59 protein-coding genes (2 of these 59 only partly in view) are annotated in these 55620 nt (G+C 57.9%); 33 read left to right on the plus strand and 26 right to left on the minus strand.

Features of this window, described 5'->3' with window-relative positions:
- From QQJ96_RS04170 to QQJ96_RS04190, 5 genes are all read right to left on the minus strand, one after another.
- Positions 1 to 351: the 5' portion of a hypothetical protein gene (locus QQJ96_RS04170; protein ID WP_284330678.1), read on the minus strand. Its footprint begins 240 nt before the window's first position; 351 of the gene's 591 nt are visible here — the first part of the coding sequence; it begins with the start codon at positions 349 to 351; its stop codon lies beyond the left edge, outside the window.
- A 352-nt stretch (positions 352 to 703) separates the two neighbouring features.
- Positions 704 to 1996 (minus strand): YagK/YfjJ domain-containing protein, encoded by a 1293-nt coding sequence (locus QQJ96_RS04175; protein WP_284330679.1) that lies wholly within the window; start codon positions 1994 to 1996, stop codon positions 704 to 706.
- Between the two features lie 1029 nt (positions 1997 to 3025).
- Positions 3026 to 4579, minus strand: a complete 1554-nt coding sequence (locus tag QQJ96_RS04180) for a DUF3987 domain-containing protein (protein WP_345782680.1) — start codon at positions 4577 to 4579, stop codon at positions 3026 to 3028.
- Entirely contained in the window at positions 4551 to 4877 is a 327-nt protein-coding gene (locus tag QQJ96_RS04185; protein ID WP_284330680.1) for a hypothetical protein, read from the minus strand. Before QQJ96_RS04185 ends, QQJ96_RS04180 begins: the two co-directional genes overlap by 29 nt.
- A complete protein-coding gene (locus QQJ96_RS04190) occupies positions 4867 to 5247 on the minus strand; it encodes a hypothetical protein (protein ID WP_284330681.1) in 381 nt (126 codons plus the stop codon). The genes QQJ96_RS04185 and QQJ96_RS04190 overlap by 11 nt, the downstream gene beginning before the upstream one ends.
- A gap of 1084 nt (positions 5248 to 6331) precedes the next feature.
- Between QQJ96_RS04190 and QQJ96_RS04195 the strand changes: the two genes are divergently transcribed.
- Positions 6332 to 6628 carry a HigA family addiction module antitoxin gene (locus QQJ96_RS04195; RefSeq protein ID WP_284330682.1) on the plus strand — a complete coding sequence of 99 codons (297 nt, stop codon included), beginning with the start codon at positions 6332 to 6334 and terminating at the stop codon, positions 6626 to 6628.
- 176 nt (positions 6629 to 6804) lie between these two features.
- On the opposite strand, the gene QQJ96_RS04200 is transcribed toward QQJ96_RS04195, so the two are convergent.
- A complete protein-coding gene (locus QQJ96_RS04200; RefSeq protein ID WP_284330683.1) occupies positions 6805 to 7392 on the minus strand; it encodes an RES family NAD+ phosphorylase in 588 nt (195 codons plus the stop codon).
- A 13-nt stretch (positions 7393 to 7405) separates the two neighbouring features.
- Entirely contained in the window at positions 7406 to 8032 is a 627-nt protein-coding gene (locus QQJ96_RS04205) for a hypothetical protein (RefSeq protein ID WP_284330684.1), read from the minus strand.
- Between QQJ96_RS04205 and QQJ96_RS04210 the strand changes: the two genes are divergently transcribed.
- On the plus strand, positions 8031 to 8312 hold the full coding sequence (locus QQJ96_RS04210; protein ID WP_284330685.1) for a hypothetical protein: 282 nt from the start codon (positions 8031 to 8033) through the stop codon (positions 8310 to 8312). The two genes, QQJ96_RS04205 and QQJ96_RS04210, sit on opposite strands and share 2 nt — an antisense overlap.
- A 206-nt stretch (positions 8313 to 8518) precedes the next feature.
- Positions 8519 to 8803 (plus strand): HigA family addiction module antitoxin, encoded by a 285-nt coding sequence (locus tag QQJ96_RS04215; protein ID WP_284330771.1) that lies wholly within the window; start codon positions 8519 to 8521, stop codon positions 8801 to 8803.
- Positions 8804 to 9553: 750 nt separating this feature from the next.
- On the opposite strand, the gene QQJ96_RS04220 is transcribed toward QQJ96_RS04215, so the two are convergent.
- The 4 genes from QQJ96_RS04220 to QQJ96_RS04235 all read right to left on the minus strand — a co-directional run bounded on the left by QQJ96_RS04220 (position 9554) and on the right by QQJ96_RS04235 (position 12316).
- Positions 9554 to 10291 carry a YkgJ family cysteine cluster protein gene (locus tag QQJ96_RS04220; RefSeq protein ID WP_284330686.1) on the minus strand — a complete coding sequence of 246 codons (738 nt, stop codon included), beginning with the start codon at positions 10289 to 10291 and terminating at the stop codon, positions 9554 to 9556.
- 200 nt (positions 10292 to 10491) lie between these two features.
- On the minus strand, positions 10492 to 11172 hold the full coding sequence (locus QQJ96_RS04225; RefSeq protein ID WP_284330687.1) for a response regulator transcription factor: 681 nt from the start codon (positions 11170 to 11172) through the stop codon (positions 10492 to 10494).
- 14 nt (positions 11173 to 11186) lie between these two features.
- Positions 11187 to 12005 (minus strand): Hpt domain-containing response regulator, encoded by an 819-nt coding sequence (locus QQJ96_RS04230; RefSeq protein ID WP_284330688.1) that lies wholly within the window; start codon positions 12003 to 12005, stop codon positions 11187 to 11189.
- Positions 12006 to 12025: 20 nt separating this feature from the next.
- On the minus strand, positions 12026 to 12316 hold the full coding sequence (locus QQJ96_RS04235; RefSeq protein WP_284330689.1) for a hypothetical protein: 291 nt from the start codon (positions 12314 to 12316) through the stop codon (positions 12026 to 12028).
- 243 nt (positions 12317 to 12559) lie between these two features.
- On the opposite strand from QQJ96_RS04235, the gene QQJ96_RS04240 reads away from it, so the two are divergent.
- Positions 12560 to 12835, plus strand: coding sequence for a helix-turn-helix domain-containing protein (locus QQJ96_RS04240; RefSeq protein WP_284330690.1), 276 nt, complete (start codon positions 12560 to 12562; stop codon positions 12833 to 12835).
- A 133-nt stretch (positions 12836 to 12968) separates the two neighbouring features.
- Positions 12969 to 13301: a hypothetical protein gene (locus QQJ96_RS04245; RefSeq protein WP_284330691.1), complete on the plus strand. Its 333-nt coding sequence runs from the start codon at positions 12969 to 12971 to the stop codon at positions 13299 to 13301.
- A gap of 481 nt (positions 13302 to 13782) precedes the next feature.
- Here the strand turns inward: QQJ96_RS04245 and QQJ96_RS04250 are convergent, their stop codons facing one another.
- Positions 13783 to 16263: a hypothetical protein gene (locus tag QQJ96_RS04250; RefSeq protein ID WP_284330692.1), complete on the minus strand. Its 2481-nt coding sequence runs from the start codon at positions 16261 to 16263 to the stop codon at positions 13783 to 13785.
- Positions 16264 to 17260: 997 nt separating this feature from the next.
- Between QQJ96_RS04250 and QQJ96_RS04255 the strand changes: the two genes are divergently transcribed.
- Positions 17261 to 17671: a hypothetical protein gene (locus QQJ96_RS04255; RefSeq protein WP_284330693.1), complete on the plus strand. Its 411-nt coding sequence runs from the start codon at positions 17261 to 17263 to the stop codon at positions 17669 to 17671.
- Between the two features lie 31 nt (positions 17672 to 17702).
- Here the strand turns inward: QQJ96_RS04255 and QQJ96_RS04260 are convergent, their stop codons facing one another.
- Together QQJ96_RS04260 and QQJ96_RS04265 are read right to left on the minus strand one after the other, a co-directional pair.
- On the minus strand, positions 17703 to 18503 hold the full coding sequence (locus QQJ96_RS04260) for a hypothetical protein (protein ID WP_284330694.1): 801 nt from the start codon (positions 18501 to 18503) through the stop codon (positions 17703 to 17705).
- A gap of 20 nt (positions 18504 to 18523) precedes the next feature.
- Positions 18524 to 19192 carry a glutathione S-transferase gene (locus tag QQJ96_RS04265; RefSeq protein WP_284330695.1) on the minus strand — a complete coding sequence of 223 codons (669 nt, stop codon included), beginning with the start codon at positions 19190 to 19192 and terminating at the stop codon, positions 18524 to 18526.
- 95 nt (positions 19193 to 19287) lie between these two features.
- On the opposite strand from QQJ96_RS04265, the gene QQJ96_RS04270 reads away from it, so the two are divergent.
- The gene (locus tag QQJ96_RS04270) at positions 19288 to 19917 is read left to right on the plus strand and encodes a TetR/AcrR family transcriptional regulator (RefSeq protein ID WP_284330696.1); all 630 of its coding nucleotides are present in this window, start codon (positions 19288 to 19290) and stop codon (positions 19915 to 19917) included.
- A 27-nt stretch (positions 19918 to 19944) separates the two neighbouring features.
- Positions 19945 to 20724, plus strand: coding sequence for a GNAT family N-acetyltransferase (locus QQJ96_RS04275; protein WP_284330697.1), 780 nt, complete (start codon positions 19945 to 19947; stop codon positions 20722 to 20724).
- Here the strand turns inward: QQJ96_RS04275 and QQJ96_RS04280 are convergent.
- Positions 20657 to 22090: a cytochrome P450 gene (locus QQJ96_RS04280; RefSeq protein ID WP_284330698.1), complete on the minus strand. Its 1434-nt coding sequence runs from the start codon at positions 22088 to 22090 to the stop codon at positions 20657 to 20659. The genes QQJ96_RS04275 and QQJ96_RS04280 overlap by 68 nt on opposite strands.
- Entirely contained in the window at positions 22087 to 22776 is a 690-nt protein-coding gene (locus tag QQJ96_RS04285; RefSeq protein ID WP_284330699.1) for a TetR/AcrR family transcriptional regulator, read from the minus strand. The genes QQJ96_RS04280 and QQJ96_RS04285 overlap by 4 nt, the downstream gene beginning before the upstream one ends.
- A gap of 203 nt (positions 22777 to 22979) precedes the next feature.
- On the opposite strand from QQJ96_RS04285, the gene QQJ96_RS04290 reads away from it, so the two are divergent.
- The 5 genes from QQJ96_RS04290 to QQJ96_RS04310 all read left to right on the plus strand — a co-directional run bounded on the left by QQJ96_RS04290 (position 22980) and on the right by QQJ96_RS04310 (position 27043).
- Positions 22980 to 23615 carry a DUF6088 family protein gene (locus QQJ96_RS04290; RefSeq protein ID WP_284330700.1) on the plus strand — a complete coding sequence of 212 codons (636 nt, stop codon included), beginning with the start codon at positions 22980 to 22982 and terminating at the stop codon, positions 23613 to 23615.
- Positions 23616 to 24310: 695 nt separating this feature from the next.
- Positions 24311 to 25129 (plus strand): hypothetical protein, encoded by an 819-nt coding sequence (locus tag QQJ96_RS04295; protein ID WP_284330701.1) that lies wholly within the window; start codon positions 24311 to 24313, stop codon positions 25127 to 25129.
- A 19-nt stretch (positions 25130 to 25148) separates the two neighbouring features.
- Positions 25149 to 25994, plus strand: a complete 846-nt coding sequence (locus QQJ96_RS04300; protein ID WP_284330702.1) for a hypothetical protein — start codon at positions 25149 to 25151, stop codon at positions 25992 to 25994.
- A gap of 64 nt (positions 25995 to 26058) precedes the next feature.
- Positions 26059 to 26346, plus strand: coding sequence for a DUF2845 domain-containing protein (locus tag QQJ96_RS04305; RefSeq protein ID WP_284330703.1), 288 nt, complete (start codon positions 26059 to 26061; stop codon positions 26344 to 26346).
- Between the two features lie 409 nt (positions 26347 to 26755).
- Complete coding sequence (locus QQJ96_RS04310; protein ID WP_284330704.1) at positions 26756 to 27043, plus strand: DUF2845 domain-containing protein; 288 nt, start codon at positions 26756 to 26758, stop codon at positions 27041 to 27043.
- A gap of 69 nt (positions 27044 to 27112) precedes the next feature.
- Here the strand turns inward: QQJ96_RS04310 and QQJ96_RS04315 are convergent, their stop codons facing one another.
- Positions 27113 to 27784, minus strand: a complete 672-nt coding sequence (locus QQJ96_RS04315) for a YceI family protein (protein WP_284330705.1) — start codon at positions 27782 to 27784, stop codon at positions 27113 to 27115.
- Between the two features lie 170 nt (positions 27785 to 27954).
- Here QQJ96_RS04315 and QQJ96_RS04320 point away from each other — a divergent pair, with 170 nt between their 5' ends.
- The 5 genes from QQJ96_RS04320 (at position 27955) to QQJ96_RS04340 (ending at position 32042) form a co-directional block, all read left to right on the plus strand.
- On the plus strand, positions 27955 to 28890 hold the full coding sequence (locus QQJ96_RS04320; RefSeq protein WP_284330706.1) for a winged helix-turn-helix domain-containing protein: 936 nt from the start codon (positions 27955 to 27957) through the stop codon (positions 28888 to 28890).
- A 169-nt stretch (positions 28891 to 29059) separates the two neighbouring features.
- Positions 29060 to 29491 (plus strand): YybH family protein, encoded by a 432-nt coding sequence (locus QQJ96_RS04325; protein ID WP_284330707.1) that lies wholly within the window; start codon positions 29060 to 29062, stop codon positions 29489 to 29491.
- A 275-nt stretch (positions 29492 to 29766) separates the two neighbouring features.
- Positions 29767 to 30480, plus strand: coding sequence for a hypothetical protein (locus QQJ96_RS04330; RefSeq protein WP_284330708.1), 714 nt, complete (start codon positions 29767 to 29769; stop codon positions 30478 to 30480).
- The gene (locus QQJ96_RS04335; protein WP_284330709.1) at positions 30422 to 31180 is read left to right on the plus strand and encodes a Fic/DOC family protein; all 759 of its coding nucleotides are present in this window, start codon (positions 30422 to 30424) and stop codon (positions 31178 to 31180) included. The genes QQJ96_RS04330 and QQJ96_RS04335 overlap by 59 nt, the downstream gene beginning before the upstream one ends.
- A gap of 166 nt (positions 31181 to 31346) precedes the next feature.
- Positions 31347 to 32042, plus strand: coding sequence for an SIR2 family NAD-dependent protein deacylase (locus tag QQJ96_RS04340; RefSeq protein WP_284330710.1), 696 nt, complete (start codon positions 31347 to 31349; stop codon positions 32040 to 32042).
- A gap of 25 nt (positions 32043 to 32067) precedes the next feature.
- On the opposite strand, the gene QQJ96_RS04345 is transcribed toward QQJ96_RS04340, so the two are convergent.
- From QQJ96_RS04345 to QQJ96_RS04365, 5 genes are all read right to left on the minus strand, one after another.
- Positions 32068 to 32913: a helix-turn-helix domain-containing protein gene (locus QQJ96_RS04345; RefSeq protein WP_284330711.1), complete on the minus strand. Its 846-nt coding sequence runs from the start codon at positions 32911 to 32913 to the stop codon at positions 32068 to 32070.
- A gap of 97 nt (positions 32914 to 33010) precedes the next feature.
- Complete coding sequence (locus QQJ96_RS04350; protein WP_284330712.1) at positions 33011 to 33568, minus strand: carboxymuconolactone decarboxylase family protein; 558 nt, start codon at positions 33566 to 33568, stop codon at positions 33011 to 33013.
- A 201-nt stretch (positions 33569 to 33769) separates the two neighbouring features.
- Entirely contained in the window at positions 33770 to 34015 is a 246-nt protein-coding gene (locus tag QQJ96_RS04355; protein WP_284330713.1) for a hypothetical protein, read from the minus strand.
- Positions 34016 to 34158: 143 nt separating this feature from the next.
- Positions 34159 to 35595 (minus strand): hypothetical protein, encoded by a 1437-nt coding sequence (locus QQJ96_RS04360; protein ID WP_284330714.1) that lies wholly within the window; start codon positions 35593 to 35595, stop codon positions 34159 to 34161.
- 203 nt (positions 35596 to 35798) lie between these two features.
- Positions 35799 to 36548, minus strand: a complete 750-nt coding sequence (locus tag QQJ96_RS04365; protein WP_284330715.1) for an SDR family oxidoreductase — start codon at positions 36546 to 36548, stop codon at positions 35799 to 35801.
- A 103-nt stretch (positions 36549 to 36651) separates the two neighbouring features.
- Here QQJ96_RS04365 and QQJ96_RS04370 point away from each other — a divergent pair, with 103 nt between their 5' ends.
- Positions 36652 to 37569 (plus strand): LysR family transcriptional regulator, encoded by a 918-nt coding sequence (locus QQJ96_RS04370; RefSeq protein WP_284330716.1) that lies wholly within the window; start codon positions 36652 to 36654, stop codon positions 37567 to 37569.
- Positions 37570 to 37611: 42 nt separating this feature from the next.
- Positions 37612 to 38061: a cupin domain-containing protein gene (locus tag QQJ96_RS04375; RefSeq protein ID WP_284330717.1), complete on the plus strand. Its 450-nt coding sequence runs from the start codon at positions 37612 to 37614 to the stop codon at positions 38059 to 38061.
- Between the two features lie 129 nt (positions 38062 to 38190).
- On the opposite strand, the gene QQJ96_RS04380 is transcribed toward QQJ96_RS04375, so the two are convergent.
- Positions 38191 to 39159, minus strand: coding sequence for an SDR family NAD(P)-dependent oxidoreductase (locus tag QQJ96_RS04380; protein ID WP_284330718.1), 969 nt, complete (start codon positions 39157 to 39159; stop codon positions 38191 to 38193).
- A 144-nt stretch (positions 39160 to 39303) separates the two neighbouring features.
- On the opposite strand from QQJ96_RS04380, the gene QQJ96_RS04385 reads away from it, so the two are divergent.
- The 4 genes from QQJ96_RS04385 (at position 39304) to QQJ96_RS04400 (ending at position 42036) form a co-directional block, all read left to right on the plus strand.
- Positions 39304 to 39885 carry a TetR/AcrR family transcriptional regulator gene (locus QQJ96_RS04385; RefSeq protein WP_284330719.1) on the plus strand — a complete coding sequence of 194 codons (582 nt, stop codon included), beginning with the start codon at positions 39304 to 39306 and terminating at the stop codon, positions 39883 to 39885.
- A 49-nt stretch (positions 39886 to 39934) separates the two neighbouring features.
- Positions 39935 to 40684, plus strand: coding sequence for a 3-keto-disaccharide hydrolase (locus tag QQJ96_RS04390; protein WP_284330720.1), 750 nt, complete (start codon positions 39935 to 39937; stop codon positions 40682 to 40684).
- A 72-nt stretch (positions 40685 to 40756) separates the two neighbouring features.
- On the plus strand, positions 40757 to 41635 hold the full coding sequence (locus QQJ96_RS04395) for an SGNH/GDSL hydrolase family protein (protein ID WP_284330721.1): 879 nt from the start codon (positions 40757 to 40759) through the stop codon (positions 41633 to 41635).
- An 89-nt stretch (positions 41636 to 41724) separates the two neighbouring features.
- Positions 41725 to 42036: a DUF1161 domain-containing protein gene (locus QQJ96_RS04400; RefSeq protein WP_284330722.1), complete on the plus strand. Its 312-nt coding sequence runs from the start codon at positions 41725 to 41727 to the stop codon at positions 42034 to 42036.
- A 61-nt stretch (positions 42037 to 42097) separates the two neighbouring features.
- Here QQJ96_RS04400 and QQJ96_RS04405 read toward each other — a convergent pair whose 3' ends face one another.
- Positions 42098 to 44116, minus strand: a complete 2019-nt coding sequence (locus tag QQJ96_RS04405; RefSeq protein WP_284330723.1) for a tetratricopeptide repeat-containing sulfotransferase family protein — start codon at positions 44114 to 44116, stop codon at positions 42098 to 42100.
- A gap of 180 nt (positions 44117 to 44296) precedes the next feature.
- On the opposite strand from QQJ96_RS04405, the gene QQJ96_RS04410 reads away from it, so the two are divergent.
- Both QQJ96_RS04410 and QQJ96_RS04415 read left to right on the plus strand, forming a co-directional pair.
- Positions 44297 to 44902: a TetR/AcrR family transcriptional regulator gene (locus tag QQJ96_RS04410; RefSeq protein WP_284330724.1), complete on the plus strand. Its 606-nt coding sequence runs from the start codon at positions 44297 to 44299 to the stop codon at positions 44900 to 44902.
- 134 nt (positions 44903 to 45036) lie between these two features.
- On the plus strand, positions 45037 to 45699 hold the full coding sequence (locus tag QQJ96_RS04415) for a DUF3313 domain-containing protein (RefSeq protein ID WP_284330725.1): 663 nt from the start codon (positions 45037 to 45039) through the stop codon (positions 45697 to 45699).
- Between the two features lie 227 nt (positions 45700 to 45926).
- Here the strand turns inward: QQJ96_RS04415 and QQJ96_RS04420 are convergent, their stop codons facing one another.
- On the minus strand, positions 45927 to 46550 hold the full coding sequence (locus QQJ96_RS04420; protein WP_284330726.1) for a glutathione S-transferase family protein: 624 nt from the start codon (positions 46548 to 46550) through the stop codon (positions 45927 to 45929).
- A 67-nt stretch (positions 46551 to 46617) separates the two neighbouring features.
- Positions 46618 to 47838, minus strand: a complete 1221-nt coding sequence (locus QQJ96_RS04425) for an SGNH/GDSL hydrolase family protein (protein ID WP_284330727.1) — start codon at positions 47836 to 47838, stop codon at positions 46618 to 46620.
- A 313-nt stretch (positions 47839 to 48151) separates the two neighbouring features.
- Between QQJ96_RS04425 and QQJ96_RS04430 the strand changes: the two genes are divergently transcribed.
- The 7 genes from QQJ96_RS04430 to QQJ96_RS04460 all read left to right on the plus strand — a co-directional run.
- Positions 48152 to 49192, plus strand: a complete 1041-nt coding sequence (locus QQJ96_RS04430) for an AraC family transcriptional regulator (RefSeq protein WP_284330728.1) — start codon at positions 48152 to 48154, stop codon at positions 49190 to 49192.
- A gap of 62 nt (positions 49193 to 49254) precedes the next feature.
- Positions 49255 to 49671 carry a type IV pilin protein gene (locus QQJ96_RS04435; RefSeq protein WP_284330729.1) on the plus strand — a complete coding sequence of 139 codons (417 nt, stop codon included), beginning with the start codon at positions 49255 to 49257 and terminating at the stop codon, positions 49669 to 49671.
- Between the two features lie 79 nt (positions 49672 to 49750).
- The gene (locus QQJ96_RS04440) at positions 49751 to 52129 is read left to right on the plus strand and encodes a winged helix-turn-helix domain-containing protein (RefSeq protein ID WP_284330730.1); all 2379 of its coding nucleotides are present in this window, start codon (positions 49751 to 49753) and stop codon (positions 52127 to 52129) included.
- A gap of 263 nt (positions 52130 to 52392) precedes the next feature.
- Positions 52393 to 52767, plus strand: a complete 375-nt coding sequence (locus QQJ96_RS04445) for a hypothetical protein (RefSeq protein ID WP_284330731.1) — start codon at positions 52393 to 52395, stop codon at positions 52765 to 52767.
- Between the two features lie 124 nt (positions 52768 to 52891).
- On the plus strand, positions 52892 to 53116 hold the full coding sequence (locus QQJ96_RS04450) for a hypothetical protein (RefSeq protein ID WP_284330732.1): 225 nt from the start codon (positions 52892 to 52894) through the stop codon (positions 53114 to 53116).
- A 208-nt stretch (positions 53117 to 53324) separates the two neighbouring features.
- Positions 53325 to 54983: a PQQ-dependent sugar dehydrogenase gene (locus tag QQJ96_RS04455; RefSeq protein WP_284330733.1), complete on the plus strand. Its 1659-nt coding sequence runs from the start codon at positions 53325 to 53327 to the stop codon at positions 54981 to 54983.
- A gap of 230 nt (positions 54984 to 55213) precedes the next feature.
- A protein-coding gene (locus QQJ96_RS04460) for an NfeD family protein (RefSeq protein WP_284330734.1) crosses the window boundary here: on the plus strand, positions 55214 to 55620 show its start. The gene runs 1000 nt beyond the window's last position; only the first 407 of its 1407 coding nucleotides appear in the window; its start codon is at positions 55214 to 55216; its stop codon lies beyond the right edge, outside the window.

A 55620-nucleotide genomic window follows, 5' to 3' on the forward strand; every position in this document is an offset into this window, starting at 1 on the left:
TAGCGATTTAACGTCGAGTCTGGGAGAGTTTGGCGTTAGCTGCCTGTGGCCTACGACAAAACAGCTGGCAGTGCCACGATCAACGTCAATAACCCACTGATGCACATCCGCTCTTGATGAGCCGTTGACTGTCCTGCCATGCCGTTCAATCTTGAAGCTGAGCAATGGTGATTCCCAAGTCATATCCTCAACACGACCTGAAAGTTTGTCGGCATGCATGCCTTCTGCATCGCCTCCATCAAGACTTGTCCAGCAATCCGCTAAGATAGAGGTGGTCTCGTCTTTATGCTCGTTATCGATTAATCCAGAAGCGAGCGTATTGAGGTAATTGCGAAGTTTGGCAATAGTCATGGATCGGGCCATGGAATTGTGGCGATGGAAACGATAGCGCAGTTGACTTGGATTGGTACGAAAGATGGATGCTAAAGAGCCATGCTATACCGATGACGCGTGCTCGTGCCCGAAGGTATTCCTGAACAGGGCGGCTCCTTAAACCACTACAGTAACTAAATCGCCACCGGTCTGTTTATGAATGCAGTCGATAGCCAGCAATAAGGCTAATCATTGGCTTCGGGTATTGGCCTATACGCAAGATCGATGAAATCATTGAGCTTGCGCTGACATTGCTCATGCGCCCCTTCTCGCCTACTGGTTATTTTCGACCACTTTGCGCCTATCCATGTCATCCAGGTCTGTAGTGATTTCATAGGTCATTCTCCGTGTAGGGTATATCGGCGTTGGTTATGGGATTTCCGAGGATGGCATTGACCAGCGACATATCGTGTCCCCCCTTGCGTGGAGCGCCACGTTTTGGCTGATGCTGATCCTTAGGCATGTTGCCTTTTCGAAGATTTCGCTTATGCCCGGTCATTACGTAGCCATCGCCCTTGACCATGTATTCGATGGCTTTCTTGATGCCTATCAGCTTCTTTGCATCAGTCACGTGGACTGAACCAAGGCCGTTGTACTTGTACTCATGCCGACGCACGTAGCAGTTGAAGTAACTGGCCCTTAAGGGGCCGCATCGATTCACCCATGCCTCACCCAGCATCTTACCGAGTGCGTTTGCACTCTGGTGCTTGTGCCCATCCAGGGCGACGAGGAGGTGGTAGTGGATGCCTCGATCGAAGCCACATTCTCGCTTCCAGATCCAACGCTTCACGTCAGAGATGATGCGATCTTCGCTCAATGCCCGTAGATAGCGCTCCATGCATTGTTCAGCCAATCGGGTATCTGCCCACGTATGGTGGGTAGGGCGGATGTACAGGTCCACGCGAAGTACCTCCAGGTTGGCGTACTCTGCGAAGCCCGACGCCATGTACCGGCAGCACGACTCAAGGTCCTTCCGCTCCAGGCGGACACGATTGCTCTCCATACGCCTGAAATGACCAGATCGACCTACGCGGCGCACGAAGCGCACTAGCCAGGTCAACTTGCGCCGCGTCCGTTCGTTGTTTACATCGATGACGTAGCCGTCGCCGCTATATGCTCTCAGTGTCGGCATTGCCTTTTGACAAGCTCGCAGCAACACGGCGATGGATGGATTGAAGCGAACCGTCATGTCACTGGTGTGCGCCAACTCTTCCACCTCAGGGAAAGGTACGACAGTTGAAGAGTACTCGCCTTTATAGCGACTGCTTGGACATGTCAGTTCGATCATGGGTATACCTGACAGGCACAGCGCCCATACGGCTTCACCCAGCGACGTCAGTTCATGCGTCAGGCCGATAACTGTCCCTGACGGGGTGCGCTTCTTGACGACTCTGGTGGCTGCTTCGTTTCTGTGCACGATCCGCCGGGATAGATTCTCCATGCGTTCGAGGCATAGCAAGCAATCGAGCTCATGGGCGACGATGATCCTGTCATCGCCAACGTGGACACAACCCTTGGATGCGCGCTGATAGTTCTTCTCACGCAGCTCAACCTCGCGCTCTATCTCCTGCACCGAGGTGCTTGCAGCGAATGGTTTGGCTAGTGGCTCAATAAGTGTGTTCATGGGCTTCATTTGAAGTGGTGGTAACTGTGGCGGCACGACGTGGTGCATGCCATACACGGATACGTCCGTCTACGCGTGAAGGATTGCCAGGGTGTCATCAGCGGCTCTTGTGACGATAAGGCGACTGGCGCCTGTTTGCGTCATGGCAGACATCGATTGACATCGAGCTATCTACCTGTTTGTTGCCATTGGACTGCTATGGAAGCAGTCGCCCGTCTTCTGATGTGCTTGTTGTACGTAGGAGGTTGCGATGGGTCATCCCAATGCCGCTTCTATCCGACCATTAACTCTCTGTTATAACCATGAGAGTCATCGTGCTATGAGGGCTATGGCCGTAGCGCTATTAGAGCCATTGCTGTGAGAGCTATTATTAGATATATAACCGGAATGCTGGAGGCATGCATAGGCTGGCGTAGGCTGGTCCGCGTCGTGCAACATCACCGCAAATGCTGGCATGTTGGTTTGTTCCATAGGATGTGGACTTAGTGCATTTTTAGTGCAAATAAAATGGTTGGTGGAACATGCGCGATCATGTCAGTGATGTGTCCGATAGCTGGGGGCAATTGCCTGACTGGTGGATGCCACACATCCAGGATGCTAGGGCGTGTGCAGAGTAGTGTTACCGTGCACGTACGCGCCTGTCGGGATGGGGCGGGGCGACGCAATTGCGTGCCGCAAAAAGCCGCTACAGCTGCTACTGTCGCAGCTGTAGCACGGTTTTCAGAGCGTGCTGGCAAATAAGTATCCTGCTTGGGGAATGTCGACAACGGCTGTGTGTCAACGGTTTAGCAGCGCAAGATGGCAGGGTAGCGCTTAGCTACGCTTGCGAGCAGCATATTTTACAGACATGTTCGAGCTGGCCAGATGCGCTATCTTCGTCTGTGCCAGTTAGCTTTGATGGTTGCGGTCGAAGGCGGAAGCTTGGCCTTTTATGCTGGAAAACTTTGAGGCAGCCTGCTGCGCTGTAGGGGTTCAATGGCAGCCAACCTATTGCAGTAATTGACTGCCACTGAGGTGGATCTAGCCGCTCTAGAAGTACTTCTCGGTGAGCACGACGTACTGTGCGCGAGAGGAGTTGCGCGTGTCTTCTCTCAGCATGCCATGCTTGGCCATGATGCCAAGCAAAGGGTCGAGCACATCAACCTTCATGTGCGCATGGCGCTGGATATATGTCTTCGAGATCCACGCGGCATTGTGTCCTTGGCGACGCTCATCCCGGTAGAAGTCCTTGAGCTTTTCGTAAAGGTGGCGGATAGCGACCCGCTGCGATTCGTTGACAATCACGTCCTTGGCTTGATGCAAGTACCATTCAACAACGAGCGCTGCATCGTTCAAGGTTTCCTTGCTGATATGGGTGCTTTGGTCATCCTTGAATATCGTAAAGATGGCTGCAAGGCGTGCAATGATCTTAATGGCTTTTCGAGCGAACGCCTTAATGCCGTGCCACGGACCGTTTTCCTGTCTTAGGTCTTTCAGTGCTCTCTTGATGCGTTTGAACTCTGTAGAGGCTTCGAGATCGAACTCAAGGACCTTTGGTTCGAACAACGCGCCATCGCCGACATCGTCAGGTATGCGAAGCAGCTTGCTGACGAGCGCGTTCAAAGTGTCAACATCGCCCCACGCAGGTTCATAGTCGAGTTCCGGTTCTTCGCCTTCATCCCGGTCGACCGCCACAAGGAAGCGTGCCAGAAATCCGCTGACGCTAGCGTCAAGGGCATACTTTTTGAGCAGGGCAGAGAGACGGCCGGGCTGGATGCCGAGGCAGAGGCACACTAAGGGGGCGGTTATGACGAGGTCCAGATAGTTTCGTTCGTAGACAATTTCTGTCCCGTCGAAAAGCTGATTGACCAAGTCGACATCTTCTGCGATGACGCCGTTTAGGAGTTTAGCGCCCTCTTCGGTGGCCAGTAGCATGGCTTCCTGTCCACCATTTAGAGCTTTGAGGGCTTGGACAACTGAAATGCGGTTCTTTAGGAGGCGTCGTGAGCGGACCTGTTTCGGCTTGCGGCGCACCAGTTCCTTGAGCAGTTTCTCAACTTCGTCGGCTTTTTTGGCGTCTTCAAGATGGGGGCTGCTGGTCAGATCGCGGAGCAACTTCTTTAATCCTGACTTTCTGGCTATCCAAGCTTCCATGTCGGCTTCTTGCTCCATCAGGAGTTCCTGATAGACCGAGTGTGATGCCTTGTCGTAGTCTCGGAAAGGTGGAATGAGGTGCTCATAGACAGGTAACTTACCGGTACCCGGTTCCGATCCGGCGATGAGAAATAGTGCCAAGGTTTCTGCGTTCCATCCTGGTGCGCGGACACGGGCTATCCGCATGGCGGATGCTGCCATGACTGCAAGAATCCAGGCCAGGATTACCGCGTCGGGTGCACCGGTATTCCGCTTGAGTTGGATAAACGCCCGCATAGCCGGATTTGGGAGATGTACGTGCGGGCAGTCCTTCATGTCGGGTGGAGGTGAAATAAGGTCTTCCACTCGTACCTCGACGTGTAGGTGCTGCATGCGCATTACGTTGTTGAAGCCGACCCGAGGCGAGGAATAGCATTTCGTGTCAGCGTTCACAGGGAACCTCAGTAGCATTCTCAGTCGCTACAGTGGCGCTGCTGGCTTTGGCGTCATCCAGTTTGGCCATGAGCTTCTTGAATTTTGCCGGATGGATCTTGAAGCCTGCATCACCCAAAGTTTTGAGGATCTTGGCGATGGAGTGGCCTTGCTCAATGGCCTTGAGGATAGAGGGGTAGAGCTTCTTGAAGTGCTTCGCCTCGATCGTTTCCTGATCGGTCTCCAAGTTATCTAGAGCCCCTATGGCCTTGGTGAACATCTCGCTGCCCGCATCATCTCTGCCGAACAGGTTTGTCTTCGTGTTATCAGCGGCCACGGCTGATCTCCTCGGTAAGCGGGAGGTTCAGGCCATTCGCAACGTTGGAGGCGGCGGTCGTTCCCAGCGAAAAGGCCGCATAATCACGGTTGTACTGGTTGATCTGATACTCGTAGATGTAGTTGCTGTTACCGCGCATGTGAGGCTCAGGGAAGCGAGGGCGTTGAAGCTGAACGCGTTCCTGATCCGCTTTGCGTTGAGCCTTGAGGATTGCGTAGCTGGTGGATCGCGCGTGCCCCATGCGTTGGCACGCAAGCGCGAACGGTACAGGGTGGTAAGGGTCCACAGGGATGGAAGTGACCGGAATCACCATTTCGCGCAAAGCTTCGAATATCGCGCGGCGCTTCAATTTATTGTGGGTCGGCTGCATTACGTCTCTCCAGCAGGGGGCTGCAGTGACTACGCCGAGCTGGATGCATCGAAAACCTGGTGTGAATCACGAGGTATACGGAAGGACCTGAAGACAGGCAAGGCAAGCCACCGGATTGGTGTGGAGCTTGCGCTTAACTCCACAGCCAGACGCAGAAGAGCACGCCGGGGCTTGCAGGTAGGTGATCACTGAGGCGGTTGGCCAGCAGCTCAGCTCGTGCGCGACGAGCGGACGAATACGGGGTCTTCAGGCTCCAACGTATCCGTTATGGTCGACTATACTGAATGAAATGATTGAGATTCAAGAAGGGGCGGCCAGATAACGCACTTGCCAGTGATCGTTTGATAGCTGGCTATCGCCGAGAACAGGGGTGAGACATTTCCGAATAGGTAACTATATCTATGCGGATTGCGACGCGGAGACTTAGCTGGGACTGCAACGCAAGGTGACATGACTGACGGTAACTGATCTCGGGCAACGTTTCCTCGCTTTATAATTGGCTCAATCGTGTGATCCAACTGGCACATTTCATGTCCGACTTTGCCCTCCGGGGCGCTACCAAAGCAAGGTTAACTTTTTGGGTATGAATTTGGGTATGAATTGACTATTTCTGGACATATATTTGTTTTAAATCAATTTGTTGGGTTTATTCGCGGGTCTCCCCTTGGCACCAATCGAAGGCTACGGAAGTCCTGTAAGGGGTCCCGCAGCGAAAACAAGAAACCCGCCGATGGCGGGTTTTTTTGTGCTTGAGGCGAGCTGATGGAATCCGTGCAACCATGAAGCCCTCGGGGCCACGTCGGAGCCGTCATGGCTATTTATGGCCACCACCGTAACTCCCACAGCCGTCATTCCCGCGAAAGCGGGTACGCGGGGAAGGCACATGGATGTGCCTGGCTTTGAGGAGCGAGGAATCCATTTTGCTCTTAGTGATGGATTGCCCGGCATCCACTATTAAAAAAGCGCGTCCCGTTTTCGGGGAAATGGCGGCCACACGTAGGCTGGGATAAAAATCCCAGCAATACGAAACTCAAAAATAGGCAGCTGGAACTATCATTCCAACCTGCTCACTGAGCCATCGACCATGCTTAAGAAACGACTGCCCCCTATCCACCCTGGTGAAGTGCTCCGTGAGGAATTTATGGTGACGCTTGGCTTGTCGGACAATGCGCTGGCGTCAGCTCTCGGCGTTACCGCTGTGCGTATCAACGAGATCGTGCACGAAAAACGTGGTTTTACCGCAGATACGGCGCTACGCCTTTCGCGCTACTTTGGTAATTCACCCGAATTCTGGCTTAATCTCCAGCAGCGCTATGAGCTGGAATGCGCGCGCAGGGAGCTGGGTGAGACGCTCAAAGAAATTCATCCGCGTGCAGCATAGCGCGTAGGCTGGGATGCCAATCCCAGCAATACAAACTCGAAAAGCAGGTCGTGCGTCGCGCAAGAAGATATGCGAGTGAAGCCCGTCACTTGCGCGCGCTCATGAACGAGGAAAAGTATTAGCACAGGGAGGGCGCAGGTACTGACTTTCTCAACCCGTGAAGCGGGTGCGTTCCTTCAGTAAAGAACGACATTGAACATTTCTAAGACGTCTTTGAGTTCCGGGTGCATCAAGATGGGAATCTCGGACTTAACGACTAGTCGGCCGTCCAGTCGATCAAAGAGTGCGTAAGCACGATGAGTATTCAAATGGCGCGAGATGTATGCCAGTCCCACAAGCTTGTCAGGATGCTGATAGATCGCCTGTGACCACAGCTGAGTGGTGTCATAGGGGACCTCGGAGGAGATGTCATTGGTCCCACCCAGCACTTTCAAATGTGCGCCTGTGAGATTTGCGACGTCGAAGTTCTCCTGCCGAAAGCTCATGACGAAACGGTCCGTGACGTCATCGCGGGCAACACGAAATTCACCCCCAACTGGGCTTAGATCGTGAAGGATAGTTTCGGCGAAGGCGGTGGCGAGGCAATCTCCGACGTAGCAAACACCGTATCTCTTGAGAGAGTCGTCAAAGCGATAAGCTTTGTTTTTCCCGAAGTAGGGCTCTGTTTTTGGGCGCCTGCTAATTCTAAAAAGTGAGCGGGCATCGATGCGGTCGGTTTTGATCTGAAGTCTATGGAAGTCCGGTGACGGGGCGGGCAACGGCATGGAACGTCCTTGTTCAACGATCTCGATAGGCGCGCGCAGCGTTGAGCACCTGCTCTTTGGCGCGGTCGTGTAGTGCTTCCAATGGAGTCTTATTTCCCAATGAACCGCGGCGATTGGTAAAGAACAGCCACTTACTCCAGGACGTTTCATCCTTCAAAATTTTTAAGGCCTCGTCCAAACCGAGTTCCCTCAATTCAGAGTCAGCGAGAAAAATGGGGTAGTAAAGCTCCCGCCCTTTGGGTTTGAGGGCAAAATAGCTTCCATTCTGTTTGCCCTTGTTCACCGCTTGGCGACTGATGCCTGCCTTCTTGGCAAATGCATTCGCTGGCAGAACCTGTCCCGACGCCACTAACTCTTGTTTGTCGGCCTCAGAGCGCGCTTGGGCCTTTGCCACTGCGTGCATGTTCTCTAAGAGCTGCGGGTGGTCAGCCGCCTCCACTTCCTCCAGGAATTGGCGCAACCTTCGAACTTCATTGAAAGCGTCACGTTCCAATTTGATGGGAGCGAGGTCATGACCTGTCGCCGCGCGCAACAATGGCTTTCTCAGCGAGTGCGTGGCTTTTTGGACTTTTTTCGTGACTTCTTTGAGTTGCTGGAGCAACTGCAGAATCGTCTCCGCGGGAAGGGTCAGGTTATCCATGGCCGATCTCCTGGCTTGTGAACTTGGGAGTACGATATTTGACATTGTCAAATATGTCAACTTTGTCAATCTTGTCAACTTTTTTGACAAAGGTAAAAAACATAAGAGAGTGAATGGGTTAGGCGGCCTTTCTTGGGCTACGGCCGTTCAGGCGGGCACGTTCCGCATCATGAGAACAAGCCACACCGCCCCCATCGGGCCGTCTGGTTGGTTTGAGGCCAAAACAGCGTCCAAACCAGCCAGCGGGGACCTTCATCAACCGGTGAATCAGGTGCGTTGATGCCGCTTCCTTGGCTGCTTTCGAGAGGCTTCCGTCAAAGTGTCGGGAGCTTTGACCGTGATGCGCTTGGTCAAGACTCCGGTTCGCAGGGCATGGTTTTTTATGCCCAAATTGCCCGCCGCGCCATAGGCCGGAACGCCAATTCCAGCACAGACTACCCGCGATGCCGGGATTGGCCTCACGGCACCGAGCAAGGTGCCGAGCAACTGCTGGTTTCCTTCCACCCTGGCGAAATGCTCCCTGAGGAATTCATGGTGCCGCTAGGCTTGTCGGGTAACGCGCTGGCTTCGGCTCTGGGGGTTACCGCTGCGCGTATCAACGAGATCGTGCAGGAAAAACGTGGCATTACGGCAGATACGGCGCTACGCCTTTCGCGCTACTTTGGCAATTCACCCGAATTCTGGCTTAATCTTCAGCAGCGCTATGAGCTGGAATGCGCGCGTAGGGAGCTGGGCGAGACGCTCAAAGAAATTCATCCGCGTGCAGCTTAGGTACGAAAGTCCACTTCGACTCTTTTTTGTTCTTGATCGCTCATGGTCCATAAGGTCCTGCCTGTTATGAGTATTCTAAGCATCAGCAGTACCACGACGCCATCGGTGAGTGGTCGTTTTGCAGTCCACTATGGCCATTACAGAAAAGAGGTCAATCAATCGCCTCCCACGGTCGTGGCGGACTCCTCGGCAGCGGCTGCGGAGCCTCTGGCTTCAGCTATTGCGGCTGCGTTGACGCAAGTTGGATTGATCTCCAGGCCCAATTCGGTCGGTTCGGAGAACACAGCCACAGCGACCGACTCGTCGTTCGCCTCCCTTCCGTTGCAACAAGCTGCGTCGCAGCAGATACAGCAGTACAGAAGTGTCGCCTCGACGTCTTCTAATCTGGCTCAGGCATTGCGCGCCAGTTCAGGCGATGCATCAAATGGAGCTGGCAACTTAACGACCGTGCTTCAAAGCCTCTGGACGTCACTTGGCTCGTCATCCGACACAGCCTCGGACTCCCCAGGTAGCACAATGCCGAGTTTGCAATCATTTTCGGGAGCGTTGGCGCGCAGCCTCAGTGAAAGTGGCGTCACTGGCCTACGGGGAGTGTTCGTCGACGCAGTGGCATGATGGGTTTCGTTCGTGAATTTGGTACGTTCCTTGGTGTAAAGCGAGCACGTAGGTTTTGCGGTAACTTGGGCGCAATCGTTGGAGTCAGCACCCGTCATCGATTTAACGTTGATGTTTCAAGCTTGTCTGACGAATTTACTCATTGCCTTTGGTGGATATCTGCCCAGATGCCCATGCTGCAAGCGCCTCATCGTCATGCAGAACACTCGCTAGGAACGTGTTCATTTCAAGAAAGTGCGGCGTTTCACCCGGTTGCACCACGTGATGGAACGACTTGCGGACCAGATCGTCGAACGGGTAGGTGAACACCACTTCCTCGCCGGCATTCCGGCCCAGCCGGACACGGTCCTCGCAAGCAGTTATCGAGCATGAGCGGTACGTGCGGCAGTTGATGGGGCGCGCTGCGTAGAGGGTGCACAGGCCCTGTTCGTCCAACAGGCCACATCGCGAACCAGGTCCGGATTGTCCGAGTGAAGGAAGTCGATGGGCGATCTCTGCTTTTTCAGACGCAGAGAGTCCGAGCAGCTCCCTCGCAATAACGGCGGCTTCCTGCACGCTAAGAACGATGCGCATATGGGTACAACACATGGCACATCCGCCATCGTCAGGGCATGCTGGCTTGGGATAACGATGGCTGCCTAGTTCGTCCTTGACGACGGTGTCGGCAAGGTTAAACAGCGCATGGAGCCGATGGGGAAAATCTGTGTTAGGTCCGCTGTCTGCACTGGGTTCAACGACGAGGCGTGCGACGATCCTGCGCGCTCGTTCCTCAAGCAGTGGCCGGTATCGACGCACGCCTTCTTCGGATGCGCATCGCTCCTCAAGTACGTCATTGAGGATCTTTTCTGCGAGTTCATCCGACAGTTCTTTCATAGGCGATGGGGGGCTGACATATATCTTTTCCAATTTTACCTTGGTAGAAGGTGATGGGAAATCGCCATTCCTTCCGTACCATGACAACCACCCGGGGACGGAATGCAATGAGCTATGTTTTTGCAGATCAAGTGGTGGATGTCCCTGGTTCTCGAACCGAAATCTGTTCCCTGTGCGGTCGGTCGCCGTGCCGAGCCTGCTCACCCCCGCTGATACCGCACCTTGAATAACTCGTGATCGTTACATAGGCCCAGCTTGCGAAAGGCCGAATGCTTCTGCGCGCTGATGGTGGTAACAGAGCGGGAGAATTTTTTGGCGATGGCCTTGATGGACATGCCATCGAGTATGCAGCGCAGCACCTCGTGCTCTCGTGTGGATAGCTTGAAGGTGTCCAGCAATTCATCGCCGAGATCTTTGTTAGGCTCGTCAACCTGATGGATGGGGTCGATAGGACGGGCAGGGGCGTTCAGCTGCCGGCTGAAATAGGTCCGGCCCGCGGCTACCGCTCGGATGGCCAGGATCAGTTCGGACTCGTGCTCCGTCTTGCCAATGAAGCCATGGGCACCGGCCCTCTGCGCGACAGCCATCGTCGCGGCGTTGCAGTGGGACGATACGACCAAGATCGGTACACGCGGATGATGCAGGTGCAAGGAGCGTAGCAACTTGGCACCATCGGTCTCCGTCGCCCCCAGGGCGTAGTCCGTCACGATCACGTCGGGCTTGTCTTCCTTTAACGCTTCGAAGAGCTGCCGAGGCGTGCAAAAGCTGCCGGCCACGTCTAGTCCATAGTCGTGCTTAAGCACCAGCTCCATGCCACGGCGTACCAATATGTGGTCTTCGAGCAACATCACGCGCAAGCGCGTCGATAAGGTATCGGACATGGCCTGCTTCCTTTTCAGATGAGTCTGGCGTTCCCTTTTCCTTTTCCGCCGCCCGTATCGTCTGCTTGGTCAAAGTGGCGGGCGATAGCGACTTTCAACGCGGCGAGCGTGCGCTGTATTTCATCCAGCGGAAGCGGCGCATAGCCTCTAGCCGCAAGTTCCAGCCGATCCGCCAGCGCGGCTGCCTGATCCGCATGCAGCACCAATGCCGCACCCTTCGCACGATGCGCAAAATGCACCATCTTGGAGATGTCCTGTCTTGCCAGGGCTCGCTCATACTCCTGGACGTCCACGTCGATGCAGGCGCGGCACCATGGGGGCGGAAGGGGTTCATCCGGCGCTTGACTGGCGGGAGGCGGTAGATCGAGCCATCGCGCGAGGGTGGCATACAGTTCCTCGGGGCGCAGGGGATTGCGCAGGACACCATCCAGCCAGCTGTCCAAGGCGCGACACCAGCTTTCGCCACCTTGCCCCACGACTGCAACGAGGGGAATGTGGGCGCGCCTCGCCAGATTGGCGACGCCCAGGCGTAGCACGGCTTGATAGACGGCTTCGTCCGGTCCCTCCAGGGCCATCAGGATCAGGTCGGGGTCCTTGAAGTCGATGGCATTCAAGGCCGCCTGGCTGTCAGCCACGGGGAGTGGGTCCAGGCCAAGCGCGTTGAGTTCACCGATCAGAACGCGATGCGTTTCAGGGTCATTCGACACCACCAGGATGCGCGCTGGCGCTCGGGGCCGCGCGTTGTACACCGCGGTGGGTTCTCTTACCGCCAAAGGCTTAAACCGCCCCGCTATGCGGGAAGCGTAGGCAATGAGGTTGGGAGATGCGCTCATCACGAGTGCTCCAAGGTGGGTCACGGCGTGCGCACGGCGCGTCCAGCTAGCGGCTCCGTTGGACGATGGGGGCTGCTGGACGACGAGGCCGATGCTATGGCTGCGGGGAGTAGAACCCGCGGACGAATTTCAGCGTGGCAGTTGCTATGTAGGCTGCGCAGGCATAGCCACGCTGTGGCGACCGCCATGGAGGTCGTGATCAGGGCCGCCAAGTAGTCGCCCATGCTGATAAGGAAGTAATCCAGCGTGAGTATCGGCGCGGTGAGACCAGTGAGGATGGCAGCGGAGGCCATGAAAGTGAGTTTAGACATGGGTGCTGCTTGCGTTTGAAAGCCAAGCTGTCCGACCTGCTGTTCCTCCGCTTTGTGGGAGTCGTTGGATAGCTGGAATGCGGCGCCGTTCGTATGTGTCCTTGTCAGGTTCATCGCAACTCCCTGCCTTGTCGTCGGCCACGATTCGGGTCGTCTGTGAGTTTACATCTATTAGATGTAGATAAGTTAAATAAGGAGTAAATTACGTATCGACCTAGTGTGTTACCGCCCTTGAGGTGACACATGCCCAGAAATATCGTCTATCGACCAGAAACTGAGTTCATTGCGGACCTTGTTTACAGGTCGCGCACAAGCCAAAGGCTGTCTCAAGGAGAAGTTGCCGAAAAACTCGGTAGGGCTCAGCAATTTGTGAGCAACGTGGAAACAGGCAAGACTGCCGTTCAGTTTGTGGCGCTGCTCGACTTGTTGCAGGCGCTGAATTATGACCCACATCAGTTTTTAGAAGACTTGCAAGCGCGCATGGGTGGTTCGTCCAAGCGCGCCAAAAAAAGGCGATGAACGTCAAGTCGTTCGCCAGCCTATGATTCGCAACCTTGAGGCGCAATCGAGGACAAGAAACGGTTCCTAACAGCAAAGGGGTTGCGGCTGCGCTCGCCGGGGAGCTGTCAGGTTACATGGAAGGAGGCAAAAAATGGCTAAGCAATACTGGCTTGGGCTCAACGATCGTCGAAGTGCATGGGTCTTTGGCCTTACGCTTTTCGCAGTGACCGCATTAGTTGGACTTTCTGTGGCCAAGCGCTGGGACGTTGCACTCGACTTGGCCGCGCTTGCTTCATTTGCCGGCGGCCACTATTTCACTCGCAGCCGCGGGTTGTCGGTGTTTAGCACGCCTAGGGAGACATATCAGGCGTTTCGTGAGGGACGAGCGCATCGTGCTACCGGTGCAGAAAACGTGCTTTGGTTAATTGGCATAGCTCTTGTTGGTATCTTGATGTACACGTCTTTTATTGCACCATTCACCTAATGACGATCGCTGTGTGTCTTGGAGCCAGTTGGTCAGATCGACGGTCTAAGTCACGCCGAATTCGGCTTGAACCTAGTCCCGTTTCGCTGGTGCTCCTGCATCATTGGTGAACCGGCGGCTGACCGGGGAGGGGCGCCTTCGGGCGCCTTTCTTTATTGAGGTTTCGACGGTTCTTTCAAAAGTGATGGGCGGCTGACATATATCTTTTCCATTTTTACACTTGTAGCAGTTGATGGAAAACTGCCATTCCTTCCGCGGTACGACAACCACCCAGGAACGCGCGATGTGCAACTCCCTCCTCTGCTTGGAGGGTAGGGTTGGGGTAGGGTTGTACGGGCTTGCCGCACCGTTGAAGTTCGCCACGAGGTTGCTTCACCCCACCCCAGCCCTCCCCTACTACACGTAGGGGAGGGAGCAACTACTCGCCAGCTGAAACATGGTGCTAATCAGGTCCAATGTTCGTCATCCGAACCAGGCGTGATCAATAAGGACGACCGTGGACATCCGTGGGGTAGGTGAGCTGTATCTGAATTTGCTCAGGTGACATGCCGCGATTTTGCATGTCCTGGATTTGCTCAGGAGGCACACTTAGCATCCCTGCGCGAATGTTGTCGCCGATTCCCGCATCTTCAAGGAATTTGACTTCCGCTTCATGGTATTCGCGCTGCTTGGCGTAATGCTCGGCAACACCCACTCCGATCGAAGCAACGGTGGCGATACCAAAGCCAATGGGGCCGGCCAGGCCACCCAGTGCCTCAGAGCCCCCGAACACGGACAAGGCGCCGCCTGCCACGCCAGCGACCGAGAAAAGCTCCGTCGCAGTGTCGTTCTTCTGCGCGCCTCCTACCGCGATATCTGCGAAATAGAAAACGTTGAGGACGCCGACGAATTTTTCGGTAGCCTCACCCGCCTCGCTCGTGCCCAACCCCCATTTCCCGAGGTTGCTGTTGCGATCAACCAGGTTGAGCGCCGTGCCAAAGTGTGCCGCATCCTGAGCTGCACCCACCCCGAAAGCCAGCTCGGCGAGCCCGTTCTTGATGCTTGGGTCGTCCATGGTGGCGCCAGTCTGACTGAGCAGGGCGCCTCCCGATATGGCAAGTGCGGCGGTGCGAAACAGTAGGCCTGCGGGGCCGCTGATGAAGCTGAAATCCTTCAGTTCGCTCAGTTCCGCGGTCGCTGCGTTCAGTCCCTGAACGCCCTCGGCCAACCCAGTGTTTTCCGCCGGGGTCGTCAGCGCTGTAATAGCCTTTTGCAGCTTGTCTGTTCCCTCGTCGATATCGGACTTGGGCAGTCCCATGATTCCGGCGACATCCTTCAGGTTCTGAAGCGCCTGGTTGACCTTGGCGATCTGGGCGGGATCGTTGGGATTCTTCAGGTCGGCAAGCGCAGGCAGGATGTTGCGTCCAATGTAAGCCGATCCGACGGCGGCAACAAAGTCCTTGCTCTTGTGGGCAACCTCAAGCATCAGCAGGGCGCCTTCACCAGCCTCCTTGGTTTTGAAGACGCTTGGATCTTGCGTGGCCGCAAACGCAATCGCCTGATGCGTGGTGTCGTCGTCCGTCAGCTTGCCCAAGAAGTCCCGCGAGGGCGCAAGCTGTTTGACGTTATCAGGCACATCCAGCAGAGCGCCGATGTCGCCGCTGAATGCGCGTGTATCGCTCACCAGCTTATCCTTGATGGCAGCAAGCTGATCCTGCCAATCCTTGCTCTTGGATGCGATATACCCGTTGATGGCATTTTGTTTCTGTTCCGGAGTCAGACCCGGGCCGAGATCGTCGATCAATGCCTTGAGTTCTTGTGTTTGCTTGCCATAAGCCTGCATATCTTGCGTAAGCGTTTGCTTCTGCATAGTGATCGTGCCCAGCTTGGCTGCCCCCATCACGTATTTCGCGGCATCGGTTTTTCCTGCGGCCTGCATCTGGCTTGCCACGTCGATGGCAAGCTTCGCATCGCCACCGTCGCTTATGGCATCAGCGAAGGTCCGCGAGGCGACCGTGGGATTGTCCTGCTGCTGGCCTGCGATCGTGCTTGCGATCTGCTGCTTCAGCGATTGGCTTTGTGGGTCGTCACCCAGGGCACCATAGATCGCAGCCAGATTCTTGTACGTATCCTTATCGCTTGCTGCCATAGAGGCGACGCCGCTAGGCGAGGCTGAAGCGACGAGATCATTCGGATCCGCAGGGGTCCACCATTGCTGGATAACTTGTCGGGCAATGTCAGGCGGGACATTCTGAGTCAGATCGGCAAGGTCCTTGGCGCAGTCCGCGGTCGATTCATGCCCTGCTTCTTTGGCGGCATCGCTGATCCAGCCTTGTACACGAGGATCGGCGGCAACGTGATCGATAACATCCTGCGGCTGGCCCTGCAGGTTAGTGCTGAGCCTGGCGAGCTTATCGCTAGCCTTCAATGGGCCGGAGAACGAAGGAATCAGCGCATCGGTTTTCTGTTGCATCTGATAAGCATCGACCGAATTGCCGATGGCTGATTGCGCCACCGCATCACCCTGATGCCGCGCTGCAATGGCATCGCCAGCACTTTTGATGATCTGGTCGGAGGGCGTTTGGAAGTCTGCGGGCACGCCGGCATTGCGACTGGCGATCTGGCCACCGATTTCGTCTTTTATGGCCGCGTCCATGGCCTTCTGAGCCTGATCCACGGCATCGGATTCACTCGTGAAGATATCCTGACGTATCGAGCCGTTGTGTGGTGCGCTGTGAACGGCGTCATCGCGTTGCTTGACCGCCGCATCGTAAGCAGCAATGGCAGCATCGGTTTTCTGTGCAGGTGCCTGCGGTGGTGGCTGCTGATCGCTCGTGGCCGGCGTTGTCGCATTGGGTGGCAAGGTAAGCACGGCGATGTGCGAGAGATCGCTATCCACGCTTATGTTGTTGGTTCGCGCCAGCTCTTCAGGCGTGACGTTGTGGGTAGCGGCAACACTTTGCACTGTGTCGTGCGGTTGCACCGTGTATTGCGAGGGTGACGATGGGGGCTGCGGCGGCACGTACTGTGAAACGGAGTCGGACTCTGCAAGACGCATTGTGAATCTCCAAACCTGCGGACAGTCATGCGCATTTGATGTTGCCCGCCATCCTGGTGCAATAAGGGGTTTCCCTAGGCGGGATCTATCGCAAGGGTATTCAAGGGGCGTATACGCACTAATGGCATCACTGCAAAGGAACATATTGGTACTTAGCAGGTGGACGTCCGCGTAATATCCTTGCCCAACACGGGTTGGAGTAGCTAAACAGCTTAACTATGTCTGGCGCCCCTCTTTGTGCTGTGTCTGCACGCGGCGCTTCATTGCCGGACCTGATTAGCGTCATGTCTCAGCTGGCGAGTACTTGCTCCCTCCCCTACGTGTAGTAGGGGAGGGCTGGGGTGGGGTGAAGCAACCTCGCGGTGAACTCAAACATGGCGGCAAGCTCGTACAACCCCACCCCAACCCTCCCCTGCAAGCAGGGGAGGGAGTTGCATATCGCGTAGCTGAGACATGACGCTAATCAGGTTGCCGGAAGCCGTACTCCCAACTAAAGCTGCGCAATCGGCAACGCGGTGACATCGCCAGGCCAGTGGGTATGAGCAAGTGCATTGTGATGCTTTGCTTCTTTCACGTGCCCGTTGCTTGCTGGCAATCCACCAGGGCTCTCGGACTCGGCGGGTCCAGCGGCCAGTGCGAGAACGCCTGGTTCACCTAATCCTCCGTAGCCATCGGATCGCCTTTGGCTAGCAAGGCAGCGGCGACTCTTATGCGCACGGGATATCACCTGGTTGGGAGATCATTGAACACGCCCCGCCTCGCATCCCGGATATCGGTGGCTTTGCGGTAATCGGCTTCCGCATACAGGCCGCAGCGGGCCATCTGCAAGCAGCGATGTGAATCAGTGCTGCGGATCTCACGTCCCTGCCTTCCGTCCCTGTACAGTTCTACCAACGCCCCTAGTGGCGAACCCTGGAATCCCATGGCCGCACCCATCGCCCCGGTCAATCCGCCCGCCAGCGAGGACAAGGCTCGCGCCCGCCAGTTCCGGGATTTCTTGGTGGATATCCTGGACCCGTTGCTGATCGGGGGGCGTTTGCGCGACGGATTGGCTTGCCGAGGGTCGGTCGAGGCTCTTATCGCACTGCAACGCAACCAAACGCTGGCCGGCCGGCCCTGGGACGAGCGTCATCCGTTTTGGGTGACGCACCAGGGCCTTCAAGATTGGCAGGCTACTACGCTGGCTTGCGCGCGCTCATTCGGCACAGAGTTTGCCGACGGGCATAAGTGGTCTCCCGGTCCGCAGGAATATTTGTTCGTGGGCACCGACCGGCTTGCGCTCGTCGGTCTGGAGGCTCGCTGTAAGGACCTCCGCGGCCGACTGGAGCTGTGACAGCTTCAGCATCCGGCCGTGTTGAACAGCTTTAGATCGGCACTTCCAGAATGGCCTTGATCGTCCACTTGTCCGTACCGTCGTTCAAACCGCGGCCGATTCCGAGATTGAACGGAATAAGCCCCTTGGTTACGTCCACAGCCGCGAACAACATCTGGCTTTGTTTGCGCGCCGGATCGAATTTTCCAATGCGGCCGAAATCGTTGTAATACTCGACACCCAGCGCTGTGCCGCTCCACACCGTTCTTGCAACTTTCAATGCTGGTGCGAAATCCGACTGGCTGTTGCCATAGCGTGGGCGAAAGGTGGCGTCGACGACGGGGTTGAAAGCAATCAGCCATAAAGGGCTGCGGTAGCCGATGATGGGGCGCAACTCGACGGCGGGGCGGCCTTGTTCGAGCCGTTGGTTAACCGCAGAAATTTCCATATTCAAACCAAAGAAAGGTCCTGAGCCGCCTTCGGCAGGGCGGATGGGTATCCACTTGAGCCGAAGGCGCGGGCCGGCAAAATAGTTGGTGCCGGCGGCATCGTGCAGAAACGGCAGGTAAAGCCCGGCTTCCAGCGTATCGGTGATGCCATAAGACCATTCCATCGTGGTGCGAAAGCCACGATCGGGTGGAATTTCCCCCGGATAGTCCGGTACCGATCGACCTTCGAGCGTGGAATTCAAATGCAGCTCCAAGCCCAGCTGCCCTCGATGATTGATGCTGTCGTCGTAGACCTGGATTTCATCGGTAAGGTCAGCATGCGCCGGGGCAGAGGCGAGCAGTACCATCAAGGACAGCAGCCCCCAAGACAAGTGGCGCATTTGCGATAGCTTGCGTTTGGACATGATTCGCTCTTTTGCGTTGCTCAGCTCAATGGGGTGTTGTCGCCACCTCGCGCCAAGGCGCGCTGGTAGGCAGGACGGGCGTGAATGCGCTCAAGAAAGGCTCGTATCGAGGGATGTTCGCCTGCACCCGCTCGCGCTACTGCGGATTCCACCGGAAAGCTCATCTGAATATCGGCAGCGGTGAACTCTTTGCCGGCAAACCAACCGGTGTGTTTGAGTTCCTCAGCGATGTAACCGAAGTGCAGGGCGAGCTGAGGATCGATGAAACCGTCCTGTAATGAATTGGCAATCTTCCGGGTGACGAATTTCATGAAGAAGGGCACCGGAGCCTTGGCGATTCTTCCGGCGACCAGTTTGAGCAACAGCGGCGGCATCGCAGAACCCTCGGAATAGTGCATCCAATAGCGATAACGCCAATGCTCTGGCGTACCCGCTGGCGGAACGAATCGGCCTTCGCCATAACGCTCTACCAGATACTCAAGAATGGCGCCCGATTCTGCCAGGGTATGAGGTCCATCTGTCACCACGGGGGATTTGCCAAGAGGGTGAATAGCGCGTAGCTCTTGCGGCGCAAGCAGCGTTTTCGGGTTGCGCTGGTAGCGCGCGATTTCGTAATCGACTCCCAGCTCTTCAAGCATCCAAAGCACCCGTTGCGAGCGGGAGTTGTTGAGATGGTGGACGGTCAGCATGGTTTTATCCCTGGCAAAATCGTTATTGTTTCCACTGGAAACATCGTGATAGTATGGCTCCATGTTTCCACTGTCAACATTGAGCGATTGAGCCAGTGACCCGCACTTCGAAACCCGGCAAGCGGGCGGCCTATCACCACGGCGATCTGAAAAGCGCGCTGCGCGCTGCCGCCACCACCTTGATAGCAGAGCGTGGTGTCGAAACAGTGAGCTTGCGCGAAATCGCGCAGATCGCGGGTGTCAGCCACACCGCCGCCTATCGGCACTACGCCGACAAGGAGGCCGTAATGGCCGATCTTGCCGAAGTCGGCTTTCGCGAACTGAATGCGACGATGTGTGATGCCGTTGCCTCTGCAACGGGAGGTGTCGCCCTGAAGTTGCAGTCCGCTGGCGGCGCCTACGTGCGTTTCGGCGTTGAACAGCCGCATCTTTTACAGCTGATGTTCGGTGCGGCGATCGCGGATTGGCAGCGCTATCCCGATCTTGTTGCTTCCAGTGAAGCGTTATATGCGACGCTTACCGAAATCATCCGGGCGGGTCAGGAAGAGGGCAAGTTCCGTGCGGGCGATCCCGCAGAGCTTGCCTTGGCGGCCTGGTCTTTGGTGCACGGCTTGGCGCTGTTGATCTGCGGAAGGCGCGTTACCGGCTCCGATGATGCTTCATTCGTCGAACGTGCATCGCAACGCGTCACCGCGCTGCTGATCGAAGGCTTAACCCATCAATAGTCGGCAACTCTCAGGAGACATCAGGTCGTGAATCGCGGTGTAAATCAGGAAGCAGTGATGATCAATGCCTTCGGGCAGCCCATCGGCACACCCGTATCTGACTGGACTGCTCGCGCAGAACCACCCCATACGCCACTAAGCGGTCACTTTTGCCGCTTAGAGCCCGTCGATGTCGATCGCCACATGGAGGGGCTGTATGGCGCCTACAGCAGTGCAGCCGACGGGCGCGATTGGACCTATATGAGTGCCGGCCCGTTCGCCGATGCGGCAAGCTTCCGCAGTCACCTGGCCAAGGCCGCGGCAAGCCGCGATCCGCTTCACTACGCCATCATTGATCTGGCCACGAATGAGCCGGTGGGCATGTTGGCCCTGATGCGTATCGATCGCGGCAACGGCGTCATCGAAATCGGCCACGTGGCTTACTCACCGCTGCTCAGGCGGACATCCGCGGCGACTGAAGCGATGTTCCTGCTATTGCGTCACGTCTTTGACGATCTTGGCTACCGAAGGTGCGAATGGAAGTGCGATCACTTGAACGCGCCATCTCGTGCTGCCGCGCTGCGCTATGGTTTCCAGTACGAAGGCATCTTCAGGCAGGCCGTGGTGTATAAGGGGCGCACTCGCGACACCGCCTGGTTTGCGATGATCGACCTTGACTGGCCAACCATTCGAGCGGGATTCGAACGATGGCTGGCCCCTGAAAATTTCGACGCTGACGGTGTTCAACGCCTGAGCTTGGCTAATTGGATTGCCGCTCAGCGCGCTCCGACGGAACAACGGTCTGGCGATCCTGCGCAAGGCGAGTGAATCGCACCTTCAGCCGCTCCCTGGGTTTCAACACCAGGTTCACCTCGGGAGCGGGCAGGGCCGTAGCCTGATCCAACGCGAAATCGTGGTTGCGGACCAGCCTTGCCGCGATCAACGCCATCTCAACGGTGGCGAACTGCTGGCCAAGACAGAAATGCGGACCAATGCCGAATGGCATGAACGCGCTGCGTGGCAAGACCGGTGCGCCCGGCATGAAACGCTCGGGGCGGAATGCATCGGGCTCCGGGAACCAGCGCGGGTCATGGTGCAGGCTCCAGATCGGGATCAGGACGAGCGCACCCTTGGCAATCACCTGACCGTCAATCGGCACGTCGCGAAGTGCGCGGCGCGAAAATGTCGCTGTCGATGGCGGGTAAAGGCGCATCGCCTCCTTGATCGTGGCATTAAGCAGCCGTGCCTCCATGATGGTCTTCACCGCCGAAGCACGGTCTTCGGGCAAGCCGCGCAATTCATCGCGTACGCGAGCGGCGATCTCCGGATGCATGGCCATCAATCCTATCCACCAGGTCAGCGCCGTGGCCGATGTATCATGCCCGGCACCGAACAGGCCGACGCAGTTGTCGAGAATTTCCTGGTCGCTCAAGCCTGCATCCGGCGCTGTCGCTTGTTCATCGCGCGCCGCCAGCATCAGTCCAAGGATGTCCTCTCCGGCTTCCGCGCCGGCGCTCATTGCTTGCCGGCGCGCTTCGATGCGCGCGCGAATCAGGTCGCGGACCAGCGCCGTGCTCCGCTCCTTTTCTGCGCGTCCGGGATAGGGTAGCCATGGAACCGCCCGTACCGGCCAAAACAGCTCGCGCATCAATTGTTTCGACAATGAGCGGATGGCTTGGGAAACAGCGGCGGCTTCCTCGCGCTGATAGTGGTAGGAAAACAGCGCTCTCAGGATGACGTCCATGGTGATGAGGGTGGTCAGCGCGTCCACGTCAATGATGGCGTTTGCGCCGACCTCCTGTGGCAACTCCTGGCTGGCACACTCGTCCGCGGCCGCTGCCATCAACTTCGCACAAGCTTCGATTCGCTTGGGTGCGAAGGCAGGGGTGAGTATTCGACGCTGTCGCTCCCACACCGCGCCTTCGGTGGTGATCACGTTCGCGCCATGCACCGACTGGAGAATATCCAGTGGACGCTGGTCTTTCTCGAAGTCCTCCTGATGCTCCACCAAAACCTGGCGCGCCGCTTCCGGGCGGAACAGGTAGTAGATATGTGTCGAAAGCACCTTCACGCTCGCGATGTCGCCGTGCTGCTTATGCAGGCTTTGGGCAAGAGCCAGCGGGTCGCGACGAATGGCTTGCAGCAGCGGCAGGCCGAATGGCCATGGCCGGATGGGTGATTGTGGCGACGTCATCGGCTTCTCCTCTTGCCTTTTTTGCTTGCTTGGGTGCGTTCGGGTGTGCTTGTCGATTTGTCGGCAGCCGCGCCATCCATCAGCAGCGTGAACGACTGCAGGAACTCATCGGTGAGGTCTGCTTCAGGGTGGACAAGCCAGTAGGTGACCGCGGCGTAAAGCAGATATTGCAACGACCAGGCCAGTTTCTCGGCCGTAATGGTCCGGGAGATTTCGCCGCTTTGCTGTCCGGCGCGAAACATCGCGGCCAGGATGTCCATGCTCAATTTGGCGCCGGTTTCCTTGCGCGCGTCGTCTGCCCCGTACTCCACAATGCTATGCAGATAACGCAGGTAGTGCGGCAGATAAACCCGCTTCGATGCATGCCACGCGGCGGATTCGCGCAGCAGGAACTCCATCCGCGATACAAAGGTATGGTGAGCCGCCAATTGATCGGCGCGCGCGGCCATGCCCTCGGCGATTTCGTCCATCAAACGGTGGGCAACCAGCGCTTCTTTCACCGGGAAGTAGCTGTATAGCGTGGCCTTCGCAACGTCAGCCTTGGCCGTAATCTGCTCCATCGTGACGGCTTCGTAGCCAAATGCCTCGAACAGTTCAAAGGCGGTCGCCGCGAGGTGGGAGGCCGTCTGCTGGCGCTTTCGCTGCCTGCGGCCCGAGGACTTGGGAGTGGGTTTGGAGCCGGTCATTCGGTTAGCCATAACTAGACGATGGATAAAATCATACGTCGTATGGTTTTTGGCTGTCAAAGGGGCTAGATAAGAGATGCCTCCCATGCGGCATACGTGTCCAATAAGTCATTGAAAATTAGATACTTATATCTTCGGTGCAAGATCTTTTCGGGTTGAAATTGTTAGATTTTTGGTCTATTTTTCTAACAAAAGGACACCTCATGACCACTACCCAAGCCATTCGAGAGCGGATTACCCATCAGCCGGCGGGAGAGGCGTTTACTCCTGCATTGTTTGCAGGATTAGGGTCGCGTGCGTCCATCGACATGGCGCTCATGCGACAGCTCAAAGCAGGTGTGATCGAGCGAATAGGGCGCGGCGTGTATGTCGTCCCTAAGACCAATCGCTTTGGCATGAAGTCCATGCCGCCTGCGGAACAGGTGGCAGCAGTGGTTGCAAAATCAGAGGGCGCCATCATTGGAGTGCATGGTGCTGAAGCTGCACGTCGTTTCGGTTTTACGACGCAAATGCCGACGCAGTCGGTGTTTTACACTACGGGTTCGTCGCGCAAGATCCGCTACGGAAAACTGATGATTCGTCTTCAGCGCGTTGCTCCACGGAAGTTGCTGCTGGCCGATCAGCCCGCTGGCCTGGCGCTGTCTGCTTTGTGGTATTTAGGGCGCCATCAAGTAACGGCTGCTACATTCGAACGTATCTCAAAAAGACTTTCGGCTGCTGAGTTTGAGGCACTCAAGGGCATCAAGTCCTCGATGCCTGCATGGATGGCTGAGGCGTTGAATCAATACGAACAAGGAGAGGTTGCATGGTTAACCCGAAGGAAAGCTACTTCGACCTGATAGCCGAAGAACAATCCGAAATTTTGAATTCCGCCGAAAGACAGTTCCAAGTTGATTGATCACACCCAAAAACGATACAAACAAATAAACCTGGGACCAATATCAGGCCATAAGGATCCCAGCATGTTGCTGACCATGAGCATAGTTCGAACCTTTGAGGTACAGCGGACCTCCGGAACGAAGACCGTGGGCAGGGTAGTGTAACCCCATGGCTGTTCAGCCCAGTTCAGATGAATGGCTTGGGGTAGATGCGCCGGTCACATACGCATGATTCCTGCACGGTGCACCGGTTGGAGATCGGTGTGCCACACCCGATCAGCAGCCACAATCCTACGCAACTGTCCATAAGGTTGGCCAAACCCATATTCATCGTCTCGTAAACACCGAGGACGTCACGGCAACCTAGGCATCGGACTTTTACCAAACCAGTCAGAGTTAGATTTTTGGCTGTTAAAGCCCCTCAGTTTGCTTGACCGCCTAATGGTTTGTAGGGGAATAGCTCACTCCTTCCCATTAGGTGATCAAAAGATACCTACGAGGCTTATGGTCCTAGTGCCATTGCGCGGAATCGGCCTTTGAAGCTTTCATTGCATAAAGCCACTTCGGCTGATTTATGCCATGGCGGAAAGCCATGAAGGCCATTACTCATGCGAATTGCTTCGTCAAATCTTTTGTCGCCTATACCACGATTGGGCATGATGTTTGTTTTGATTTGCTCCGTGGCTTCGCCCAAAACACAGGCTTATCAGCAAGACGGGGAGTCTGTGAACGCGGATGGCAGCTACACGGTCTGTCACGAAATTCCGGTTCCGCCAAACTATGCATTGGTCGGTATCAAGCCAGTTGGCCAATGCAGTAATAATCTGGCGTTTACGGTCGCGCCGGCCAGGGACAATCTCAGGGTTTGCAATTTAAGCGAAACGGCTGGTGGTGCGCCGGTCAGGATGCCTTTTCCCACAGATTACATTGTCAAAGCCATTGAGCATGTTGAGTACACTCAAAGCAAATGTGGCGGTGCTACAGCTGTTTACGTAATTCAGCAGGTCGCTGAGGGTGTTACTGCCTGTAACGGTTCGCACATCCCCAATAGCTGGTCCTACATTCGGTCGGCGCCATCTTATGGTTCCTGTGAGTGGATGGACAGAAACGAACTTCATCGGGCCGCGGATGGGTTGCGGATTTGCACCCTGTCTCCCTATCCAGCTTCATTTGTGATTGGTTCTGTTGAATCAGTTGCGGTTTGCGGTCTGCAAGAGCAATACGTGCTACGCACCGTATCGGATGGCGTAAAGGCATGTGGGCCATCGAAAATTCCTGCCGAATATGTGGTCACGGGCGTGGATCGATCAGGTTGGTGCGGTCGATACGCAACGCTGACTTTACGTTCCGCCTATGACGGAGTCGTTGTATGTCCGCAGTCGCCGATTCCAAGTCGCTACGTGATCGAAGCGACGGTGCCCTACATCGGTTGCGAGAATTGGGCGACTGCATATCGACTGAGGTATGTGCTTTGATCTACAAGGAGTTTGAGGTATGAAAAGTCTAAAGAGGGTAGGCGTTGTAAGAACGCTTTATGTATTTTTTTGGACATTGACGCTGGCAATCGTCATTGGTATGCCGCATTCAGTAATTGCATCGGACACCGAAAATAATGTGTCGATCAACACCATTTGCCGAGACTGGCCTATGCCGACAGGCTATGTCATTGTCAGCGTAAGGTATAGCCAATCATGCCTCGGAACAGGACAAGGTATTGAATATTCGGTGAGTCCGGCTTCGGAGGGAATGACGGTCTGTAACAACCTTTCGATACCCGCACCTTACGTGATCACGACCATGGCGCCATCTAGTAAATGCGCTGGTCTTTTCGAAGAGGGGGTTATCAGGACGGTCGCAAATGGAATGTCGGTTTGTGGCAACGGCTTTTCGCCGATCCCGGAAGGCTACATAGTCACTGCTGTCTCCAGTAGTGACAGACTGACTTGTCATGGCGTACCGATTTATCGTGTCTCAACTGTGGTTAACGGAGCTGCCATATGCAACGTCTCTCCAAAGCCTGCCGGTTACGTGATCAGTCGAGTCATCAGTAACGGCCAGTGCCTTGGTTCCAATGCGTATGTATTGCAAATTGTTTCAGAAGGTGTGATCGGCTGCAGCTTTTCCCCGTTGCCAGGCGGCTATGTCGTGACGGCAGGTCAACAAACTAATAGCTGCACTGATGGCGGCTTGAGAGGGGACTATTGGACGTTCAATCAGCCATTCAATGGCATCAATGTCTGCCCATTTTCACCGATACCTGCGGGCTATTACATAACAGGGCAGGTGCCAAGGGCCAATTGTTTCGGTGCGAACTTTGGATTTATCCTAAAAAGGCTGTAGTTAGATTGACGTGCGCAGCTGGCGATAGAAAATTTTGATCCAAATCGTACCAGGGAGAGGTTCAATGTCTCGTTATCTATTGTTTGCCCTGTTGCTTGCGAGCATTGCGGTCCACGCAGAGACCTCGCTGCGCATCGGTAGCAAAGTACTGACGTTGGGCGACAGTGCGGCAAAGGTGCAGCAGTTGATGGGGGAACCCACAGTGCGCACCTTTCTGCAGGCGCCAACAGGTGCTATGCCCAACAATCAGTTGGCGTCTGGCGAGCAGTGGCAATACACGCAAGGTAACAAGACCATTGTCATAACGATTGTCAACGGTAGAGTTACCAACTTCGAAACGCTTTATGATTGATTATTTGCAGATGGCTATCCGACGAGCGTCATAGCAGCAGCTTCACCGCGAGTATCATTGCTCCGCCGGCAAGGCAAAGCCAAACGTCAATCACATGGCGCGCCGTTGGTATGACTTGGCCAAGCCAGCGCTGCACGACAATGGTGCCCTTTGCCTATGACAGCCTCGGCAGATTAGCACCCAAGGTCCTCCGCTTGAAGAGCGGCGCGGTCATCTTGCTCAAGGCGCATGAATCACGCTTTACATAACGGGGTATGTGGTAAAGGCTTCGTTGCTACGATGCGAGCTGTGGATTTGTCTTAAATGACGGTAGTTACGTAGGATTTGTCCTAGAAAAGGCTGTAGTTGGATTGATGCATATGGCCGGAGCCCGCAAATTCCGCTCCAAGTCGCAACCAGGAGAAATCCCGTGTCTCGTTATCTGCTTTTAATCCTTTTGTTTGTAAGCGCAGCGGTCCATGCAGAGAGTTCACTGCGCGTCGATAGCAAAGTGCTGATGGTGGGCGACAGCGCGGCAAGGGCGCAGCAGTTGATGGGTGAGCCGACGGTGCGTACTTTTCTTCAGCCGGCAATAGGCGGTATGCCGAACAATCAGATGGGGGCTGGCGAACAGTGGCAATACGCGCAGGGCAACAAGACCATAGTTGTCACCATTATTAATGGTCGGATTACCAACTTTGAAACGCTTTACGATTGATTAGTTGTACAGGCAAGGCATCGGCGTCTTGCGTTCATCAGGCACCTCCCTGTGCCTCGTATTCAAGGCTTATTTCCGAATAGCCGACTCCGCCGCTTCAGCTTGCTGCGCCGCCGTCTTGGCATCCGCAGCAGCCTGTTCGGCCTCCTGGCGTAATTCTTTGGCGTAAGCCTTGGCCTCAATGGCGTCGCAGCTGATGTGGATGTCCACCGCATCACTCACCTGTGGCACGAATTGCCCCATGCCGAAATCAGAGCGCTTGAGGATCGTGGTCGCATCGAAACCGATCTGGGGCAAATTGCTGCGGATATTGACGCCAATTTTGTTGATGGTCACGTCGAGAGTGACCGGCTTGGTTATGCCGCGCAAGCTAAGGTTGCCGGTCACTCGTAACTTGTCCGGCGCAGCCCCCTTTTCGACCTTGGTGCTTTTGAAGGTGGCCACGGGGTAGTGGGCGACGTCGAAGTAATCTACGCCTTGGAAGTCGGCATCCAGGTCGGGAACGCCTGTGCTCAGGTGGGCCAGCTTGATGGTGACCGCCACGGAGGCGCGGCTGGGATCGGCCTGGTCAAAGTCCATCGTCCCCTCCACCATGCTGAACTGGGCGGTGGGATGGCTGAAGCCCAGGTGATTCCAACGAATGACGCCTTCACTGTGCCGCGGCTCCAGGGTGTAGGTGGTCGCGTATAGCGGGACGCAGGTGAGGGCCAAGGCGGCAAGCAGGGAGATACGGCTAATCATGGTGCTACTCCATGGGTGAGGAGCGGCGACCGTGCCACCCTGGCGAGCGAGAAGTCCTGAAAAGCGGTCTGAAGTTCCCTGAAAGACTCTGAAGGGCCCGCCGTTGCCGTAGCAGGGTGCTGATGCCAAGATCGCGCAGTTCCCATTTTGCTCTTCAGCTACAGGCCCTTATGTCGCCGAATCTCGAACGATCGCCCAAGGACCTGCTGCAGGTCGGCGACTGGACGATCGACCCCATGCGTGCCCTGATGACCCGCAACGGGGAAACCGTGCGGCTGGAATCGCGCACCTTGCGGCTGTTGTTGTGCCTAGCCGAACACCCCGGTGAAGTCGTCAGTGTCGAGGACTTGTTGAACGAGGTGTGGCAGGGAGTGATCGTCACGCCCGATTCGGTGTACCAGGCAGTGACGGCCTTGCGTCGCCAGCTTGGTGACAATTCCCGCCAACCTGCCTATATCGCCACGGTTCCGCGCCACGGCTATCGCATGGTGGCCGCGGTGGGCAGCACCAGCGCCGCTACCCCTTTGCCCGTCACGCTGCAGACAGCGGCCAACGAAACACTTGAAGAACCGCGCAAGAGCCTGCCCGCAGCCCGCTCGCGGCTGTATCCGCGGTTGCTGGCAATTACCGCATTGCTCGCCCTGGTCTGCGCAGCCTTTTACCTGCTCAGTCGACCACACCCGGTAACCCAGCCGACGACAGCCGTGTCAGCGGTGGACCCCAGATCGGTGGCCGTGCTGCCCTTTCTGGACCTTACGGATGCCATGAACGAAGAACCATTTGCCGATGGCATGACCGAGGAGCTGATCGACAAGCTTAGCCAGACGCGCCCACTGCGTGTTACGCCACCGACCTCCTCGTTCTATTTCAAAGGCAAGCAAGTCACCGTACAGCAAGTGGCCAGGGCATTGAACGTGGCCTACGTACTCGATGGCAGCGTGCGCAAATCCGGCAACACGCTGCGTGTATCGGCGCGGCTGGTGCGCGCCGATGACGGCTTCGTAGCCTGGTCACAGACCTATGACCGTAATTGGGATGACAAGCTGATGATTCAGGACGATATTGCCGGTGAAGTTGCCAAGGCGATGACAGCTTCGATTCAGTGAGAACGAAGCGGGGCTTGTTGTGGCGATTGAGAAAGCAGACTCCAGGGCGAAAAATGAATGAGCGGTTTCAGTCCCTGGCCATTTGTAGAGCCCCCTTTTCCCGTGCCAAATGGACCTTGTCGACTTCAAGGCTGCTAGCTGAGACTGCGAGCTGATCTCAGGAGGCGCCATGAGTGATTTCGATAGCCAGGTCATGCAGGTTCTCGCAGGCTACCAAGCCGCCGTTCTCGCCAAGGACGTCGAGGCTTTCATCAAGCTTTACGATCAGGATGTGCGGGTATTCGACGCCTGGGGAACTTGGTCGTATCAAGGGTTGGGAGCCTGGCGGCAGGTTGCCCAGCAGTGGTTTGATTCACTAGGTGAAGAATCGGTCGTAGTGAACATGGAGGAAGTCCGAGTCAACGGTACGCGTGATTTTGCCCTGATCAGCGCCCTGGTGACTTATACCGGCGTGTCCTCGACCGGCGAAAGACTTCGGGCGATGGAGAACCGCCTATCATGGGGCCTATCGTTCATGGGCGACGGCTGGAAGATCGTTCACGAGCACACATCGGCGCCCATCGATTTTGATGACATGAAGGCCATTCTTGAGCGCGACTAGCTGCCTATCGCAATCATGTGGTTGAACGGCAGTCTGATGCAAGGAAGACGGACGAACAGGTCGTTTGTTCCTGATTGAGGTCCGCCAGGTTTTGGCATCGGACGGGATGGGGAGTCGCTCATTCGGGCACCTAAGAGGGGTGTCGGGCGACGGCGCGCAATGAAGGACAAGAATTGCCGGATGGTCGGCATCTTTTTACGTCTTAAGTACATGTTTGACAACGTGTTTTTGTCATTTTACAATATCACTATGTAGGATTGTTTTGAGCGGGAAAAATGAACCTCGAAAGCAAGCTTTTGATGTCGCTGAAAAAACGAGCCGGGCGTGTCGTACTGCGGCGCGAACTTGCAGGTTTGGGAAGCCCTTCTCAGGTCAGTGCAGCAATCCGAAATCTGCTTGCAAAGGGGCGGCTGGTCCGGCTTGGCGCTGGCATCTATGCCAAGTCTTCTGCTGACTCGCGTGGTCAAACACAAAGCGATACGGAACGCGATCTTTTGTTACGCGAGGCGTGTGACAAACTTGGCATCAAACTGACTCAAGTGACCATTCAGAAGGAAAGTGGAAAACCCGTTTGGTGGGTGGACACGGGCAAGCGGAGGATATCGCGTCAATTGGGTTGGGGTGGCATGCAGGTGCGTTTTCGCCATCGGCCAACTCTTAGTGCGAAGCTCACGTCTTATGTACCTAAGGACGTTAACAAGTTGCCTTCTCAAGGCATCGCTGCGTATGTAGAACGCCTCGCCAAAGCACATGGCATTGAATACCGGCGCTCCGGGCTGGATGATTTTGCGGAGGCGGTGACCCGCGCCGCGGGCGACGATGTGAAGCTCGATCTCACTGGCAAACTGCTTGTGGCGCTGAAAAAGAAGCATTTGATCAACGGACGCCAATTTGCGCGATTGCTTACCAACTACAGAAAGGAACTCAAAGGTGACGGTGTTCGATCCGTTCGGGGACTACAAGACCCAAGGATATCTGCGCAACATTGAAGGACTCAAGGACGATGACGATCTCAAAGTCCAGGAGCACGCTTTTTTCGAAGCTAATGTCGAAAGGGCGCTGACTTATCTTCATAGAATCCGTGGGCCGATTGTCTACAGCCATTTTCTTAAAGTGCACGAGATTCTGTTTGGTGAGTTTTACCCTTGGGCAGGCCGAGATCGGCACATGCTCGGCGTCGGGCGCCTGGTCGGCAAAGGAAAACGCATCCAGTTCGAAGCCTCGGAATTGTGTCAGCTAGCCGTGGAGTGGGGCTTGCGCCTGGGCAACGACCCTGAAGTCATGCGTGTTAATCCCGGCACAGTGATGGGGGCTTTTGCGTGGGGTCATCCCTTCCTGGATGGAAACGGACGCACCATGCTTCTCGTTCATGCCGAACTTTGCGCCCGAGCCGGCTTTACTATCAATTGGCATGCATCGCGTAAAGACGACTATCTGAATGCACTAAGTCGAGAAATTGAGAATCCGCAAGGTAGCCATCTCAACGACTATTTAGGACGACTTATTGTGCCTGCCGTCCCTCAAGGTGACCTTCTGAACTACCTCCAATCCCTGCCTGGCCTCGATGGACAGCAAGCCAGTCCGGCGGAAGATATCGTGTATCACGCGGACGATCCCGTTGCGAATCAGCGATATCTGGAATTGAAACGCTCACGTGGAGAGCCCGTTCCTCTTACACCAGAAAGATGATGAGAAGTGGGCGGTGTTTTTAGGCAAGTCTAACTCTGGTTCTTTCCAACCAGCGATTGGGACGCTTTCATGTGGTGAATGTCCTTAAGCTAGGCCAAAGAGTTTCCGATCTGCTAAGTGCCTACTCAGATTCCGCGTAGCTTTTGGATACGTTTTGGAAAATCTGATGACCGACAAATTGGTATTTCTTACAGGGGCTGGAGTGAGCGCGGAGAGTGGGCTCAAGACCTTTCGCGACATGGGCGGTCTTTGGAACGAGTACGCCATCGAAGATGTAGCCTCACCTGAAGCTTGGCGGAAGAACCCAGCTACCGTTCTCAGCTTCTACAACGAGCGCCGATGCGCTGTTTTAGACGCTAAGCCAAATGCAGCCCATCTTGCGATCGCTGGGCTGGAACAGCGTTTCGACGTAGTTGTAATCACGCAGAATATTGACGACCTCCATGAGAGGGCCGGTTCGACAAGCGTGATTCATGTTCATGGCGAGATTCTTAAGGCGCGGAGCACGATCGATGCCGGGCTATTTTATCGGCTACAAAAGTCGACCATTGAACTTGGGGATCTGTGTGAGCAAGGCAGTCAGTTACGCCCGGATGTCGTTTGGTTTGGCGAAAACGTTCGCTTTATGAGCGAGTGTGAGGAACACCTCAGGTCGGCATCGCGGGTTGTCGTGGTTGGAACTTCGCTTACGGTCTACCCAGCTGCCGGATTGGTGCAGAAAGCGCCATTTGACGCGGAGAAATATCTGGTTTCTCCCGAGCCTCAGAAGGTGCCGTATGGTTTTCGGTTCTTGAGGGGGCCGGCATCCACCGTTGTTCCACGCATTGCAACTTGTTGGCTGGAAGGAAGAAAGCCCGTCTAGATACCTAGTCGAGGCTCAGGCAAGGTTAGGCCAATGTTGGGCTGTTAGAGATGCATTCCTCATGTAGCCGCTCGGTTTCGTCATCCGCGGGGAACATGGATTCGATACGCAGTTCCTGGGCGGCGATGCTTTGAGGTGCTCCTACGCTGGTCACCATCGAAAAGTACCTGAGTGTTTTGCCGTGCTTCGTAAAACCCATGGGTATCATCGGAAGATTGAGTGCAGAACCGACGGATCCTCGCAGTCGCCATGATGGATCAACCCCTGGGTAGGCAAACAACTCATCCAGCAGGGTACGGCTTCGTTCGTCCAGAACACCGCCGACCAGTTCCCGATGCACGCGATGGATCAGGCTTCTGGCTACCGTCTCCCAATCCACGACAAACGGTCGCATGCCCTTGGGATCAAAGATGAGGTGCAGCATGTTCCGTGGCGCCGTGCGGGACGCCATGTCGATGAACGATCCGAAAAAGCGCGGAGACGACGCGTTGGTGGTCAGTACGTTCCAATAGCGATCCATGACGATGGCAGGGAAGGGATCGTGCTGGCGAAGCATGCGATCGAGTGCGCGCGTAATGCCCTGCATTTCCTTGGCGTCCCAGGCAGCCTCTGAGTAGACCGGCGCATAGCCGGCAGCTAGAAAGAGGGCATTTCGTTCGCGTAAGGGAACGTCCAGTGATTGGACAATGCTCGTCAGCGCATGGCGGCTCGGTACACTGCGGCCGCTTTCGATAAAGCTCAGGTGACGCTGTGAAATGCCCGTGTCGAGCGCCAGCCCTAATTGGCTGGCGCCACGAAGCTCTCGCCAGTGCCGCAGTAGAAGGCCCAAATCATTGGATGGGTGCGCCCGATTTGTACGAGTAGTGCCCATGTGATCCTCCAATGCTCGCCTTACCCGCTTGAGCGGGTCCTGTGGCCTTGCCCTGTGCATTCTGAGGGCGGTATCCATGCGGCAGCCGGACGAGCGGTCAGGCTCTCGGTGCATGCCAACGGGATGCCTGGAATGCCTGCTCCAGTGGCGGATGGGTGATGTTACCCGTGTAGTTGGTGATGGTGGATGCGGCAACTATAGCAACCACCTCCAGCAGGTGCTGCTTATCGAATCCGGCTTGCAGGAATGCGGATGCGTCCTGGTCGCCAAGATGTCCTCGTTTCTCGATGAGAGTTCGCGCGAGTGTGGAGAGTGCAGCGCTCTTCGCTTCGCGGGGAGGCCGGTGTTCGCGAATGGCGTCGACATCTTCTGCGTCGACGCCTGCCTCAATGGCTAGGAAGGAATGAAACGCCACAGCCCAGGAACAGGCATTGGTCACGGCATTGGTAAGCAGGACGACTTGAATCTGCGCTTCGGAAAAGCTGCCGCCATGAACTTTGCCAAAGAGTCCGACCAGGCTGTCGATCAGGACGGGAGAGGTCGCCATGGCGCCGGCAATATTCGGGATGACTCCAAACGCGCCTTGCAGCGCTTCAAGCGATAGTTTTGACTGTGGCGGTGCGGATTCGATCGTATGGATAGGGAAGGCAGGCATGGGGTTTCCTCGCAGGATTGCACATCGATATCGATGGCGGTGGAGGAACCTTATGGATATGCGCTGTGCGTGCCAATTACCTGAAAGGTAATAAACCCGTCCCTGGGAAGATCACGGGTCCGTGGATAGAAGGGCAGTCCGGTATGCGGTAGCTGTGTCGCTGGAGAGATAGGCGTCAGTCTGGGTGGCTTGTGCGCCCCATCAGTTTCTGATGAGCCATGGCTTGTCCAGCAGGTCGATTAGTTTGGGCGATTGCGCGTCCGTGTACTCCTGCGGCAGAGGGGCAGGGCCCGGGAATTTCTCATGCTGAATCACCACATCGGGGCGAGTGACCGCGATTCCTTCGAGCGGCATGGAGGCATGGTCTGAAACCTTGATGATGCGTGGGTTGGTGCATCCAGCCAGCAGGGTGAAAGCGCCAGCCACAATCAGGAAGGTCTGTTTCACGGCGCTACTCCGGGCCTTGAAAACCTACGGCCATCATACGCGCGCCAACCGGCTTCCAGGCAAGCCCTTTGGCCGTCTTTCGGAGCCGGAAATCGATCAATGATTGGCTCTTGACCTGTCCTGAAGAGCGTGCGCGATTTTTTTCAGGCAAGAAGTGCGAGCACAGCTTGCACGGCTGTAGCGATGGGAGCGGCCATTTCGGCTACTGTCTTGGCCGCTTCAACCAGTCCTTTGGCAGACAGTTCGTACCACGGTTTACGGGGTTGTTTAGAAATGGCTTCGGCGGTGAGGGTCTGCAGGTCTTTGGATACTTCCTCCGCTTTTTCCGGCGAGAGTTGCGCGGCGAGTTTGGCCGTGGCTACGTTCAACTCTTTCAGGCGCTCCTTGAGGTCTTCCTTGATGTCGGCGCCGGCGGTCTTGTTGAAGCTGTTTTCGATGTTCTTCGCCGTGACGAAGTTGAAGTCGCCTTGCACGGAGACGTTGCCGAGGGTGATCGTGTAACTCATATAGTCCCCCATGACGTTGGTGATATGGGTGCTCGTTTCCGCACGCCGGATGTATGCCTCGACTTTTGCCGCAACCTGTCTGCGCATTTTGTTAAGGGAAGCGGCCTGTCCTGCCGAGACTACCTCCAATGCCTGCTGCGCGACCTCAAGCATGGCCGATTGCGGCAAGCCGAAACGCTCGGGTTTTTCAAGGGCGCGGATCGAATCGTGCAGGTACTGCTGTGCTTCATCCGAAATGCCGACATTGGCGGCAAGGTCGAGTTTGCTCTCGTTGATGCGCGTGAGCACTATTCTCAGGCACTCACGCTCTGCGTGGAGGCGCATGAGGTGGATGCGCAGGCGACGCAGGGCGTCTTCGTCGGAACTCCTTCCTTCAATAAACCACATGCTGCATGAGTGGGCGCCGAACTGCATCCAATCGTGTGAAACGGTCAGGTTGGCCTGTTCCATGACCTTGCGAGCGTACCGCGTGAGCGTTAGCGGGGGTTGGTCGAGGCTCTCCAGCACCACCGCCGGATTTCCTGCGCTGACCCACCATGGCTTGCAGGCATTCGGATCCATGGCTTTGCGATCCGTCGTGGCGCGAAGATAATTTCTGGCCAGTGCGCTACCTGCACTGGCCAAGGTTGTGGTTTCGAATTGCAGCTTCGGGCCCCGCACAAAAACTTTGAACTCGATGCATTCACGAAGCAGGTTGATCAGGTCGGCATTTGAGCTGGCTGTGCTGTTCGCCTCCTTGCGTGCCAACGAGAAGCCGATTTCGGCACGCGAAACCGTTCCATCGGAGTGAATCCGGCGGAACGCTTTGTGCGCTATGGAGGTGAGCGGACCCGAGCCGAAAGTGTAGTGGCGCAGATGATTCGGAAAGCGCAACGCGGCATGAGCAAGACAGAAGGAGTCTTCGCCAGGCCATTCCGCCAAGCCACCCCGGTTGCGCGCGCGCACCTGCCCGAACGAACGAACGTAATCCTGCCTGGGTTCGGCAATCGGCCAGGCTGGGCGGCCGAGTCGCACGGTCGCCGCGCCGAGAAACCGCCGCAAGTCCGCCAGCGGGTGCTGGACCACCAGGAACATGCTCGCCCCCTATGGCCTCCGCAGACTACCTTTGGAGGGACGTGTATACGTGCTTCAGTGAGCACGTCGGTACGCCAAAACCCGCAAGTCAGCTGCTTGTCGGGCCCGGCTCTGCGGCCTGGAGAATACTCCGTCCACCGTGGCTGGCAATAGCTCTGGAGCGCCGCACGGCCGGCCCGAAGCGGGCCGGCCGTGGCTTGGGTTTAAAGCTGGCTCATGCCACCGTCGACAATCACCTCGGTGCCGACGATGAACGCCGACTCCGGCGCTGTCAGGTGCAATACCGTGGTGGCCAGCTCTTCGGCCGTGCCGAAACGGCCTAGCGGGATCTGTGCCTGGATCTGTTTGGCCGTGGCTTCCAGCGCAGCGGCGTCGAACCCCAGCTTGCCGTGCAGCGGCGTGGTGATCGGGCCGGGGCTTACCACGTTCACGCGGATACCTTGCGGCAACAGCTCGGCTGACAAGGTCTTGGCGAGCGAAATCACCACTGCCTTGCTGGCGGCGTAGATGCTCGAACCCGGCATGCCGATGTGCGCATTGATCGAGCCATTGATCAGGATGGCCGCGCCTTGATTGAGAACCGGCAATAGCGACTGGATCTGGAAATACGCGCCCTTGGCATTGATATCGAAAGTCTGGTCCCACAAGGCTTCATCCACCTCGGCGAACGCAGCGAACTTGGCGATGCCGGCGTTGATGAAGACCGCATCGAGACGGATGTCTTGTTCCTTCAGCGTCTTGGCCAACTGCCTGGCATCTGGCAGGGAGGCGGCATCGCTACGCAATGCGATGACATGCGTGCCGATCTCGGCGCTGGCCTTTTCCAGCGTCTCGGCATCGCGTCCGGTGATGACGACACGGGCACCTTCGGCAGCATAGGCCTTGGCTGCTGCCAGGCCGATGCCGCTGTTGCCGCCGGTAACAAGTACGGTTTTGCCGTTGAAGCGATTCATGGTGTTTCTCCTGGAGGGAGGTGGTTGGGATGGAGGTATCCTGCGCGTCCGCCCGCGATTTGCCGTACCATGCTTTCGACGTACTCGTTCGAAGGTATCGAACATGTTGTCCGACGACGAATTGGCCCTGATTCAGGCCATCGGCGACACCGGAAGCTTAACCCGTGCGGCCGCCGCGCTGGGCAAGGCACCCTCAACCGTTTCGCACGCCGCACGCCAGTTGGAAGCGCGTTTCGACGCGCTGTTGTTCGACCGCCGGCGCTACCGGCTGCAACTGACCCCAGCCGGCCAGCTGTTGGCGCAGGAAGCGCAGCGATTGGCGCTGGATGTCTCGCGGCTCACCCGTCGGGTGAAACAGGTGGCGGGTGGCTGGGAAGACCGGCTGTGGATCGTGACCGATGAAATCCTGGAGTTCGAAACCTTGCTGCCGGTGATTCGCGCTTTCGACGCCTTGCAATCGGGCGTGGCCTTGCGCATTACGCACGAAGTCTTGAACGGAACCTGGGAAGCCTTGCGCGACGGGCGCGCGGACCTGGTGATAGGCGCCACCAACGAGCCGCCTGCCATTCCCAAGTTGCGATGGTTCGAACTGGGTGTGATGGAATGGGTGTTCGCGGTGTCGCCACGCCATCCGCTGGCGAAAGTCCGCGAGCCATTGCAACAGGAGCAACTGCTGCCCTATCGCGCCGTGGTGGTGGCCGATTCTTCGCGCACCATCGACCGCCGCGGCTACGGCTGGTTGTCGGGCCAGCAGACGGTGGCCGCCCCCAGCATGCGCGCCAAGATCCTTTTGCAACGCGATGGCCTGGGGATCGGCTGGTTGCCGCGCCGACGTATACAGGCCTTGCTAAAGCAAGGTGAATTGGTGGAAAAGCGTGTCGCCGATGCCCGCGAACCTAACGTTCTTTACGTGGCATGGCGCAGCGATCATACGGGCCGTGCCATGGAATGGTGGTTGTCGCAGCTGCGTCAGCCACGATTGGCGCAACGTCTGGTTCAGGGCATCGACGTGGTGGTTTGATAGATTGCACTGTAATCACCTGTGCAATAGAGGCATGCCAGCATGAAACAGCCACCCGAGCTACTGACCGCCGCCGATATCGCGTCCATGAGCGCTACGGTTTCCGTCCATGATCTGAACCCCAATGCCATTCGACACAAAAAATCCGTGGGCGATAAGGTGGGGATGACGCAAATTGGCGCGCTAGTCATCACGATCATGCCCGGCCATGAATCGTCGGAGTATCACCGGCACCTTTACGAAGAGGAGTGCCTGATCATTCTTTCCGGGCAGGGGGAAGCCACGATAGGGGACCAGGTGTGCAAGGTAGGGAAGGGAGATTTTCTCGGCTTTGCGCGAGGCGGGCCCGCGCATGTGCTTACCAATACGGGGAGCGAGCCGCTGGTGTTCTTCGTGGTGGGGCAACGGCTGGAGCACGATGTCTGCGATTACCCGCGTAAAGGTGTGAGGCTATATATCGCCGGCAAGGATGAGGCTTACGTGGATCTTTAGAATGCTTATGGCAGCAAGGCGTTGCTGCTGTAGGCTGGGATGGCAATCCCAGCGCCAGGAAGTGGGCAATGAGCTGGGATTGGCATCCCAGCCTGCGCAGGCAGGCACGTCCCTGTGCCTTTTGCCCCGTTAGAAGCGCTCTCCAACCATCTCCTCACTTATTGCCCACAGCGCCTTGGCACGCTCGGCATCCAGCGCATAGGGCCGCACGCCTGCGCTCATCAATCCCGACTCCTGGCGCACCACTTCGGCAACGTGGCAGTCCTCGCAATAGCGACCGCCCACCGCGTCAGCATCCGCGACCACGGCGGCCCAGACCGTGGTGGCGGCGCCTTGTTCGACCGTCTTCCATTGGAAAAGCGGCTGGCCGGCGGCCTTGTTCTGCACGTTGACTTCGTCGACACGCTTTTGCAGCGCGGCTTCATCCATATGCCGTGTCAGCTCGGTACGGATACCACCCGGATGCACGGCGGTGGCACGAATGCCATGTTGTTGGTGGCGGCGATCGAATTCGACGGCGAACAGAATGTTGGCCGTTTTCGAGCGTCCATAAGCTTCAAATTCGGTATATGGCGTATGCTCGAAGTTGGGGTCGTCCAGGTTCACGTCCGAATAACGATGACCGGCCGACGACAGGTTCACCAGCCGGCTGCCGCTTTTCATCAGCGATGCGATGCGATTGACCAGCACGAAATGCCCCAGGTGATTGGTGCCGAACTGCATTTCGAAGCCATCCACCGTCTTGCCGAATGGGCAGGCCATGATGCCGGCATTGGCAATGACCAAGTCGAACTGTTCGCCTTTGGCCAGCAACTGGTCGGCGCATCGGCGCACGCTGGCCAGCGAGGTCAGATCAAGTTCGATCAGTTCGAGGCCGCCCGATCCTTTGGCATCGGCGAGCACACTCTGGGTAGCGCCCTTGGCCTTGGCGATGTTGCGCACCGCGCCGACCACATGGGCGCCGTGCGATGCCAACGATCGCGCCGTTTCCACACCCAGTCCGGCCGAAACGCCCGTAATCAATACCCGTTTCCCACTTATGTCGACACCATCGAGTACCTGGTCGGTCGTCGTGGTGGCACCCCAAATCTTGCTCATGATTGCCTCGCTGCTCGGTTATGGGCGGCACGCCATGGGCTGCCGCGGTACTTTGGCCTCCGGCTTGGCTATGATGGATAGCTAACCGGAGAGTATCTCCGGATATTTTATATGGAGGATTCCTCCGTTTTTCAAGGCCTACCCATGGAAGACGAAAAAAAGCTTTCAAAAACAACGCGAAAGCCTCGTGCGGACGCCGAGCGCAACCGCCGCCGATTGGCGGAGGTGGCGAAAGCCGCGTTCACAGAACAGGGGGCTGACGTAAGCCTGGACGAAATAGCCCGCCGTGCCGGCGTCGGCATCGGCACGCTGTACCGGCATTTCCCTAGCCGTGACGCAATCCTGGAGGCGATCTATCGCCAGGAGGCCGAACAACTCGGCGAGGCCGCCTCGGGCTTGCTTGAAAACAATGAACCGGTCGAAGCGCTGCGGGTGTGGATGCGCTTGTTCGTCGACTACATTGCGACGAAGAAATTGATCTTGCCGGCGCTCAATGCATCGACGCGCGATACCTCCGAACTCACAGCGTATTCCTCAGGACAGGTGCGGACTGCAGCCGAGCTATTGGTGAGGCGCGCGATCGACAACGGCGATATCAAGCGGGACGTCCAGTCGCAGGATCTCCTGTACGCTCTGTATGGCTTTGTGAATATCGACAACCAGCCGGATCGGGTGCAGAGGGCTCATCGCCTGATCGACATCCTGGTCGCCGGGCTGATCAGCTAACGCGGGACGCCGCTCTTATCCTTGCACGTGGATTTTCATGGGGTAATGCATGATTCCTAAGACATGGGTTGGCAACTTGTTGGCAATTACCGGCCTGATTGTGTGCGGCATGGCGCATGCCCAACAGCACAACACGCTCAACGCGCAGGAAAAGGCGCAGGGCTGGCAGCTGCTGTTCGATGGCCAGAGCCTGGGCGGTTGGCATTCTTATCTGCAAAAAGCGCCCGGCAAGGATTGGAAAGTGAGCGATGGCGCGATCCTGCTGGAAAAGCGCCCCAACGATCCTGCGGCGGACTTCCAGGACCTGGTCAGTGATGCCGAGTACGGCGATTTCGACCTGAAGCTTTCCTGGAAAATGAGCCCCTGTGCGGATAGCGGCGTGATGTTCCACGTGCATGAATCGCCCAGGTACTCCAACACCTATGAGACCGGCCCGGAAATGCAGATCGCGGACCTGGCCTGCACCAAGCCGGACAGCCGCGTGCTCAAGGAGCGTTCCGGTGACCTGTTCGACCTGATTTCCTCGGATGTGGAGTGGGTGAACGAAGCAGGGCAGTGGAACGATTTCGAAATCATCGCCGATCACGGCCATGTGCGGTTCTTCCAGAACGGTCACAAAGTGATCGATACGCAGTTGTGGACAGATGATTGGAAGCAGCTCGTTGCGCATAGCAAGTTCACCGCGTGGCCGGACTTTGCCAGCTTCCACACCGGGCATATTTCCTTGCAGGGCACCGAAGACAAGGGCGAAGTGCCGATCCGCTTGTGGTTCCGGGATATTAAACTGCGGCGCTTGTAGGTCGCGACGAAGGTGGGAACTAGTTCATCACCACAGCGGTCTGCTGCTGGCGATCAAACGCGGAGATTCAATGTGAAAGTCTTGGGATTGGCAGGTTTTGCTTTGACCCTGGCGGTCGCTGGCAACACCTATGCTGCGCCATCCACTCCTGCAGCAGCTTCGTCCATAGAAACCCCGGCGACACCGGTTGGGGTGATGGACAACCCCTGCGGCGCGCTGCTTCCGCCTCCCGAGGCTGCTGCCGGGCCCGCCATCGCGCGCCGTCCCTTGCAGCCGCAACCCAGGGCGGCCTTGGCCGCGGCCTCCCAGGCCTGGGAAGAGCAGCGGATGAAATTCGATTTCGGCGGCCTGTGCCGTTATCGCGCAGCCAATGCCAAGCTGCCGCAGGCCACCTCGCACCGCGTGGTCTTCATGGGCGATTCCATCACGCAGTCGTGGATCGATGCGGATGCGGATCTGTTTACCGACGACGTGATCGATCGCGGCGTGGCCGGGCAAACGACGCCGCAGATGCTACTGCGCTTCCGACAGGACGTGGTCGACCTGCATCCGGCCGTGGTGCATATTCTTGCGGGCACCAACGATATCGCCGGTAACACCGGGCCCACCTCGATCGAGGCGATCGAAAACAATATCCAGAGCATGGTGGAGCTGGCACGCGCGCAGCATATCCGCGTCATTCTTGCCTCGATCACGCCGGTCGCGCGCTATCCGTGGCAACCATCGGTGCAGCCGGTCGAGACCGTGCGTAAGCTCAACGACTGGATGAAGACCTATGCCAAGCAGAACGGGCTCACCTATGTCGACTATTTCGACGCGCTGGACGATGGGCACGGTGGCTTTGTCGCCAAGCTGGCGATCGATGGGGTCCATCCCAATCCGGCCGGTTATGCCGTGATGGACAAGTTGGCGAAACAGGCGATCAAGGAGGCGCTGTCTTCGCAACCTTGAGCGGCCGGCGCGAAACGAAACGCCCGTCACTTGGTAACTACCCGCCGGTGCCCTAAAATTCACCCTTCATCACAACCAAGGAGGTTTGCATGAAAATCCGCGTCAGTTTTATCGCCCTGGCACTGCTGTCCCTATCGTTCGTTGCCCACGCATCCTGCGATGATGTGAAGTCCAACATCGACGGCAAGATCAAGGCCAACGGCGTGTCGAACTACTCGCTCGATGTGGTCGCCAAGGATCAGGCCGGTGACGGCAAGGTGGTTGGCCAGTGCGATGGCGGAAGCAAGGTGATCGTGTATACGCGTGGCGAAGGTGCCAAGAGCGAGGGTGGTGCCGAGGCCGCTCCCAAGCAGCCTTCGGACAGCGCCGCGCCGGCGTCCGCTTCGTCCAGCGGCAAATAAGGGCTACCTGGCAGTATTTGAAAAGGGGCGCCTGCTTGGGCGCCCTTTTTTTGCCTACTGTTTACTGGTAAGCACTCACTATTTCCAGCAACGGCTGCAAGTGCGCCGCAAAATTTTTCCAGCGCGCCACCGATGAGCGATACACCGGCCGTCGCACCTGCGCGGCACTGGCGGTCCTGACTACGCGTTCGTTTTGATGGAAGTTCAAGCAGCGCCGATTCCAGGGCAGGCCCAGGTAATCCAGCAGCCGGCGCGCCTGGCCCTCGGTATCGGCCACCATGTCTTCATAGCGCAGCTCCAGGATCGAGCCGGGCGGCAATACTTGCTGCCAGTGCCGCATCAGCTCGATGTAGCGCACGTAGTAGCGCCCCACTTCGCCCAGGTCGTAGGTGAAGTCGAGGTTGTTCCTGGAGAACAGCGTGGCGTAGCAGGATAAGCAAGAATCCATGGGATCGCGCATGGCATGGATGATCTTGGCATTCGGCAGCATCAGCCGGATCATGCCGATGTAGGCGAAATTGGCCATCATCTTGTCGGTGATGCGGCTGGCGTGCGGCGCGTGTCGCCATACGCGATCGGTATAGGCTTTGCCCAGGCGGAGCAGCTCTTCGGTGCTCAGGCGCGCGGCCGCTTCGGGAAAGTCCGTCCAGGGTTTGCCGGTTTCGTCGGCCAGTGCAAACAGAATGTTTTCCAGATCGGGCAATTCGCCGGCACCGTAAATGTCCGGATGCGTCGAGAGGATCTGTTCGATCAGCGAAGTCCCCGAGCGGGGCATGCCCACGATGAAGATCGGCGTCTTGCCCTTGCCGCTGACCGCCGGAATGGGACGGCTGGCAAAAAAACGCCGGTCGAACACGGAACGTACCTGCTCGATCAGTGCGATCTTGCCGGCCTCATCGGGTGAAAGCTGCGCGTGCTTGAGGCGATTGCCTTGTGCGTAGGCGGCGAACGCCTGGTCGTAGCGGCCCAGGTCCTCGCGCATCTTGCCCAGCGAGAACCAGTAGCGGATACGCAGATTCTCTGACAGGGAAGGGAGCTTGTGGGCCAGCTTTTCCAGCCGCGCAGGCTCTAGGTGTTCGCGCCTGAACGTGCGCAGCGAGGCGAGGTTGCAATAGGCTTCGACGGACTCCGGATCGATGGTCACGGCGGCTTCGAAATATTCGCGTGCCTGCTCAAGCCGGCCTTGCCGCCGGATGCTGCGTCCCAGGTTGTTGCAGGCTTCCACGTAATCGGGTTGCAATTCCAACGCGCGGCGATAACTGTGTTCCGCCTTGGCATAGTATTCCTGGACATAGAACAACCCGCCGAGATCGTAGTGCGCCCGAGCTAAGCGGCTATTGAGCGCAATGGCGTGACGATAGCTGTGCTCGGCATCGCTGAACGAGCCAAGCTCGCGCAGCGCATTGCCAAGATTGACATGTGCTTGGGCATCGTCCGGCGTGAGCATGATGACGCGACGAAAGCTCTCCGCCGCTGCCGTCATGTGGCTTTGCCCGTACAGCACCGTGCCTAGCGCGTTGTGAAGGGGGGCACTGTCCGGGTGCGCGACCAAGGCCTGGCGCAGATGCGGTTCGGCCTCGGCGTGGCGGTGCGCGCTCAGCAGGCTGAAGCCAAGGTTGGCGTGGGCCTCGCCAAAGTCGGGCCGGAATTGGAGCACGCTGCGGTAGGCGGCGATGGCCTCTTCAAGGCGGTTCTGTGCGGCAAGCGCATTGCCGAGCTTGAAGTGCGCATCGGCGAAGTCGGGTTTGATGCGGCTGGCGAGGTGATAGCTTTCCGCCGCCAGCACCGGTTGTTTCATCGCCATCAGGCTTTCGCCCAATGCGTAGTGCGCTATGCAATCCCACGGCGACAGCGCAGCGGCTTTGCGTTGCGCATCGACCGCCTCGGCAAGTTTTCCCTGTGCATGCAGCGCGGCACCGAGCGCCTGCCAAATGCCGCCGTGAGACGGATAGGCATCGATCAGCTTGCGTGCCGCAGTTTCGGCCTGCGTGTGCTGTCGTTGCCGAAGCAAACCGGCCAGCGCCACCATGTCTTGCTTGGCGGGCGCTGCGTTGGAGTGTGGCGTGGCATTTCGCGACATGGATCCAGGCACCGTCGGCAATGAAAGGGGGCGGAGCTGACGATCGAGCATCGGGCGAAAACAAGCGGCGACGTTTAGTAGGCGTGACGTGAAACAGGCGTGTACGGCACGGCACAACCATCCACAGGGCTGGGCTATAGTTGCTGGACACTATTCCGCTGCCTCTTCTGCCCGCTCCGCATGGACAACCCCACCCGCTCCGAACGCACCCGCCAAGCTGTCATCCAGGCAGCGCTCGCCATCATTGCCCGCGACGGTCCGGGCAAGTTGACGTTCGATGCGATCGCCCGCCAGAGCGGGCTTAGCAAGGGCGGGGTGATGCACCAGTTTCCGACCAAGGTCGACGTGTTGAAGGCCTTGCTGGAACATCAGATCCAGCAATTCGATGACAGCCCGGCCACACGCTCGGCGAAGGCCGACGAAAGCGCCCTGGCCGCGCAGATCGCCAAGTTGCGGGAGGTTTCGCACCAGCCGTATTCGATCGCCCACGCCATCGTGGCTGCGCTGGTGGAGGAACCGGAGTTGCTTGCGCTGAGCCGCGAAACCTCCGCGCGCCATGCCGAACGCATCAAGGCCGAGGCGGATGATCCGGAACTGGCGCTGCTACGTTGGACGGCAGCGCAAGGCTTGCTGCTCTCGGCGATGTTCGGGCTCAGTCCGTTTTCCGAAGCGGAGCGAGAGCGCTTGTTTCGCCGGCTGCTGGATGAGGAAAAATGGATGCCGGCCACGGCCGCGAAGCAGCGTGCCGGTAAACCTGCTGTGCGCACGTCCACGGGACGAAAGTGACCAGTTAGGTAGGCGGCTTGCGGGGATTGGCACGTTTATAAAACAAACCGTCTGGACGGTTTACAAAAATTCCGTTTGGCGCTAGCCTCTGCATCGCGCCTATTGCCGTGCGTTTAGCCCCCAACGGAGACCCCATGACTAGATCACCCCATCGGTGGCAGCTGCTGCTTGCGGCTGCCTGTATAGCCCTGGCCGGTTGCGCCAGCGTCAAGCCGATTCCTTATTCCGGCCTTGCATCGTCCTCTTATCTCAGTCCCGACACGCACAACAGCCGCGTGCCGTATCGCTACGACACAGCTGTGGGCTGGCGCTCGTACCAAAAAATCATCCTCGACCCGGTAGCGGTGTATCAGGGTCCGGACAATCAGTTCGGCAGTATGCGCGATGAGGACAAGAGTGCGCTCGCCAGCTACATGCAAAACGAATTCGCCCAGAAGCTAGGCACACGCTTTGAACTCGTGAATGAGCCGGGTCCGGCGACATTGCGGGTGAAGCTGACGCTGACCGGTGCGAAGACCACCACGCCGGTGCTGGGCACGTTCACCAAGTTCGACATCGGTGGCGGCATGTACAACAGCGTGCAGGCGATCCGTGGCAAGGAAGGCGCGATGAACGGCCTGGTGATCTATTCGGTGGAAATCTACGACGCGCTCTCGCAACAACTGCTGGGCGCCTACATCACCAAGCAATACCCCAATGCGATGAATGTCGGTGCGAGTTTCGGTGCATTGAAGGCGGCGCGTGTGGGCATCGACAAGGGCGCGGATGCCTTGGTGCAACAGATCGGGATGCACTGATTCCTTGCAAGCTGGTTTTTTTAGGTGGGTTGGGGCTTGGGACCCTGAGTTATTCCCACTTTTTTGCGCTCAAGCCTGCAGAAAAACCAGGCGGTTTGGTTCTGGCTCACCAGCGTCAAAGATAGCGTGTCGTCATTCCGGCGAAAGCCGGAATGACGACACGCTCCAAGCTCGCTCCCCTACGTGGAATAGATCCGGCTTCGGACGTGAAGTAGATCAGGGCATCTTCAAGCTTCAGGATGGCGTGTGGCCTGCATCGATGCGCGTGCGGAGAAATGCGCGTACCAGTCGGCGAGCGCTGAACGCGAACGCCAGCCTTCGTTGGGAAAACGCAGATCCAGATAGGCAAGCGCGCAAGCGACGCTGATCGTGCCGATGTCCACACGCTCGCCGAATTCCGGTGCCCACTCGGCGAATTGGTCGAGCCCGGACACCACTTTTTCGTGCTGGCCATCGAACCACGGCGTATAGCGCCGATCTTCCGGGCGAATCACCAGCTCGTAGCGCATCAACACCGCGGCGCCGATCACCCCGTCGGCGAGCGCCTGCTCGCGCAGTGCACGCCAGCGCAAGTGGCCCGCCACAGGAAAGAGCTTACCGTGCGGCGCGTCCAGATATTCGCAGATCACGCGACTGTCGTAGAGCGCATCGTCATGTTCGTCTGCCAACAGTGTCGGCACCTGGCCGAGCGGATTGTGCGCGACGATAGTGGCGTCGCGCACAACGGGATTGGCATTGCTCGCAAGGCGCTCGACGATTATGCCGAGCTCGGCGGCACATACCAGCACCTTGCGCACGAAAGGCGAATACGGTGAGAAATAAACCTGTAACGTGGATGGACTGGACGACATGAGATTTCCTTGCTCCTTCAGCAGCCACGCGGGGCAAGGAAATACCTTATACAAGAAACCGGGGTTTTTACGGTGTCTTGAACCAAGCCAGGTCGATCGCCGCCGCCATCGCCTTGTAGCCGGCGCTGCTGGGATGCAAGTGATCGCCACTGTCATAGGCGGCAAGCATTTTTTTCGGTGCGGCCGGATCGCGGATAGCTTGGTCGAAATCCGCCACGCCATCGAAGGCGCCGGAGCTGCGGATCCAGGCATTCACTTCCTCGCGCGTCTTTTCGCCTGCTGCACTGTGATAGGGCCAGCCGTTGCCGCCGTACGGCGTCAAGGTGGCACCGTAGATCTTCACGTGCTTGGCATGCGCGCGGGCAATCAGCGTTTTCATGCCTTCGATGAGTTGCTGCGCGGTGATCTTGTCCTTGCCCTCCCAGGCGTAACCCGAGCCGCCGATGTCGTTGATGCCTTCCAGCAGCACGATCCAGCGCACGCCGGGCTTGTCCAGGGCATCGCGGTCAAAGCGGGCCAAGGCGCTTGGTCCGAAATTGTCGTGCAGGATGCGGTTGCCGCCGATGCCGGAGTTGGCCACGCCGATGGATGAGAGTTTGGCATCGGCCTGAAGGCGTGCGGCGAGGTCATCGGGCCAACGGTCATTGGCGTCCGGCTTGGCGCCGACACCGTCGGTAATGGAGTCGCCGAAGGTGACAACGGTGGATTTGGCGGCAGGGCCGGAGACTTCCACATCGGTGAGGAAGAAACGGTTGCCGCTAACTTCGTCGCGTGGGAACTGCACGGCTGCGGTGGCATCGCCGCTTTCGGTGATGTAAGCCGTGGCAAGGCCGGCATTGTGGATGGTGGCGGCGTGGTAGACCGTATCGGCCGGTACATAGAGGCTTAGCGCCAATTCCTGCAGCGGCTTTACATCCATCTTCACCGGATCGCTCAGCACGCTTTCGCCCTTGGCGATGGTCACTGTGGGCTTGCCGTTGAACAACAGTGGATGATCACTGCCAGGTACGGTGTCTGCACCATTGGCATGCACTGCGACGTGAGCCGGCCCCAGCGTGACCGGAACGCTGCCGAACAGGTTGGAAAGCCGGATGCGCAGTTCCGAGCCACCCACGCTGGTGCGCACGATCTGCCTTACCGTCTGCGCGTTCAACACCGGGCCGGCGGAATCCGGTGCAGCAGCCCAGGTATCCACCCACACGCGGTGGTCAGTGCCGGCCGCCGTCGCCGCCGCCATGAATCCGCACATCGAGCCGGCCAAGGCCCACTTCAACCACCGATGACGCATGCTGCTCCTCCCATCTGGTCTTTGGTATCGAGCAGGTATAGCAAAGGGCTATTTATATTAGTTGTCGGTTGGTATTACAAAAGTGCCTGTTGCAGCGCAAAAGGCTCCGAAACCCGCCAATCCGTGCTTTCGGGATCGATTTCCTTGCGGGTCTAAGTCGTTGATTCAAAAGCCTTGTCATCGCAAAAGCATGGCCCGCGCACGCAAACCGCATGCGCGTCCAGCCAGCTGTCCCGATGATCCACCCCGCTTGCGAGGGTGACAGGTTGAGTGGCTTGGCCGGCCCTCGCGGGTGAACGCCGAGGGTGGGAACATGAACGAGTGGTACCGGGGCGACGTCTCCGCGGAATATGCGATGGGGCTGCTCGACTTGCTGGAGCAACAGGATATCGGCAGCGATCTGGCCCTGGCTGATACGGGCATTGGACCGTCCCAGTTGGAGGGAGACCTGCGCCTGACCACGCAGCAGGATGCCGCCTTGATTGAAAACGCGGTACGCCTGAGCGGCAACCAAGGGCTGGGCTTCGAGCTTGGCCTGCGCACTGCTCTGACCTGGCACGGCATCCTGGGACTGGGCCTGATGAGCTGCCGCAGCTTGCGCGACGCGCTGCGCCTGTGGACCGGCTATCTGGATTTACGCACCACGTCGTTCTGCATCTATCTGCATGAAAACGATGGCCTGGCCGAACTGAACATCCAGGATCTGACGCCTGGCGCCCCTCAGCGCCGCGTTGCGCTGGAGCGCCTGGCCACCATGACCGCGCGCCTCGCCGGCCAGCTGACGCAGCAGGAACTGCCTGAGGTGGAGATGTGGTTCAAGGACGAGCAACCGTCCCATGCCTTGGCCTACCTCGACCGCCTGCCCAAGCCGCGTTTCTCAACCGGACTGTGCCAGGTGCGCATGCCCAGCGACTATCTCGACCTGGCGCTGCCCACCGCCCATACGCTGGTGCTGAGCCAGGTCAAGCAGCAGTGCGAGCGCGAACGCGTCGCGCTCGGCCAGAACAACAGCCTCATCGCGCGCATCAAGGGCTTGCTGCCGCTGGACGACGGCACCTATCTGGGCATGGAAGACGTGGCCCAAACCCTGTGCATGTCCAGCCGCACCTTGAAGCGCAGGCTGCGCCATCTTGGCTTCAACTTCCGCCAGCTGGTGGATGAGGCGCGCAAGCAGGAAGTGCTGCGCGACGTGTTGAACACAAGCATGACGATCGACGAAATCGCCAGCCGCCGCGGTTATTCGGATGCCGCCAATCTCACGCGCGCGTTCCGCCGCTGGACGGGCGAGTCGCCGAGTCAGTATCGCGCGAAGTTGCCGTACAAGCTGGAGCGAGGGATCGCCCAGGTGGCGTGAGATGGCCGGAGCATGGGGCTTGCATGCCTGCAACGCTCGAAAAATTCATGAGGGAGACCGTCATGAACAACGCCCGTTCAGAGCGCGGCTTCACCTTCGTCGAACTGATGGTGGTGGCGGTGATCGTCACCATCCTCGCTATGATCGCGACGAATGCTTATGACAATTATGTCGCCCGCGGCAAGGTGCAGGCAGCCAAGGCCGACCTGACCGCACTGGCGTCCAAGCTTGAAGACGAGCTGCAGCGAAATCTGGTTTACACGCCGCACAACAACATCACGACCGATGCCATCAGGCATGCCTACAAGGGCTGGACGCCCTCCCAGTATCGGGACTTCACCTACACCCTCCAATCCACGCCCACCACCTACACACTGAAAGCACAAGGCATCAATGGAAAGCTTTCGACATGCGTGTTGGAACTGAATGAAAGTACGATCGGTTATATATCCGGCTGCGGTGCCATGACCGAGTGGTGAGTCTTGATTCTACGCACACCGCATCCTGCAGTCCCCATGTATCATCCCTGCGAAAAATGGCTCGATAAAGACCGGGATCATGGCGGGCAAGGGGGCGACTACTGTTTATGGTTTTGGCGAGTTCCAGCTCAATCCGCTGGCGCGCGAGCTGAGCCGTAACGGCGCACCGGTCGAGTTGGCGGCGAGCGCCTTCGACTGCCTGGTCTACTTGATCGAACATCGCGAGCGCCCGGTGGGCAAGGATGAACTTATCTCCGCGGTGTGGGGGCGTACCGACGTCAGCGACAACCTGCTTGCGCAGACCATCGTGCGCTTGCGGCGCGCGCTCGGCGATGCCGGCACCGAACAGCGCTGCATCAAGACCGTGGCGCGCGTGGGCTATCGCTGGATGCTGGAGACGCAGGTGGTGCAACCGGCGTTCGCGCAGGATGAAGGCGTGCCTCAGGTCGAGGCGGTGGCGCAAGACACCTTCGTTTTCCAGCCAAAGCCGCCGGCACTGCGACGCTCGATGCTTGCCGCACTGGTCGTCTCGCTTTTGTTTGCCGCGGTATATGCGGGATGGCAGCTGCTGGGCAGCAGGGCGGCTCAAGCCGGTTTTCAGTTCAAGCGCAGCGCGGCGGTGGTGTTGCCGGTCGAGGTGCAGGCGCCGGATGACTGGAAATGGCTGCACCTGGGGCTGATGGACCTGATCGCGACGCGCTTGCGCGATGCGAAGGTGCCCACCGAAAGCAGCCAGGAAGTGTTGGCCTTGCTCAAGGACAACGATGATCCCTCCGGCGCGAAGCTGGCTTCGTTTGCCTTGGTGATTCGTCCGCATGCCCTGCTGTCAGGCGGCCGCTGGCAGGTGCATCTGGATGCACGCAGTCAGGATGGACGCAACTGGAAATCCGAATCCTCGGCCAGTGATGTGCTGGTGGCGGCACGTGCCGCCAGCGATCTATTGCTTGCTCAACTGGGCTACCGCGGCGTTACCGCACCGCCTGCAACCGGCGATGCGCTAGCGGAATACATGCAGCGCGTGGACGCCACCAGGCTGGCCGGACAGCCGCAGATCGCGCGGGAACTGTTGGAGAAAGCGCCACCGGCATGGCGTGACAATCCCGAGCTTGCCTATGCCATGGCATCGCTCGATTGCGCTGAAGGCCACGGTGAATCATGCGAGCAAAAACTCAAGGCGCTGCTCAAACAGCTACCCGAAAACCAGCAACCGGTGTTGCGCGGCCAGATTCTTACCGTGCTTGGCGCCATCTATCTGGGTCAGCATCAGACCGCGGACAGCCAGGCGGCATTGGGGGAGGCAGTGCAAAAGCTGGAGGCCGCGCGCGACGCGCATGGACCCAGCAATTCCCATGCGCTGGCCACCGCCTATCTCAATCGTGCCTACCTGCATCAAACGCTGTGGCAATTGGAAGAAGCCACCGCGGACCTCGGCCGCGCACGCGTGAATTACAGCTTGTCGGGCGATCTGGTCGGGGTGGCCAAAGCCGATCAGGCGATGGGCAATCTGGCGCTGCGCCGCGCGCAGCCCGATGCGGCCGTCACCTTGCTGCAGCATGCCTACGATCAGTTCGTCGGCATGGGCATGCGCTCGATGCTGCCGGCCACGCTCGATGGCCTGGCCTATGCGCAACAGATGTTGCTGAAGTTTCCCGATGAGCTGAGCACCACCGATCGCTTCTGGCCGTTGGAGGAGAAAGGCCAGGATTTTGGCTTCCTGGGCGACGACATGCGCCACGAATTGAGCATGGTGCGTGCCTGTGCGCTCGCCGACAACGGACGCACTGCCGAAGCTTCCACGCTGTTTCAGAAAGTACTCGATGAAACCGATCGGGCCAAGGAGCCGGGCCTGCGCGCCGAAGTGAGCAAATGGCAGGCGCGCTTGGCGCTCGATCATGGTGACCACGATCACGCTGCAACGTTCGCGGCCAATGCACTTGTTCCCGCCCTGCAGGAAGATGATCAGCGCGACTACGCCGAGGCGTGGCTGATACGTATTTCCGCGTTGCAACGCGCAGGCAAGGCCGATCAGGCCAAGCATGAGATTACCGCGATGTTGGATTGGGAAGCCCATCGGCCGGTCAAGGACGATTGGACGCAAGTCTATGTGCTGCGTGCACAGGCTGCGCAAGCCTGGATTGACGGGGATCGCAGCAGGGCGTTGGAAATCCTGCAGCGTGCGATGGCGCAGGCGGACCAGTTGGGCGTGCCCGAGGTAATCGTCGATACCGGCAAATCCTATGTGCTGGCGCTGCTTGAGGCAGGCAAGGTAGACCAGGCCGTAGCGATCAGTGGCCGGCTCTCCTCGTGGAGCCAAATGGATTGGCGCGCGGCCTGGGTAGAGGCGCGTGTGTATCAGGCGCTGGGCCAGAATGCGTCGTGGGAGAAATCGCGCGGCATGGCGCAGCACCTGGCCGGCGATCGCCCCGTGCCGACGGCGTCTACCGGGTTTGAATTCTGAGCGGCATGCAGCAAAAAAAGAGGCGCGGCAGTGAGAAGCGAAGTATCACTGCCAGCGCCATCAGTCTGAAAGACTGTGAAGGGTGGATGTTCTTGCACTATACGGCCGTGGCGCTTGTGTGCCTCGTTCCGTAGCGGGCCAATCGACTGTCACTTGGGGACGTTTTGCTGGGGCGCCAGCGTGTCGGCTGCAAGCGCAAGGAGGCGGCACGACCTATGCATGAATAGCCTCATTCCGACGAACGATTCGCAGGGTCAAGTGTCATGACATTCAAGCGCCTGGATGAGCTGGCTTGGGAAGGGCTGTCCTTCTTGTTGTGGCTGGCTGCGGTGATGCTGAACATGGCATCGGTGATATGGGTGGGTTTTCAAGGCTTGCAGTGGCTACATGACGGGCATTGGACCAATCAGCCGCCGGTCATGACCTGGATGCACGGCGTTTGCCCCGGGGCGTGCGATTTCATGAACAATCCGCATTCCTGGTACGGCGCCGCCAAACTGGTCCGTTTCCTTTCCGAGGTGCCCTCTGGCCTGGCGCTGGCACTGATCGGCGTCATGCTCGGTGTACTAAGTGTGTCAGTTTCTGACCATCGGCCACTGGCACCCAGCGTCATCAGGGCTCGGTTGAGCGCCCGCTGAGCAAGCGCGTGTAGGCTGGGATGCCAATCCCAGCTTTCCACTCAACATTTCCATGCTGGGATTGCCATCCCAGCCCCCGCGCTTACACTTGCGGTCTCACGGACCACCGTCAGGCACGCAACGCATGAGTTCCGACCAGCAGTTCGGCGAGTACCGCGGCATCAAGTTCATGCACGAGTACAACGGGGGCAGCGACTCCCGTAGCGGCGTCATCTATTTTCCGGACGATCCCACGCGCCACCTCGTGGCCAGCGGTGGCAGCGCGCACTGGGAGGCCGAAGCGAAAGGCCTGATCGACCACTACTTTCGCGAAATCGACGCGGAACCCGACGATGATTCGGAAGCCTGATCTGTAGGCTGGGATGCCAATCCCAGCATCGCGATGCGGCATGCATGGCAATGCTGGGATTGGCATCCCAGCCTACGGCAGGGCTGACAGGAATCGGCAATTTTCCCGTAGCATCGTGCACCTACCTGCAACCATCGCGGGCTGACAATCGCAGCGGCTCGTGGCGGTTAAGCCACAGTCCATTCGTTCACCGCGATCCGAGGCAGACATGGCCAAGTACTCTTTCCTGTGGTCGACAGCAGTCCGCTTGGTACCGCCTGTTGTTGCGGCGTGCCTGATGTTGGCGACAACGGCGTATGCCGCCGAGAGCTTCCACAACGCGCCAGCTAGCGCTTCATCCGTGGTCAATCCCTATCACGGCCAGGCGAATGCGATTCACAGCGGCGGGCAACTGTATGCAACGGTTTGCGCCAGTTGCCATGGCGCGGTGGGGCAGGGTAGCGGCAATATTCCCGCATTGCGGCAAGGGTCCACACAGCAGGCGACGGAAGGTGCGCTGTTCTGGTTCATCACCCACGGCGAGCCGGCCAACGGCATGCCTTCCTGGGCGAGCTTGCCGGAGCAACAGCGCTGGCAGATCGTGGCGTATCTGAAAACGCTGCCGGATGTGAAGACAGCAGCCCCGGAAGCGGCGGCTGTCGCGGGGTCGACTATCACCACGCCTGCGCCGAAGCCGCCCTTCACCGATTTCCGTTACGAAGCACCAGGCCGGTCGCGCAAGATCACGTTGAGCGATCTGCCTGCGCCTTACGCCACAAGATCAGCCGGCAATGGGCCGGAAATGGTGGCGCGTCCCGCCGGTGCATTGCCCATTGCGCCGGCAGGCTTCAAGGTGAATCTTTTTGCAGAAGGCCTGGATACGCCGCGCGTGATTCGCACCGCGCCCAACGGCGACATTTTCCTGGCGGAAAGCGGCAGCGGACAGATCCGCATTTACCGCGGCATCGGTGCGGATGGAAAACCCGCGCAGAGCGCCGTATTCGTAACCGGCCTCAATCGTCCTTACGGCATTGCGTTTTATCCGGTGGGGCCGCATCCGCAGTGGGTGTACGTCGGCAACACCGATGCAGTGATCCGATTTCCTTACGGCAACGGTGACTTGAAAGCGCGAGGGCCGGCCGAACACATCGCTGACTTGCCCAGCGGCGGCCATTGGACGCGCGATCTCGCGTTTTCGCTCGACAACAAAACCTTGTTCGTCGCCGTGGGCTCGGCTTCCAACGTGGACGATCCGGATACTTCGCCGGCCGAGAAGGGGCGCGCGAATATCCTCGCGTTCAATCCGGATGGTTCAAACAAACGTGTTTATGCGTCAGGCATCCGCAATCCTTCCGGTATCGCCATCGATCCCAAGAATGGACAGCTTTGGACCACCGTCAACGAGCGCGACGGACTGGGTGACAACCTTGTGCCGGATTACATCACTTCGGTGCGCGAAGGCGGCTTCTACGGATGGCCCTGGTGGTACATGGGCGGCCATCAGGATCCGCGCCATCAGGGCAAGCATCCGGAGCTGAAAGACAAAGTGATCACGCCCGATGTGCTGCTGCAGCCGCATAACGCGTCGCTGCAGATCAGCTTCTATGAAGCCGGGCGTTTTCCAGCGGAATACCAAGGCGATCTGTTTGCCGCCGAACATGGCTCCTGGAACAGGGCGACACGTGCGGGCTACGAGGTGATCCGCATTCCCCGTCATCACACCGGCAAGGCGAGCGGCGAATACGAGGATTTCCTCACCGGTTTCGTGCTGCCGGACGGGCATGTATGGGGAAGGCCGGTAAGCCTAACCACCGCGCCGGATGGTTCGTTGCTGGTGACTGACGACGGATCGAATTCGATCTGGCGAGTGGATTACGTCGGCAAGTAAATGGGAATGCAAACGGCTCCCTCCCCTACGTGTAGTAGGGGAGGGTTGGGGTGGGGTGAAGCAACCTCGCGTTGAAACTCAGGTGGTACCGCAAGCTCAAGCAACCCCACCCCAGCCCTCCCCTGCGAGCAGGGGAGGGAGCGCATCGCGACAAGGTCGGCGTAATATCCTAGCCACAGCCGCCCCGCACGACGGCTGTGCGTTGAACATGCCGGCCGAGGGCCAATGCCATGTCACGGAAGGGCTGGATCGTATGGGGAGCCATTCTTGGCGCTGCACTGGCGCTGGCGTGGACGCGCTCGGCCACCGAAGCGCCGGCCGACGAAACCTTCGTCGCCCGCATTGAACTGACCGGCCCGATTGGTCCGGCGGCCGCCGAATACGTCGATCGCACCATTCAACGTGCTACCGACGACGGCGCGAAAGCGATCGTGTTGCAGTTGGATACGCCAGGTGGCTTGCTGGATTCGATGCGCGATATCATCGGCGGCATTCTTGCGGCGAAGATCCCGGTGCTGGGCTACGTGGCACCCAGTGGTGCGCGCGCCGCTTCGGCGGGCACATACATTCTCTATGCGTGCCCGATCGCAGCGATGGCGCCCGCAACGCACCTGGGTGCGGCAACGCCAGTCACGTT

The sequence above is a fragment of the Dyella flagellata genome (assembly GCF_030160275.1).
In the GTDB taxonomy this organism is placed as follows: Bacteria; Pseudomonadota; Gammaproteobacteria; order Xanthomonadales; family Rhodanobacteraceae; genus Dyella_B; species Dyella_B flagellata.

Bases quoted from the DNA above. Each gene is read 5' to 3' on its own strand.
- QQJ96_RS04175 (WP_284330679.1), bottom strand. From the start codon at position 1,996: ATGAACACACTTATTGAGCCACTAGCCAAACCATTCGCTGCAAGCACC.
- QQJ96_RS04180 (WP_345782680.1), bottom strand. From the start codon at position 4,579: ATGCTACTGAGGTTCCCTGTGAACGCTGACACGAAATGCTATTCCTCG.
- QQJ96_RS04190 (WP_284330681.1), bottom strand. From the start codon at position 5,247: ATGCAGCCGACCCACAATAAATTGAAGCGCCGCGCGATATTCGAAGCT.
- QQJ96_RS04195 (WP_284330682.1), top strand. From the start codon at position 6,332: ATGCTTAAGAAACGACTGCCCCCTATCCACCCTGGTGAAGTGCTCCGT.
- QQJ96_RS04200 (WP_284330683.1), bottom strand. From the start codon at position 7,392: ATGCCGTTGCCCGCCCCGTCACCGGACTTCCATAGACTTCAGATCAAA.
- QQJ96_RS04210 (WP_284330685.1), top strand. From the start codon at position 8,031: ATGGCCGATCTCCTGGCTTGTGAACTTGGGAGTACGATATTTGACATT.
- QQJ96_RS04205 (WP_284330684.1), bottom strand. From the start codon at position 8,032: ATGGATAACCTGACCCTTCCCGCGGAGACGATTCTGCAGTTGCTCCAG.
- QQJ96_RS04220 (WP_284330686.1), bottom strand. From the start codon at position 10,291: ATGAAAGAACTGTCGGATGAACTCGCAGAAAAGATCCTCAATGACGTA.
- QQJ96_RS04225 (WP_284330687.1), bottom strand. From the start codon at position 11,172: ATGTCCGATACCTTATCGACGCGCTTGCGCGTGATGTTGCTCGAAGAC.
- QQJ96_RS04230 (WP_284330688.1), bottom strand. From the start codon at position 12,005: ATGAGCGCATCTCCCAACCTCATTGCCTACGCTTCCCGCATAGCGGGG.
- QQJ96_RS04235 (WP_284330689.1), bottom strand. From the start codon at position 12,316: ATGTCTAAACTCACTTTCATGGCCTCCGCTGCCATCCTCACTGGTCTC.
- QQJ96_RS04240 (WP_284330690.1), top strand. From the start codon at position 12,560: ATGCCCAGAAATATCGTCTATCGACCAGAAACTGAGTTCATTGCGGAC.
- QQJ96_RS04245 (WP_284330691.1), top strand. From the start codon at position 12,969: ATGGCTAAGCAATACTGGCTTGGGCTCAACGATCGTCGAAGTGCATGG.
- QQJ96_RS04255 (WP_284330693.1), top strand. From the start codon at position 17,261: ATGGCCGCACCCATCGCCCCGGTCAATCCGCCCGCCAGCGAGGACAAG.
- QQJ96_RS04260 (WP_284330694.1), bottom strand. From the start codon at position 18,503: ATGTCCAAACGCAAGCTATCGCAAATGCGCCACTTGTCTTGGGGGCTG.
- QQJ96_RS04265 (WP_284330695.1), bottom strand. From the start codon at position 19,192: ATGCTGACCGTCCACCATCTCAACAACTCCCGCTCGCAACGGGTGCTT.
- QQJ96_RS04280 (WP_284330698.1), bottom strand. From the start codon at position 22,090: ATGACGTCGCCACAATCACCCATCCGGCCATGGCCATTCGGCCTGCCG.
- QQJ96_RS04285 (WP_284330699.1), bottom strand. From the start codon at position 22,776: ATGACCGGCTCCAAACCCACTCCCAAGTCCTCGGGCCGCAGGCAGCGA.
- QQJ96_RS04290 (WP_284330700.1), top strand. From the start codon at position 22,980: ATGACCACTACCCAAGCCATTCGAGAGCGGATTACCCATCAGCCGGCG.
- QQJ96_RS04295 (WP_284330701.1), top strand. From the start codon at position 24,311: ATGATGTTTGTTTTGATTTGCTCCGTGGCTTCGCCCAAAACACAGGCT.
- QQJ96_RS04300 (WP_284330702.1), top strand. From the start codon at position 25,149: ATGAAAAGTCTAAAGAGGGTAGGCGTTGTAAGAACGCTTTATGTATTT.
- QQJ96_RS04305 (WP_284330703.1), top strand. From the start codon at position 26,059: ATGTCTCGTTATCTATTGTTTGCCCTGTTGCTTGCGAGCATTGCGGTC.
- QQJ96_RS04315 (WP_284330705.1), bottom strand. From the start codon at position 27,784: ATGATTAGCCGTATCTCCCTGCTTGCCGCCTTGGCCCTCACCTGCGTC.
- QQJ96_RS04320 (WP_284330706.1), top strand. From the start codon at position 27,955: ATGTCGCCGAATCTCGAACGATCGCCCAAGGACCTGCTGCAGGTCGGC.
- QQJ96_RS04325 (WP_284330707.1), top strand. From the start codon at position 29,060: ATGAGTGATTTCGATAGCCAGGTCATGCAGGTTCTCGCAGGCTACCAA.
- QQJ96_RS04330 (WP_284330708.1), top strand. From the start codon at position 29,767: ATGAACCTCGAAAGCAAGCTTTTGATGTCGCTGAAAAAACGAGCCGGG.
- QQJ96_RS04340 (WP_284330710.1), top strand. From the start codon at position 31,347: ATGACCGACAAATTGGTATTTCTTACAGGGGCTGGAGTGAGCGCGGAG.
- QQJ96_RS04345 (WP_284330711.1), bottom strand. From the start codon at position 32,913: ATGGGCACTACTCGTACAAATCGGGCGCACCCATCCAATGATTTGGGC.
- QQJ96_RS04350 (WP_284330712.1), bottom strand. From the start codon at position 33,568: ATGCCTGCCTTCCCTATCCATACGATCGAATCCGCACCGCCACAGTCA.
- QQJ96_RS04360 (WP_284330714.1), bottom strand. From the start codon at position 35,595: ATGTTCCTGGTGGTCCAGCACCCGCTGGCGGACTTGCGGCGGTTTCTC.
- QQJ96_RS04365 (WP_284330715.1), bottom strand. From the start codon at position 36,548: ATGAATCGCTTCAACGGCAAAACCGTACTTGTTACCGGCGGCAACAGC.
- QQJ96_RS04370 (WP_284330716.1), top strand. From the start codon at position 36,652: ATGTTGTCCGACGACGAATTGGCCCTGATTCAGGCCATCGGCGACACC.
- QQJ96_RS04375 (WP_284330717.1), top strand. From the start codon at position 37,612: ATGAAACAGCCACCCGAGCTACTGACCGCCGCCGATATCGCGTCCATG.
- QQJ96_RS04380 (WP_284330718.1), bottom strand. From the start codon at position 39,159: ATGAGCAAGATTTGGGGTGCCACCACGACGACCGACCAGGTACTCGAT.
- QQJ96_RS04385 (WP_284330719.1), top strand. From the start codon at position 39,304: ATGGAAGACGAAAAAAAGCTTTCAAAAACAACGCGAAAGCCTCGTGCG.
- QQJ96_RS04390 (WP_284330720.1), top strand. From the start codon at position 39,935: ATGATTCCTAAGACATGGGTTGGCAACTTGTTGGCAATTACCGGCCTG.
- QQJ96_RS04400 (WP_284330722.1), top strand. From the start codon at position 41,725: ATGAAAATCCGCGTCAGTTTTATCGCCCTGGCACTGCTGTCCCTATCG.
- QQJ96_RS04405 (WP_284330723.1), bottom strand. From the start codon at position 44,116: ATGTCGCGAAATGCCACGCCACACTCCAACGCAGCGCCCGCCAAGCAA.
- QQJ96_RS04410 (WP_284330724.1), top strand. From the start codon at position 44,297: ATGGACAACCCCACCCGCTCCGAACGCACCCGCCAAGCTGTCATCCAG.
- QQJ96_RS04415 (WP_284330725.1), top strand. From the start codon at position 45,037: ATGACTAGATCACCCCATCGGTGGCAGCTGCTGCTTGCGGCTGCCTGT.
- QQJ96_RS04420 (WP_284330726.1), bottom strand. From the start codon at position 46,550: ATGTCGTCCAGTCCATCCACGTTACAGGTTTATTTCTCACCGTATTCG.
- QQJ96_RS04425 (WP_284330727.1), bottom strand. From the start codon at position 47,838: ATGCGTCATCGGTGGTTGAAGTGGGCCTTGGCCGGCTCGATGTGCGGA.
- QQJ96_RS04430 (WP_284330728.1), top strand. From the start codon at position 48,152: ATGAACGAGTGGTACCGGGGCGACGTCTCCGCGGAATATGCGATGGGG.
- QQJ96_RS04435 (WP_284330729.1), top strand. From the start codon at position 49,255: ATGAACAACGCCCGTTCAGAGCGCGGCTTCACCTTCGTCGAACTGATG.
- QQJ96_RS04440 (WP_284330730.1), top strand. From the start codon at position 49,751: ATGGCGGGCAAGGGGGCGACTACTGTTTATGGTTTTGGCGAGTTCCAG.
- QQJ96_RS04445 (WP_284330731.1), top strand. From the start codon at position 52,393: ATGACATTCAAGCGCCTGGATGAGCTGGCTTGGGAAGGGCTGTCCTTC.
- QQJ96_RS04450 (WP_284330732.1), top strand. From the start codon at position 52,892: ATGAGTTCCGACCAGCAGTTCGGCGAGTACCGCGGCATCAAGTTCATG.
- QQJ96_RS04455 (WP_284330733.1), top strand. From the start codon at position 53,325: ATGGCCAAGTACTCTTTCCTGTGGTCGACAGCAGTCCGCTTGGTACCG.